50 protein-coding genes and 1 tRNA gene (1 of these 51 cut by a window edge) are annotated in these 56,731 nt (G+C 73.9%); 27 read left to right on the top strand and 24 right to left on the bottom strand.

What is annotated here, in order from left to right:
* Positions 1–1,167 carry the 5' portion of an enolase C-terminal domain-like protein gene (locus AB0411_RS35120; RefSeq protein ID WP_366421296.1) on the bottom strand. Its footprint begins 177 nt before the window's first position, so 1,167 of the gene's 1,344 nt are visible here — the first part of the coding sequence; its start codon is at positions 1,165–1,167; its stop codon lies off the left edge, out of view.
* A 261-nt stretch (positions 1,168–1,428) separates the two neighbouring features.
* Between AB0411_RS35120 and AB0411_RS35115 the strand changes: the two genes are divergently transcribed.
* Positions 1,429–2,547: a PAC2 family protein gene (locus tag AB0411_RS35115; protein WP_366421295.1), complete on the top strand. Its 1,119-nt coding sequence runs from the start codon at positions 1,429–1,431 to the stop codon at positions 2,545–2,547.
* Positions 2,548–2,644: 97 nt separating this feature from the next.
* Here the strand turns inward: AB0411_RS35115 and AB0411_RS35110 are convergent, their stop codons facing one another.
* The 5 genes from AB0411_RS35110 to AB0411_RS35090 all read right to left on the bottom strand — a co-directional run bounded on the left by AB0411_RS35110 (position 2,645) and on the right by AB0411_RS35090 (position 9,507).
* Positions 2,645–5,698 (bottom strand): NPCBM/NEW2 domain-containing protein, encoded by a 3,054-nt coding sequence (locus AB0411_RS35110; protein WP_366421294.1) that lies wholly within the window; start codon positions 5,696–5,698, stop codon positions 2,645–2,647.
* A gap of 149 nt (positions 5,699–5,847) precedes the next feature.
* Positions 5,848–7,077, bottom strand: a complete 1,230-nt coding sequence (gene mshC / locus AB0411_RS35105) for a cysteine--1-D-myo-inosityl 2-amino-2-deoxy-alpha-D-glucopyranoside ligase (protein ID WP_366421293.1) — start codon at positions 7,075–7,077, stop codon at positions 5,848–5,850.
* A gap of 130 nt (positions 7,078–7,207) precedes the next feature.
* Positions 7,208–8,134: an SCO1664 family protein gene (locus tag AB0411_RS35100; protein WP_366421292.1), complete on the bottom strand. Its 927-nt coding sequence runs from the start codon at positions 8,132–8,134 to the stop codon at positions 7,208–7,210.
* A complete protein-coding gene (locus AB0411_RS35095) occupies positions 8,098–8,688 on the bottom strand; it encodes a DUF3090 domain-containing protein (protein ID WP_086718061.1) in 591 nt (196 codons plus the stop codon). Before AB0411_RS35095 ends, AB0411_RS35100 begins: the two co-directional genes overlap by 37 nt.
* A gap of 120 nt (positions 8,689–8,808) precedes the next feature.
* Positions 8,809–9,507: a histidine phosphatase family protein gene (locus AB0411_RS35090; RefSeq protein ID WP_366421291.1), complete on the bottom strand. Its 699-nt coding sequence runs from the start codon at positions 9,505–9,507 to the stop codon at positions 8,809–8,811.
* Positions 9,508–9,566: 59 nt separating this feature from the next.
* On the opposite strand from AB0411_RS35090, the gene corA reads away from it, so the two are divergent.
* Positions 9,567–10,559: a magnesium/cobalt transporter CorA gene (gene corA, locus AB0411_RS35085; protein ID WP_366421290.1), complete on the top strand. Its 993-nt coding sequence runs from the start codon at positions 9,567–9,569 to the stop codon at positions 10,557–10,559.
* Between the two features lie 25 nt (positions 10,560–10,584).
* Here corA and AB0411_RS35080 read toward each other — a convergent pair whose 3' ends face one another.
* Both AB0411_RS35080 and AB0411_RS35075 read right to left on the bottom strand, forming a co-directional pair.
* Positions 10,585–11,373: a ferritin-like domain-containing protein gene (locus tag AB0411_RS35080; protein WP_366421289.1), complete on the bottom strand. Its 789-nt coding sequence runs from the start codon at positions 11,371–11,373 to the stop codon at positions 10,585–10,587.
* Positions 11,374–11,690: 317 nt separating this feature from the next.
* Complete coding sequence (locus tag AB0411_RS35075) at positions 11,691–12,746, bottom strand: LLM class F420-dependent oxidoreductase (protein WP_366421288.1); 1,056 nt, start codon at positions 12,744–12,746, stop codon at positions 11,691–11,693.
* A 127-nt stretch (positions 12,747–12,873) separates the two neighbouring features.
* On the opposite strand from AB0411_RS35075, the gene AB0411_RS35070 reads away from it, so the two are divergent.
* Positions 12,874–13,857, top strand: a complete 984-nt coding sequence (locus AB0411_RS35070) for an aldo/keto reductase (RefSeq protein ID WP_366421287.1) — start codon at positions 12,874–12,876, stop codon at positions 13,855–13,857.
* Positions 13,854–16,400 (top strand): helix-hairpin-helix domain-containing protein, encoded by a 2,547-nt coding sequence (locus tag AB0411_RS35065; protein WP_366421286.1) that lies wholly within the window; start codon positions 13,854–13,856, stop codon positions 16,398–16,400. The genes AB0411_RS35070 and AB0411_RS35065 overlap by 4 nt, the downstream gene beginning before the upstream one ends.
* 203 nt (positions 16,401–16,603) lie before the next feature.
* Here AB0411_RS35065 and AB0411_RS35060 read toward each other — a convergent pair whose 3' ends face one another.
* Entirely contained in the window at positions 16,604–17,275 is a 672-nt protein-coding gene (locus AB0411_RS35060) for a hypothetical protein (RefSeq protein WP_366421285.1), read from the bottom strand.
* Between the two features lie 47 nt (positions 17,276–17,322).
* Between AB0411_RS35060 and AB0411_RS35055 the strand changes: the two genes are divergently transcribed.
* Positions 17,323–17,511: a DUF5703 family protein gene (locus AB0411_RS35055; RefSeq protein ID WP_006607658.1), complete on the top strand. Its 189-nt coding sequence runs from the start codon at positions 17,323–17,325 to the stop codon at positions 17,509–17,511.
* A gap of 85 nt (positions 17,512–17,596) precedes the next feature.
* Here the strand turns inward: AB0411_RS35055 and AB0411_RS35050 are convergent, their stop codons facing one another.
* The 3 genes from AB0411_RS35050 to AB0411_RS35040 form a co-directional block, all read right to left on the bottom strand.
* Positions 17,597–18,370: a chaplin gene (locus AB0411_RS35050; protein WP_366421284.1), complete on the bottom strand. Its 774-nt coding sequence runs from the start codon at positions 18,368–18,370 to the stop codon at positions 17,597–17,599.
* Between the two features lie 170 nt (positions 18,371–18,540).
* The gene (locus AB0411_RS35045) at positions 18,541–18,774 is read right to left on the bottom strand and encodes a chaplin (RefSeq protein WP_129297185.1); all 234 of its coding nucleotides are present in this window, start codon (positions 18,772–18,774) and stop codon (positions 18,541–18,543) included.
* A gap of 143 nt (positions 18,775–18,917) precedes the next feature.
* The gene (locus AB0411_RS35040) at positions 18,918–20,243 is read right to left on the bottom strand and encodes a M20/M25/M40 family metallo-hydrolase (RefSeq protein WP_366421283.1); all 1,326 of its coding nucleotides are present in this window, start codon (positions 20,241–20,243) and stop codon (positions 18,918–18,920) included.
* Between the two features lie 307 nt (positions 20,244–20,550).
* Between AB0411_RS35040 and AB0411_RS35035 the strand changes: the two genes are divergently transcribed.
* The 9 genes from AB0411_RS35035 (at position 20,551) to AB0411_RS34995 (ending at position 29,796) form a co-directional block, all read left to right on the top strand.
* Positions 20,551–20,635: transfer RNA gene (locus tag AB0411_RS35035), tRNA-Leu, on the top strand.
* A gap of 175 nt (positions 20,636–20,810) precedes the next feature.
* Positions 20,811–21,752, top strand: coding sequence for a pseudouridine synthase (locus AB0411_RS35030; RefSeq protein WP_366421282.1), 942 nt, complete (start codon positions 20,811–20,813; stop codon positions 21,750–21,752).
* Positions 21,753–21,827: 75 nt separating this feature from the next.
* Positions 21,828–22,229: an effector-associated constant component EACC1 gene (locus tag AB0411_RS35025; RefSeq protein ID WP_366421281.1), complete on the top strand. Its 402-nt coding sequence runs from the start codon at positions 21,828–21,830 to the stop codon at positions 22,227–22,229.
* 4 nt (positions 22,230–22,233) lie between these two features.
* Positions 22,234–23,757 (top strand): caspase, EACC1-associated type, encoded by a 1,524-nt coding sequence (locus tag AB0411_RS35020; protein ID WP_366421280.1) that lies wholly within the window; start codon positions 22,234–22,236, stop codon positions 23,755–23,757.
* 16 nt (positions 23,758–23,773) lie between these two features.
* Positions 23,774–26,314 carry a hypothetical protein gene (locus AB0411_RS35015; protein WP_366421279.1) on the top strand — a complete coding sequence of 847 codons (2,541 nt, stop codon included), beginning with the start codon at positions 23,774–23,776 and terminating at the stop codon, positions 26,312–26,314.
* 3 nt (positions 26,315–26,317) lie between these two features.
* On the top strand, positions 26,318–27,682 hold the full coding sequence (locus tag AB0411_RS35010) for a hypothetical protein (protein ID WP_366421278.1): 1,365 nt from the start codon (positions 26,318–26,320) through the stop codon (positions 27,680–27,682).
* Between the two features lie 76 nt (positions 27,683–27,758).
* Positions 27,759–28,514 (top strand): Bax inhibitor-1/YccA family protein, encoded by a 756-nt coding sequence (locus AB0411_RS35005; protein WP_366421277.1) that lies wholly within the window; start codon positions 27,759–27,761, stop codon positions 28,512–28,514.
* A gap of 143 nt (positions 28,515–28,657) precedes the next feature.
* Entirely contained in the window at positions 28,658–29,332 is a 675-nt protein-coding gene (locus tag AB0411_RS35000) for an HAD family hydrolase (protein WP_366421276.1), read from the top strand.
* A 44-nt stretch (positions 29,333–29,376) separates the two neighbouring features.
* Positions 29,377–29,796, top strand: coding sequence for an NUDIX domain-containing protein (locus AB0411_RS34995; protein ID WP_366421275.1), 420 nt, complete (start codon positions 29,377–29,379; stop codon positions 29,794–29,796).
* Between the two features lie 131 nt (positions 29,797–29,927).
* On the opposite strand, the gene AB0411_RS34990 is transcribed toward AB0411_RS34995, so the two are convergent.
* Both AB0411_RS34990 and AB0411_RS34985 read right to left on the bottom strand, forming a co-directional pair.
* Positions 29,928–31,547, bottom strand: a complete 1,620-nt coding sequence (locus AB0411_RS34990; RefSeq protein ID WP_366421309.1) for an ABC-F family ATP-binding cassette domain-containing protein — start codon at positions 31,545–31,547, stop codon at positions 29,928–29,930.
* A 352-nt stretch (positions 31,548–31,899) separates the two neighbouring features.
* Entirely contained in the window at positions 31,900–33,321 is a 1,422-nt protein-coding gene (locus AB0411_RS34985) for a cytochrome P450 (RefSeq protein ID WP_366421274.1), read from the bottom strand.
* A gap of 193 nt (positions 33,322–33,514) precedes the next feature.
* Between AB0411_RS34985 and AB0411_RS34980 the strand changes: the two genes are divergently transcribed.
* From AB0411_RS34980 to AB0411_RS34970, 3 genes are all read left to right on the top strand, one after another.
* Positions 33,515–33,925 carry a (2Fe-2S) ferredoxin domain-containing protein gene (locus tag AB0411_RS34980; RefSeq protein ID WP_366421273.1) on the top strand — a complete coding sequence of 137 codons (411 nt, stop codon included), beginning with the start codon at positions 33,515–33,517 and terminating at the stop codon, positions 33,923–33,925.
* 173 nt (positions 33,926–34,098) lie between these two features.
* Positions 34,099–34,902 carry a response regulator transcription factor gene (locus AB0411_RS34975; RefSeq protein ID WP_366421272.1) on the top strand — a complete coding sequence of 268 codons (804 nt, stop codon included), beginning with the start codon at positions 34,099–34,101 and terminating at the stop codon, positions 34,900–34,902.
* Positions 34,899–36,044, top strand: coding sequence for a sensor histidine kinase (locus tag AB0411_RS34970; RefSeq protein ID WP_366421271.1), 1,146 nt, complete (start codon positions 34,899–34,901; stop codon positions 36,042–36,044). Before AB0411_RS34975 ends, AB0411_RS34970 begins: the two co-directional genes overlap by 4 nt.
* Before the next feature lie 80 nt (positions 36,045–36,124).
* Here the strand turns inward: AB0411_RS34970 and AB0411_RS34965 are convergent, their stop codons facing one another.
* The 5 genes from AB0411_RS34965 to AB0411_RS34945 form a co-directional block, all read right to left on the bottom strand.
* Positions 36,125–36,733, bottom strand: coding sequence for a cysteine hydrolase family protein (locus AB0411_RS34965; protein ID WP_366421270.1), 609 nt, complete (start codon positions 36,731–36,733; stop codon positions 36,125–36,127).
* Positions 36,734–36,926: 193 nt separating this feature from the next.
* A complete protein-coding gene (locus AB0411_RS34960; protein ID WP_366421269.1) occupies positions 36,927–37,640 on the bottom strand; it encodes a cytochrome b/b6 domain-containing protein in 714 nt (237 codons plus the stop codon).
* Positions 37,624–38,373: a molybdopterin-dependent oxidoreductase gene (locus AB0411_RS34955; RefSeq protein ID WP_366421268.1), complete on the bottom strand. Its 750-nt coding sequence runs from the start codon at positions 38,371–38,373 to the stop codon at positions 37,624–37,626. Before AB0411_RS34955 ends, AB0411_RS34960 begins: the two co-directional genes overlap by 17 nt.
* A gap of 79 nt (positions 38,374–38,452) precedes the next feature.
* Complete coding sequence (locus AB0411_RS34950) at positions 38,453–39,436, bottom strand: hypothetical protein (RefSeq protein ID WP_366421267.1); 984 nt, start codon at positions 39,434–39,436, stop codon at positions 38,453–38,455.
* A 364-nt stretch (positions 39,437–39,800) separates the two neighbouring features.
* Positions 39,801–41,456, bottom strand: a complete 1,656-nt coding sequence (locus tag AB0411_RS34945) for an FAD-binding dehydrogenase (protein WP_366421266.1) — start codon at positions 41,454–41,456, stop codon at positions 39,801–39,803.
* A gap of 207 nt (positions 41,457–41,663) precedes the next feature.
* Here AB0411_RS34945 and AB0411_RS34940 point away from each other — a divergent pair, with 207 nt between their 5' ends.
* From AB0411_RS34940 to AB0411_RS34905, 8 genes are all read left to right on the top strand, one after another.
* On the top strand, positions 41,664–42,557 hold the full coding sequence (locus AB0411_RS34940) for a DMT family transporter (RefSeq protein ID WP_366421265.1): 894 nt from the start codon (positions 41,664–41,666) through the stop codon (positions 42,555–42,557).
* Positions 42,558–42,608: 51 nt separating this feature from the next.
* Positions 42,609–43,142 carry an NUDIX hydrolase gene (locus AB0411_RS34935; protein WP_366421264.1) on the top strand — a complete coding sequence of 178 codons (534 nt, stop codon included), beginning with the start codon at positions 42,609–42,611 and terminating at the stop codon, positions 43,140–43,142.
* 43 nt (positions 43,143–43,185) lie between these two features.
* Entirely contained in the window at positions 43,186–43,596 is a 411-nt protein-coding gene (locus AB0411_RS34930) for a YidH family protein (RefSeq protein WP_366421263.1), read from the top strand.
* A 3-nt stretch (positions 43,597–43,599) separates the two neighbouring features.
* Positions 43,600–43,965 carry a DUF202 domain-containing protein gene (locus AB0411_RS34925; protein WP_366421262.1) on the top strand — a complete coding sequence of 122 codons (366 nt, stop codon included), beginning with the start codon at positions 43,600–43,602 and terminating at the stop codon, positions 43,963–43,965.
* A 129-nt stretch (positions 43,966–44,094) separates the two neighbouring features.
* Positions 44,095–45,153: an MBL fold metallo-hydrolase gene (locus AB0411_RS34920; RefSeq protein ID WP_366421261.1), complete on the top strand. Its 1,059-nt coding sequence runs from the start codon at positions 44,095–44,097 to the stop codon at positions 45,151–45,153.
* Positions 45,154–45,322: 169 nt separating this feature from the next.
* Positions 45,323–46,375 carry a phosphotransferase family protein gene (locus AB0411_RS34915; protein ID WP_366421260.1) on the top strand — a complete coding sequence of 351 codons (1,053 nt, stop codon included), beginning with the start codon at positions 45,323–45,325 and terminating at the stop codon, positions 46,373–46,375.
* A 7-nt stretch (positions 46,376–46,382) separates the two neighbouring features.
* Complete coding sequence (locus AB0411_RS34910) at positions 46,383–47,597, top strand: acyl-CoA dehydrogenase family protein (RefSeq protein ID WP_366421259.1); 1,215 nt, start codon at positions 46,383–46,385, stop codon at positions 47,595–47,597.
* A gap of 152 nt (positions 47,598–47,749) precedes the next feature.
* Positions 47,750–48,391 carry a MerR family transcriptional regulator gene (locus tag AB0411_RS34905; RefSeq protein ID WP_366421258.1) on the top strand — a complete coding sequence of 214 codons (642 nt, stop codon included), beginning with the start codon at positions 47,750–47,752 and terminating at the stop codon, positions 48,389–48,391.
* Here AB0411_RS34905 and AB0411_RS34900 read toward each other — a convergent pair.
* The 4 genes from AB0411_RS34900 to AB0411_RS34885 all read right to left on the bottom strand — a co-directional run bounded on the left by AB0411_RS34900 (position 48,379) and on the right by AB0411_RS34885 (position 52,525).
* A complete protein-coding gene (locus AB0411_RS34900; RefSeq protein WP_366421257.1) occupies positions 48,379–48,999 on the bottom strand; it encodes a class I SAM-dependent methyltransferase in 621 nt (206 codons plus the stop codon). The two genes, AB0411_RS34905 and AB0411_RS34900, sit on opposite strands and share 13 nt — an antisense overlap.
* 327 nt (positions 49,000–49,326) lie before the next feature.
* Complete coding sequence (locus tag AB0411_RS34895; RefSeq protein WP_366421256.1) at positions 49,327–49,932, bottom strand: TetR/AcrR family transcriptional regulator; 606 nt, start codon at positions 49,930–49,932, stop codon at positions 49,327–49,329.
* Between the two features lie 25 nt (positions 49,933–49,957).
* Positions 49,958–51,619, bottom strand: coding sequence for an AMP-binding protein (locus AB0411_RS34890; protein WP_366421255.1), 1,662 nt, complete (start codon positions 51,617–51,619; stop codon positions 49,958–49,960).
* A gap of 132 nt (positions 51,620–51,751) precedes the next feature.
* On the bottom strand, positions 51,752–52,525 hold the full coding sequence (locus tag AB0411_RS34885; protein ID WP_366421254.1) for an SDR family oxidoreductase: 774 nt from the start codon (positions 52,523–52,525) through the stop codon (positions 51,752–51,754).
* Between the two features lie 171 nt (positions 52,526–52,696).
* Between AB0411_RS34885 and AB0411_RS34880 the strand changes: the two genes are divergently transcribed.
* Positions 52,697–53,974 (top strand): exo-beta-N-acetylmuramidase NamZ family protein, encoded by a 1,278-nt coding sequence (locus tag AB0411_RS34880; RefSeq protein WP_366421253.1) that lies wholly within the window; start codon positions 52,697–52,699, stop codon positions 53,972–53,974.
* A 103-nt stretch (positions 53,975–54,077) separates the two neighbouring features.
* Entirely contained in the window at positions 54,078–55,433 is a 1,356-nt protein-coding gene (locus AB0411_RS34875; protein ID WP_403152528.1) for an MFS transporter, read from the top strand.
* On the opposite strand, the gene AB0411_RS34870 is transcribed toward AB0411_RS34875, so the two are convergent.
* Positions 55,428–56,450 (bottom strand): LysR family transcriptional regulator, encoded by a 1,023-nt coding sequence (locus AB0411_RS34870; protein WP_366421252.1) that lies wholly within the window; start codon positions 56,448–56,450, stop codon positions 55,428–55,430. The genes AB0411_RS34875 and AB0411_RS34870 overlap by 6 nt on opposite strands.
* Positions 56,451–56,731 lie beyond the last annotated feature (281 nt).

The following is a 56,731-nucleotide window of genomic DNA, read 5'->3' as shown; positions in this document are numbered from 1 at the left end:
GTCGTGCAGGTGGTCGACGTACTCGATCACCCGGTCCTCCCGGCTCCCGGACACCGCCACGTAGTCGAACATCGCCAGGTGCTGCACCAGCTCGCACAGCCCGACGCCGCCCGCGTGCGGGCACACCGGGACGCCGTACTTCGCGGCCAGCAGGAGGATCGCGAGGTTCTCGTTGACCCCGGCCACCCGTGCCGCGTCGATCTGGACGAAGTCCACGGCGCCGGCCTGCAGCAGCTGTTTGAAGACGACGCGGTTGGCGACGTGCTCGCCGGTGGCGACCTTCACGGGCTGGCCGGTGCGCACCGCGGCATGGCCCAGGACGTCGTCCGGGCTGGTCGGTTCCTCGATCCAGTGCGGGGCGTACGGCGCGAGCGCGGTCATCCAGCGGACCGCCTCGGCCACGTCCCAGCGCTGGTTGGCGTCGACGGCGATCCGGACGCCGGGCCCGACCGCGTCCCGCGCCAGCCGCATCCGCCGGGTGTCGTCGTCGAGGCAGGCCCCCACCTTCAGCTTGATCTGGCCGAAACCGTCGGCCACCGCCTGCTTGGCCAGCCGCACCAGCTTGCCGTCGTCGTAGCCGAGCCAGCCGGGCGAGGTGGTGTACGCGGGGTAGCCCTCGGCCTTGAGCCGGGCGGCGCGCCCGGCCCGGCCGGGTACGGCGGCGCGCAGGAGGGCCAGCGCCTCGTCCGGGGTCAGGGCGTCGGTCAGGTACCGGAAGTCGACGAGCGAGACCAGCTCCTCCGGCGTCAGGGCGGCGAGGAACTCCCACACCGGCAGGCCGGCCCGGGCGGCGGCCAGGTCCCAGGCGGCGTTGATCACGGCGCCGGCCGCCATGTGCATCACGCCCTTTTCGGGGCCGAGCCAGCGCAGCTGGGAGTCGTGGGTGAGGTCGTGGTGCAGGGCGGCGAGGCCGGCGGCGGTGGCGGGCACGGGGCGGCCGACGAGGTACGGGGCGAGGGAGCGGATGGCGGCGGCCATGACATCGTTGCCGCGCCCGATCGTGAAGCAGAGGCCGTGGCCCGGGGGGCCGCCGTCGGTGTGCAGCACGACATAGGCGGCGGAGTAGTCGGGATCCGGGTTCATGGCGTCCGAGCCGTCGAGCTGCTCCGAGGTGGGGAACCGGACGTCGTGGACCTCCAGCCCGGTGACGGTGTCGGACGCGGCCATGGGCATGCCCCCTGGGATGTTGCGGAAGAACATCGGACCTTTCCCGGTCATCCGATGTATAGACCCCTGTATCCGCCAGCGTCCAGACCCCGTACGGAAGTTGACCGAACAACGCCCGACACAGATCGGATGAATCGCGACCCCTTCGTGCAAAGGGGCTGCGGACCGGCACCACGGACGCCGTAGTCTGGGGAGCGCACGCAATGGAACTGCTGCCGGCGGCCGCCCCAGGCGGCCGGACCGGTCGGAAGGAGGCGCTGGGTGATCGAGCTCGAGGGGGTGCCCGAGCTGATCGACCCGGTCATGGTGGCCGCGTTCGAAGGCTGGAACGACGCCGGCGACGCCGCCTCCGCCGCGGTCGCGCATCTGGACCGGGAATGGAAGGGCGAGGTGTTCGCCGCGCTGGACGCGGAGGACTACTACGACTTCCAGGTGAACCGCCCCACCGTCTTCCTGGACGGCGGCGTACGCAAGATCACCTGGCCGACGACCCGGCTCTCCGTCGTCCGCGTCGGCGACACGAACGGCAAGGGGCGGACCCGCGATCTCGTCCTGGTCCGCGGTATCGAGCCCAGCATGCGCTGGCGCTCGTTCTGCAACGAAATCCTCGGCTTCGCCCACGAGTTGGGCGTGGAGATGCTGGTGGTGCTGGGCTCGCTGCTCGGCGACACCCCGCACACCCGCCCGGTGCCGGTCAGCGGGGTCACCTCCGATGCGGAGCTCGCGAGCCGCCTGGACCTGGAGGAGTCCCGCTACGAGGGCCCGACGGGCATCGTCGGCATCCTCCAGGAGGCGTGCACCCACGCGGGCGTCCCGGCGGTGAGCCTGTGGGCCGCGGTGCCGCACTACGTCTCCCAGCCGCCCAACCCGAAGGCCAGCCTCGCGCTGCTCAACCGCCTGGAGGACCTCCTCGACGTCCGTATCCCGCTCGGTGAGCTGAGCGAGGACGCGCGCGCCTGGCAGCTGGGGGTCGACCAGCTGGCCGCGGAGGACAGCGAGGTCGCCGAGTACGTCCAGTCGCTGGAGGAGGCGCGGGACACCGCCGACCTGCCGGAGGCGTCCGGCGAGGCCATCGCCCGCGAATTCGAGCGCTATCTGCGCCGCCGCGACCCGCAGGCCCCGCCCGGAGTGGCGACCGAGGGCGGGCTCGCCGACGGCCGCGACAGCTCCTACCTCCGCGACTCCACCAGCGGCCGCACCCGCCCGCCCCGCCCCGTCTCCAAGGACCCGCGCGAGCCGAAGCCCGGCGACGACACCGGCACGGGAGCGAAGGACGCGGGCCGGGGCAAGGGCCCGGCCGACTCCCCCGAGCCATCGGGAGACACGGATTCCGCCGACTCCGCGCAGCCGGAGGACGGCCCGGAGGACGCCGGGAACTGAGCGCCCTCGGCGCACCGGGGCACACCACGGGCGCCGGACCGGCCGCTCTGCCGGTCCGGCGCCCGTGCGCCGCCCGCCCGCCGGGGCGGGGCCGCGATCAGCCCGTGCAGTGGAAGCGGGCCCCCGCCCAGTCGCCGTGATCACCGGACTTCTTGCCGTCGGTATCGGTCACCTTCAGGCGCACGTGCCGGGCCCCGGCGAGCGGCACGTCCACGGCCACCGGCGCCGAGGTGCCCGTCATCTTCGGTGAGGTCCACAGCACCTTGCCGTCCCCCTCCACCGAGAAGGCGACCTCGCCGTAGTCGGCGATCTCGTCGTCGATCCCGGCGTCCGCGGTGAAGGACGTACAGCGCCCGCCGGTGAAGAACTCCAGGTCGGAGTCGGCGTGGGTGCCGAGGCCCTTGGCGTACGTCGTCCCGGCGAGAGTGAGCGGATGACCGTCCGCCGCCCCCGACTCGCCGTTGCTGCGGTCGCGTTCGGCCGGCCCGTAGCCGTTGGCGGCGCTCAGCCACTCCAGATCGCTCGCCCAGGTGTCCTGGGCGGGCGCCTTCGGCACGGCCCGCACCTGGAAGCGGTGCACCGCCGTGTGCGGCGCGCCGGCCGAGCGGTAGCGGACGGTCGCGGTGACGGTGACCGGGTCCGGGCCGGCGTCCTCGGGGGCGGTGAGCGTCAGCGCGTCGCGCACGGTGGTGCCGGCCCCGATCCGTGCATGGCGCGCCGGCGCCGGGACGGTCCAGCCCCGGGGCGCGGACAGCGACACCGACACCTGACGCGCGCTGCGGGTGCCCGCGGTGAGCGCCGTCCGGACGGCCGTCGGCGCGCCCTTGGTCACCTCCTGCCCGCCCGGCGTGCTCACCGCGACCGTCGCGCCCGGCGTCCGGCCGCCGACCGCGCTCGCGCCCCGCAGCGTCAGCGCGAACGCGCGGTCGGTGGGGCGGGTGGCGGTCTTGATCCGGACGACGCCCGCGCGGTCGGCGGGGTCGTAGTACCAGCCCTCGTCCGCCGCCTCGAAGGCGTCCGGGGACGGCAGCCGCTTCAGGGCCCGGCCGGCCAGGGCGACCCCGCGCGGGGCGTCCCCGGTGTGCACGGTGAAGCGGTAGGGCCGGGCCGTCTGCTTGCCGTGGAACGAGCCGCGGGAAGCACCCACGTCGATCCGTACGTCCCCGCCGCCGGCGCGCGGGGCCGTCACCCGCACCCGCTGGGTGGCGCTGCGGCCGTCCCGGTGCGCGCGGGTCACCCCGTCGTCCTCGTAGAGGGTGAACGAGGAACGGCCCTGCGGGTAGACGTCCCAGGCCAGCGGCGAGCGGGCCGTCCGGTCCTGGTACGACCTGATGCCCGGCCACATCGGCACGGCGGCACCGGCCCTGACGAACAGGGGCAGGGTGTCCAGCGGCGCGCTGTAGCCGTCGATCGTGGCCGGTCCCCGGTAGGTGCGCCCGGACCAGTAGTCGACCCAGGTGCCCTTGGGGAGGTAGATGCCGTCGCGGGTGTCGGTGTCCCGGTAGACGGGCGCGACGAGGAAGTCCCGGCCGGTCAGGAACTCGTATTTTGCGGTGTCGGCGGCGGCCTTCGGGTCGTCGGGGTATTCGAGCGCCAGGGGGCGCACCGGCCCGACGCCGGTCCGGGTCGCCTCGGCCGCGTAGGAGTACATGTACGGCAGCAGGGACTCCTTGAGCTTCAGGTACGTCCGGCTGATGGCGGTGTAGGGCGCGCCGTGGCGGTAGGGCTGCTTGTCGGCGGGCGCCCAGCCGTCCATCGTCATCATCGCCGGGAGGAAGGACTTCCACTGCAGGTCGCGGACGTAGGTCTGCGGGCTGCCGCCGAAGATGCCGTCCACGTCACCGGTCGTATAGGCGAGCCCGGACAGCGTCGCCCCCGCGTAGGTCGGTATCTGCCAGCGGATGTAGTCCCAGCTGCCGCTCTGGTCACCCGACCACTGGACGCCGCAGCGCTGGGCGCCCGACCAGCTCTCGGGGGCCCAGGTGAAGCCCCGGGCGTCGCTGTTGTCCTCGATGCCCCGGTAGGCGTCCTTGCAGCCGTCCAGCGCGAACTTGTAGCCGTCGCCGACCCAGGCGACGTCCAGTTTGGCGATCCGCTGGCCCGCCTTCACCTGGTCGGCGAGCTTGCCGATGCCGTCCTCGGTCCACAGTCCGAGCTTCATCTTCCGCTCGCCGAGGCCCTTCGAGGTCTCGGCGAGGTTCTCGTAGCCGCAGCCGTAGCCGTCGTTGACCAGCATCCAGCCGTTGGGCATGTCGTGGGCGGTGTACCCGTCGGCGACCTTCAGCGCGTCCAGGGTGTGCCGCTCCCCCCGGTTCGCGTTGTGCAGGTAGCAGTCCGAGTCGCCGATCTCCAGGCCGTACAGCGGCGGCAGGAACGGTTTGCCGGTCAGCGAGGTGTACTGCCCGATGACGTCCTTGGTGCTCGGCCCGGCGAAGTAGTAGGCGTCGAAGCGCCGTTCCTGTGCGGTGGTCCGCACCGGTCCGCCGAAGGCGTAGGTGTTGGGCGCGTAGGTGTTGCGGAAGACCCCGTACCCCGCGGAGGACAGGTAGAACGGGACGGAGTTGGGGTGTCCGCCGTCGTCCCAGTGGTAGTCGACGCCGACCTCGACGGTGTGGCCGCGGTGCGAGGTGTTGCCGCGGCCGTTCTGCATGCCGGCGCCGTAGAACTGCTCGTCGCCGCCGCGCGCCAGGGTCTGGGTGGTGGTCTTGTCGTCCCAGCTCAGCCCCTTCGCCTCGGACCACACCACCGAGCCGTCGGCCCGCCGCAGTTCGAAGCGCAGCGGCGCCTTGAACGCCTTCAGGGTGACCTGGGAGGTGCTGAGTTCGTAGGCGTCGCCGGCGTCCCGCCAGTGGGTGGCGGGCGGTGTGCCCTGGGGCAGCACGATGTCCTTGCCGGTGGGGTCGGAGAAGACGCCGTCCGGGGCGAGTTCGATGCGGAAGGTCCGGTCCGTCACGAAGCTGACGCGTGCCTCGGCCCGGCCGGCATGCAGCCGGTAGACGGGCCCGTCCGCCGCGAAGCCGGTGATGTCGCCGACCGTCCGTGCGGGAGCGGGGCCGTCGGCCCGTACGCTGCCCACCGGCCCCGCGACGGCCGCCGCGAGCCCGAGCAGCGCGGCAACGACCGCCGCCCGCAATCCTGTTGGTTTCCTCATGCCCGCAGCTCTAGTGCGCCGCCGGGCGGTGCCTCCATGGACTCTCGGGCCGGGTTGCTGGATTTCCGCGCGCCCGCCGGCCGCCGCCCACGCAGGAGGGGCGCCCCGCCGTCCGGCGAGGGCGCCCCTGAGGACGGATACGGCGGTGCCTACAGGGCCACGCCGAGCAGTGCGTCGACCGCACGGGAGACGAGGCCGGGGGCGCCCTCGTCGGTGCCGCCGCCGGACTCCTGCGCCGCGGCCCAGCGGTCCACGGCCGCGAGGGCCGCCGGGGAGTCCAGGTCGTCGGCGAGCGCCGTACGGATCTCCTCCAGGAGGGCGTCGGCGGACGGGCCGTCGGGACGGGAGACCGCGGCACGCCAGCGCGCCAGCCGCTCCGCGGCCTCCTCCAGCACCGCGTCGGTCCACTCCCAGTCGGCACGGTAGTGGTGCGCGAGCAGCGCCAGACGGATCGCCGCCGGGTCGGTGCCGTCGCGCCGCACCGTGGAGACGAAGACGAGGTTGCCCTTGGACTTGGACATCTTCGCGCCGTTGAGGCCGACCATCCCGGCGTGCACATACGCCTTGGCGAACGGGTGCTCGCCGGTGAGCGCCTGGGCGTGCGAGGCGCCCATCTCGTGGTGCGGGAAGGCGAGATCGGAGCCGCCGCCCTGGACGTCGAAGCCCATGCCGAGGTGGTCCAGGGCGATGGCGACGCACTCGATGTGCCAGCCGGGCCGGCCGCGGCCCAGCGAGCCGCCGTCCCAGCTCGGCTCGCCGTCGCGGGCGGCCATCCACAGCATCGGGTCGAGCGGGTTCTTCTTGCCCTCGCGCTCCGGGTCGCCGCCGCGCTCGGCGGACAGCAGCCGCATCGCCTCGGCGTCCAGGCCGGAGACCTCACCGAAGTGCGCGTCGGACTCGACGGAGAAGTAGATGTCGCCGTCCAGCTCGTAGGCGGCGCCGGCGTCGCGCAGCCGCTCCACCAGCGGGACGATGCCGGGTATCGACTCGACGGCGCCTATGTAATGGCGCGGCGGCAGCATCCGCAGGGCCGTCATGTCCTCGCGGAAGAGGGCGGTCTCGCGCTCGGCGAGCGCCGTCCAGTCGTCGCCGGTGGCCACGGCCCGCTCCAGCAGCGGATCGTCGACATCGGTGACGTTCTGCACGTAGTGCACCTGGCGCTTCGTGTCGAGCCACACGCGCTGAACCAGGTCGAACGCGTTGTAGGTCGCCGCGTGCCCCATGTGGGTGGCGTCGTACGGCGTGATGCCGCAGACATAGATACGGGCGACGGGACCGGGGGCGAGGGTCACCCGTCCGCCGGTCGCGGTGTCGTGGATCCTCAGGTCGCGGCCCTGACCGGGCAGGGCGGGGACCTCAGAAGCGGGCCATGCATGCATGCCATGAGCCTAACCGGACGGACGTTCCGCATACGAACCGGACCGGAGGTCTGGCCGGAAAGGCGGTCTTGTGTTCGGCGACCGAACATGCACAGCACAGCTGCCGGTCACCCACCGCCCGACCTGCCGGTCAGACCGGCGGCCAGGGGATGGCGGGCCATTCGCCGCCCGGTTCCGGGTGCCGCCCGCTGCGCAGCAGCCCCGCCACCCGCTCCCGCAGCGCCGCGATCTCGTCATCCGTGATCAGTTCGGCCAGTCGGGCGGTGAGCGGTCCGGTGTCCTCCAGCGCCCGGTCGAGGCCCCGCAGCACCTCCAGCGCCTCGTCGGTCAGCGGCTCCCCCGCCCACCCCCACAGCAGGGTGCGCAGCTTGTCCTCGGCGTGGAAGGTCACGCCGTGGTCGATGGCGAAGAACTCCCCGCCGGCGCCGGGCAGCAGATGGCCGCCCTTGCGGTCGCCGTTGTTGATCACGGCGTCCAGCACCGCGAGCCGCCGCAGCCGCGGGTGGTCGGCGTGCACCAGCAGTGCGGTGCGGCCCTCGCCGATCTGTGCGGAGCCCACCGCCTTCCAGCCGGGCCCCGGCTCCTCGTCCTCCACCAGGGCCAGCAGCTCGGGGACCTCGTCGCTGTTCTCCGGCGGCTCGATCCACTCCTGGACCATGCCGGTGCCGTACGGGCCGTCGCGCAGCACCGTCGGCGGGACGAGGTCCCAGCCGCAGGCCCGGGCGACCTCGTACGCGGCGACCTCGCGCTGGGCGAGCGTGCCGTCGGGGAAGTCCCACAGCGGGCGCTCGCCCGCGACCGGCTTGTAGACACAGGCGGCGGTGTCGCCGTCCTGGGCGACCGTGCAGTAGAGCACGGCGTTGGACGCCTCGGGGATGCGGCCGCGCACCGTCAGCTCACCGTCGGCCAGCAGCGCGAGCGTCCGGGCCCCGGCGGGCTCCGGCGCGGCCGGCGGCTCCTGGGGTGCGACGGGACCGGGCAGCGGCGCGGCCCGCCCGGCAGGTTCGACGGGCACGGCGCTCAGGCGTCCCGTCGGTATCCGTTCTGGCGCGGGCATACGTGTCCCTCCGGGTCGAGCGGCAGGCTGCACAGCGGGCACGGCGGGCGGCCGGCGTTGACCACTTCGAGCGCCCGCTTGGCGAAGGCCCTGGCCATGGTTCCGGTGAGGCGCACCCGGAGCATCGGGGGGCCGTTCTCGTCGTCCTGGAGCAGCCGCTCCTCGGCGTCGGCGAGGTCCTCGTCGCTGTCCGCGTCCAGCTCGACCAGGGCCTGTGCCTCGACGATCATCCGCTCGTCCTCGCCGTCCCAGGCGAGGGCCATCGTGCCGACCCGGAACTCCTCCTCGACGGGCGTTTCCAGGGGGGCGGAGTCGGCCAGCTCGGCGGGCGAGACGGCGGGCACCGGGGCGTTGCCGCCGCTGCGCCGTACGACCTCGTCCAGCAGCTCGTCGATGCGCTCGGCGAGCGCCGCGACCTGGGTCTTCTCCAGGGCGACGCTGGTGGTGCGGCCGGAGGCGGTGGCCTGGAGGTAGAAGCTACGGCGGCCAGGCAGCCCGACCGTACCGGCCACGAAGCGGTCCGGCGCGTCGTAGAAGAACACCTGACGGGACAACGTCCTGCTCCGATTGCTCGACTGCGGGGTCACTGCGGTCGCTGCACGTCCTGCGGTCACTGCGCGGATCGCAGGTGCGTGGCGGGCAGCGCCGTCGCACCACCCTACTGCGCCGACTGATCACGCTGCTCCCGCACCACCGCCGACGGCCGCGTCCCGGTCGGCCGCCGCGCCGCCGCCGTCCTCCCGGGGCGCGAGGGACCCGAAGTCGCCGGTGTCCCCCAGCCGCACGAGGTAGGGGCGCAGCCGGGTGTAGCGGATGGCGGTGACCGAGCAGGGCTCGACGGAGATCCGCTGGAAGAGGTCGAGGTGCATGCCCAGTGCGTCGGCGACCAGGGCCTTGATGATGTCGCCGTGCGAGCACATGGCGTACACCGCCTCGGGGCCGTGCGCCTCCTCGATCCGGGCGTTCCACTCGCGCACCGCGTCCACGGCCCTGGCCTGCATGGCGCGCATCGACTCGCCGCCGGGGAAGGCGGCCGCGGACGGGTGCTGCTGGACGACCTCCATCAGCGGCTCGTCGGCCAGCTCGGCGAGTTTGCGGCCCGACCAGTCGCCGTAGTCGCATTCGCTGATCCGGTCCTCGACGTGCAGCGTGAGCCACGGCCGGACCTCCAGCAGCGGCGCCACGGTCTCCCGGCAGCGCTGCAGCGGGCTGGAGACGACGGCGGTCAGCGGCACCTGGGACAGCCGTGCGGGCAGCGCGGCGGCCTGGGCGCCACCGCGCTCGTCGAGGGCGACACCGGGGGCCCGCCCGGCGAGCACTCCGGCGGTGTTGGCGGTGGAGCGGCCGTGCCGCACCAGGATCAGCGTGGGCATGGGCGCCACCCTACGTTCCCGGCCCGTGTTCCTGGCAGGTGGCGGTGCGAGGAGCGAGAATGCCTGGTGTGATCGTGGACTGCGCCATCTACCGGGACGGCCGCCGCGCCGAGTGCGCGAGCGACTTCTCCCACGCGCTGGAGGAGGCACGGGCCGAGGGCGACGCCTTCCTGTGGCTGGGGCTGCACGAGCCGACGGAGCAGGAGTTCGACCTCGTCAGCAGCGAATTCGGGCTGCACCCGCTGGCCGTCGAGGACGCGCTCAAGGCGCATCAGCGGCCCAAGCTGGAGGTCTACGACGACTCGCTGTTCATGGTGCTGAAGCCGATCACCTACGACGACGCGGCCGCCACGGTGACCGCGTCGGAGGTGATGGTCTTCCTGGGCGAGGCGTTCGTGGTCACCGTCCGGCACGGCGAGGCCAGCCCGCTGGCGGCGGTGCGCCGGCGGCTGGAGGAGCACCCGGAGATCCTGCGGCACGGCCCCGGAGCGGTGCTGTACGCGGTCTGTGACGCCGTGGTCGACCACTACATCGACGTGGCCTCCGAACTCCAGCTGGATCTGGAGGAGTTGGAGGCGGAGGTGTTCGCGCCGGTGCGCCGGGACACCAAGAACACCGCGGCCGAGATCTACGCCTTCAAGCGCGAGGTGCTGGAGTTCCGGCGGGCGACCGGCCCCCTGTCCGCGCCGATGACCCTCCTGCAGAACCCCGGCGTGCCGTACGTCCACGACCACGCCCGGCCGTTCTTCCGCGACGTCGACGACCACCTCACCCGCGCCAACGAGTCGGTGGAGGGCCTGGACCGGCTGCTCTCGGACATTCTCGCCGCCCATCTGGCGCAGATGGGGGTGCGGCAGAACGACGACATGCGCAAGATCTCGGCCTGGGCGGCGCTGGCGGCCGTACCGACCCTGATCGCCGGCATCTACGGCATGAACTTCGCCGACATGCCGGAGCTGACGTGGTCCCTGGGCTACCCCACGGTCCTGGTGGCGATGGCCGTCATCGAGGTCTCGCTCTACCGGCTGTTCAAGCGCCGCGGCTGGCTGTGACCGGCGGCCGCGGGCCGCTGCGGGCTCAGGCGAACTCCGGCGCCGAGGCGGCCGGACCGTCCAGCGCGTTGCGGCGCTCGGGCATCCGGAGGCTGACCATCCGCCGCCAGCCGCCCAGCCGCTCGTAGCCGTACACCGCGCGGATCGCGGTGGTGAGCCCGCCGGACTTCGCCATCGGCCACTTCAGGATGCGGCCCATGTGGTCCATCACGGCCAGGCTGACGTCCCGGTAGACGACCAGCTCGGCACGGGCGCAGTCGTGCAGGATCCGCTGGATGGTCCGGCCGTGGCCGAGGCGGGCCAGCCGCAGCAGCTCCTCGTGGCAGTACGCCAGGTGGTTGGCCTCGTCGTGGGAGATGATCCGGATCGCCTTGCCGACCTCGGGGTGGTCGCCGAAGTACTTGGTGAGCATCACCATCTGGTCGGCGGCGCGCTGCTCGGTGACCCGGCTGTGGGAGAGGTAGGTGATGATGTCGAGCTCGGTGAGCGGCTCCTCGCGGCGCAGCTTGTCGTGCGCCAGGCCGATGCCCCGCCGCTCCAGCAGCGCGGTGTAGTCGGTCTCCTCGGGGACCGCGGCGGGCGTCAGGCCGCGCCGGCGCAGGAGGGCCTGGAAGATCCGGCCGTGCTTGTCCTCGTCGGCGCCGTGCCGGGCGACCTTGGGCGCCAGGTCGCGCAGCGAGGCCGGCATCAGCGCGGCGATCCGGCCGTTCTCCCAGCCGCCCTGGGCCTCGCCGCTGGCGGCGATGGAGCAGAACAGGCGGTAGGAGTCGTCGTTGTCGACGATCTCCTGGAACAGGCTTCGGGCCGAGAACATCTGCGCCACCTCCGAACGGACACACCCGTAAAGGAAAAGTCAAATGGGGTGTTCCATGAGGGGCAACCCGAGCAGCCGCCCCGTACGGCCGTTCGGGTGATGTCCGTCCTGGTGGCGGGCGTAACCCGGCTGTGCGTCGGCACGTTGTGCCGCGTGACGGCCGCGGCGGGGAAGATCCCCCGAGCCCCCGCCACGGCCGCGGACCCCGAACGGCCCGGCGCCGAGAGCGCCGGGCCGTTGCGCGCTTCCGGGGCGGACTCCGGTGCGCGTGTGCCGGTGTGGTGCGCCCCGGTGTGTGGTGCGCCGCCCCTCGCCGGCTACGCCAGCCCGGCCCGCTCCAGCGCCTCGGTGCCCGCCCGCAGCGACGCGAGGCGGTCCTCCAGGGTGAAGCCCGCCGGGGCCAGCGTCAGGGTGGTCACCCCGGCCGCCGCGTAGGCCTGCATCCGCTCGGAGATCCGCTCGACGGAACCGAGCAGCGTGGTCTGGTCGATCAGCCGCTCCGGGATGGCGGCGGCGGCACCGTCCTTGTCCCCGGACAGGTACTTGTCCTGGATCTCGGCGGCTTCCTTCTCGTAGCCCATCCGCTGCGCGAGCTGGTTGTAGAAGTTCTGCTTGCGGCTGCCCATCCCGCCCACGTACAGCGCGGTGTACGGGCGGAACATGTCGGCCAGCGCGCTGACGTCCTTGTCGGCGCCCACGGCCAGCGGCAGCGTCGGGCAGACGTCGAAGCCCTCCAGCGTCCTGCCCGCCTTCTCACGGCCGGCCCGCAGGTGCGTGATCGCGGTCTCCTCCAGGTGCTCGGCGGAGGGGAAGATCAGCAGCGCGCCGTCGGCGATCTCACCGGTCTGCGCCAGGTTCTTGGGGCCGATCGCGGCGATGTAGAGCGGGATGTGCTCGCGCTGCGGGTGGACGGTGAGCTTCAGCGGCTTGCCGGGGCCGCCGGGCAGCGGCAGCGTCCAGTGCTCGCCCTCGTAGGACAGCCGCTCGCGCGACATGGCCTTGCGGACGATGTCCACGTACTCGCGGGTGCGCGCCAGCGGCTTGTCGAACTTGACGCCGTACCAGCCCTCGGAGACCTGCGGCCCCGAGACGCCCAGGCCGAGCCGGAAGCGGCCGCCGGAGAGCGAGTCCAGGGTCGCGGCCGTCATCGCGGTCATCGCGGGCGTGCGCGCCGGGATCTGCAGGATGGCCGAGCCGATGTCGATGCGCTCGGTCTGGGCGGCTACCCAGGAGAGCACCGAGGGAGCGTCGGAGCCGTAGGCCTCGGCGGCCCAGCAGACGGAATACCCGAGGCGGTCGGCCTCCTGTGCCACCGCGAGATTGTCGGAGTCCATCCCGGCGCCCCAGTAGCCGAGGTTGATGCCAAGCCTCATGCCGCTCCCCTTACCGATCAGTAACGTCGCTGTTCCGGGGACTGTAGCGCGCGTCCCCGCCGGCCGTCATCGGCGGGTTGTCCACAGGTCCCCTGTTCCCGGCGCGCGGCCAGTAATCTCAAGGCCCATGGAGCAAAGGCACCTCGGCCGTACGGGCCTTCGCGTGTCCCGTCTCGGGCTCGGCACCCTGAACTGGGCCCGCGACACGGACGAGCAGGAAGCCGCCGACCAGCTCAAGGCGTTCTGGGAGGCCGGCGGCACGCTGGTGGACACCGCCGACATCTACGCCGACGGCGGCGCCGAGTACCTCCTGGGCCAGCTGACGGAAGGACTCGTTCCGCGCGAGGACCTGGTGATTGCCACCAAGGCCGGCAGCGTCCTGGCGGCGGACCGCCGGGCCGACGGCTCCCGGCGCCATCTCCTCGCCGCCCTGGACGCCTCCTTGGAGCGGCTGGGCACGGAGTACGTCGACCTGTGGCAGCTGCACGCCTTCGATCCGCACACGCCGCTGGAGGAGACCCTGCACGCCCTCGATCTGGCCGTCACCAGCGGCCGGGCGCGCTATGTGGGGCTGTCGAACTTCTCCGGCTGGCAGCTCGCCAAGGCGGGCACCTGGCAGCTCGCGGCGCCCGGTGTGCGCAACCGGCTGGCGAGCGCACAAATGGAGTACTCCTTGCTCCAGCGCGGCGTCGAGCGGGAGGTGCTGCCCGCGGCCCTCGACCTCGGCATCGGGCTGCTGCCGTCGTCGCCGCTCGGACGGGGCGTGCTCACCGGGAAGTACCGCCATGCGACACCGGCCGACTCGCGCGGCGCCTCGGAGCATCTGGCGCCGTTCGTCGCGCCGTATCTCGACGAGACGGCGGGCCGGGTCGTCGAGGCGGTCACCACCGCCGCCGACGGACTGGCCGTCACCCCCCTGCAGGTCGCGCTCTCCTGGGTCCGCGACCGCCCCGGAGTGACCGCGCCGATCCTGGGCGCCCGCACGGAAGCGCAGCTCAGAGCCGCATTGTCAGTGGAGACCCTTAGTCTTCCTGACGAGATCCGCCGGGCGCTGGACGATGTGTCGGCTCCGGTGCACCACTACCCCGATCACGACTGGAGCACGCTGTGAGTACCGACCGCCTCGCCGGCGAGACCCCGCCCGAGCAGGAGGCCGCGCCCGGGACTGCGGATGCCCAGACACCCGATGACACCGCGGCGCCGGAGGATGCCCCGTCGCAGGGCACGGACGCGGCGGCCCCGGAGGACGCCGGGGCAGCGACGGGCGAGGACGCGCCGGTGAGCGACCCGGCGCCCGCGGCCTCCGGCTCGGAGGCCGGGACGCCGGACGCCGGTGCGGCGCAGGAGACCCCGGCGCCGCCGTCGCCGTCGCCGTCGCCGTCACCGTCGGCCAAGGCGACCGCGGATGCGCTGGCCGCCGCGGTCCGGGCCGTGGAGAGCGGCGAGCGCGCGGCCGCTTCGTTCTTCAACGACGCCCCGCGCCCCGCCCGGCAGGCCCCGCCCGCCGCCCGGCCCGCCGAGGCGGGCCCCGCCACCGGCAACCGCTCCCCGCAGGGCACGCCCCCGGCCCCCGCCCCCCGGACCGCCGGGCCGCACCCCGCCCACGAGACCGACGGCCCGGCCCGTCCCCCCGTCAACGGCAGCACCGCCCCCGCCGGAACACCGGCCCCGGCCGCCCCGGCTCCTGCCCCCCGCCCCGCCGCGGCCCCCGGGATCGAGGGCGTACGGCAGGTCCTGGCGGCGGGCGGCGCCCCGGAGGCGCTGGCGGAGCCGGCCGCCGAGGTGCTCGGCGAGCGGGCGGCCGAGGCGCTGGGCGAGGACCCCTGGCAGCTGCTCGGCGTGCCCGGGGTGCGCCCCGAGCAGGCCGACACCTTCGCGCGGGCGCTGCTCGGCCCCGCCTGCGGGCCGGGCGACGAGCGGCGCGCACAGGCACTGGTCGGCTGGCTGCTGGAGCAGGCCGCCGTCGCGGGACACTCCGCTCTGGAGGCCGGCGCGCTGCGCGCCGCGCTCGCCCAGCGCGCGGTGCCCGACCCCGATGACGCCCTGCAGTCCGCGATCGCGGACGGTGCCGTGCTGGTCTTCCAGGACGCGATCGAGGAACCGGGCCGGGCGCGCCCCGCCACCGGCGACGACGAGGAGGCCGAGCAGCCGGTCCGGATCCTGCTCGGCCTGGACCGGTACGCGATGGCCGAGGAGAGCGTCGCCGACGGTCTGGCCCGGCTGCTCAACACCTTCGAAGCGGTGGCGGAACCGCCGCAGGACACCGCGGCGGACGGCGGCGGCGCGGCCGCCGCGGAGCCGTCGGAGGCCGGCGCCGCCCCGGCGCCGGCCGCGGAGAACGCCGCCCCGGACGCCGGAACCACCGGAGCGACCGCCGGTGCCGACGACACCGCCCCCCGGCCCGTACGCCCCTCCGCCGCCGCCTGGGAGGCCGCGGCGGCCGCCGCGCCATCGCCGTCGGCCGCGGAGCTCATCCGCGCCGCCGCACACAGCGGCCTGGTGGCGCACACCGGCGCCGAGGCGGCCCGCGCCGAGCCGGCCGCGCTGCTCACCGCGGCCCGCGCGCTGGGGCTGCGGGCGTTCGGCGCCACGCACACCGAGAACGGCCGCCGGCGCCTGGCCGCAGACCTCGCCCGGAGCGCTCCGGACGCCGCCGACGGGTCCGTGGACCCGGGCGCGGCCGCGGTGACCGTGGCCGGCCTGCTGTCCGGGCGGCAGGGCCCGGGGCGCGACGCCGACGGCGCCCTCGCGCTCGACCTGCTGGTCGTGCTGGACGCCCCGCAGCTGGATCTGGAGACCGCCGCGCTGCTCGTCGAGTCGCTGACCGACGGGACCCGCCTGGTGCTCAGCGGCGACCCCGGCGTGCTGTGGTCCGCCGGCCCCGGCCGGCTGTTCGCCGATCTGCTCGCGGCCCGCTTCTGCCCGCAGGTCGCCTCCCGCACCCCGGACTTCGGCCCGATCGGCGAGCTGGTGTCCGGCATCGGCATCGGCGAGCTGAGCCAGGTCGAGGCGCCCGGCAAGGAGGTGGTGATCGTCCCCGTGCGGGACCCCGGCGAGGCGGTGCACCGCACCGTCCAGCTGGTCGCCGACTCCGTGCCCCGTGCGCTGGGGGTCCCCGCCGAGCAGACCCAGGTCCTCACGGTCGGCCACGGCGGCGCGGCCGGCACCCGCGCGCTGAACGCCGCCCTCAAGGAGCGGCTCAACCCCGGACCCGGCCGGTTCGGCGGCTTCGACGCCGGTGACCGCGTGGCCTACGCCCCGGCCCCCGGCCGCACGGTCCCGGGCACGGTCACCGGCGCGGACGCGTCCGGCCTGCACCTCGACTGCGACGGCACCGCGGCCGTGGTGCCCCGCGAGCAGGTCGCTGCGGGGGCCGTACGCCACGGCTGGGCGCTCACCGCGCACCAGGCGGCCGGGACGCGCTGGCCCGCCGCGGTGGTCGTCCTGCCCGGGGACGCCGCCGGCGGGCTGACCCGCGCCTGGGTCTACACCGCCTTCAGCCGCGGCGAGCGGCATCTGTCGGTCGTCCAGGGGGTCGACCAGGCCCTTGCGCGCGCGGTCACCGAGGTGCCCGTCAAGGAACGCACCACCCGCCTGCGCACCCTCCTGCGGAACAGCGTGCAGGACGCCGAGGAGCCGTCGGCGGACAACTGACCGGCCGCACGCCGCCTCCCGGCTCCCGGCTCCCGGCTCCCGGCTCCCGGCTCCCGGCACAGGCGTCCCACTGCCGCTGCCCCGGTCCGTCAGCAGCTTCCTGCTGACGGACCGGGGCAGCGGTGTCCACGGGTCGGGTGCGACGCCTCCGGGGCGGCGCACGCCCGGGCACAGGCCCGGCGGGGCGCCTCCCCGGGACGGTCTCACCTCTCGTGGTCGAGCGGCTCCAAGTCGTCGTCGCCCAGTTCCTCGTCGAAGACCGCGCTGACGTCGAAGCGGCACACCACCCGCTGGGGGTCCGCCTGGTCGAACGGCGCGGACAGCCACTCCCCCGGCTCGGCCGGATCGTCGGCGGCCGCCACCCACAGGGTGGAGTCGCCCTCCTCCAGCCCGAACTCCTTGTGCCGGGAGGCGATCTCGTCCGGCTCGAACTCCCCGAAGAGCACACCGAGCGCCGCATGCACGCTGGTGCCGACGACCGCGGCGGCATCGGCGCCGGCGCCCGCCGCCTCGTCGGCGGCGTCCGGGTCCAGATCGGCGATGCGCTGGGCCTGGTGCAGCAGCCGCTGCGGTTCGGCGACGGTGTAGTCGCGCCGGATCAGGACGCTCAGCGCACTCGGCTCGTCCGGGCCCGCGTAGGCGGGCAGGGCATCGTTCCCGGGGATCTCGAAGGGGGTGACCTCGTCGTAGGTGTCGTAGAGCAGCTCGTCATAGACCTCAGCGGCCGCGGCGAGCTCGTCGAACGCGGCGTAGACGGCCGGATCATCCTGCCCCGAGCGGCGTTCGACCGCGTCGAGGTGACGGTCCAGCGCGGCTTTGACCGCCTCGGCGGCGGCACGTACCTCGGCAGCGGAAGGCTGCGCAGCATCAGACATAGTGCAGACGCTATCCGTACCGGGGCCGGTCCCGCACAATAGATGCGATGCCGGAATACGAATTCTGCGATGTGTACGTGCCTCGGGGAGTGTCCCGGAAGGCCGCCACACGCCTGCTGACCGACCATGCCGAGTACGGACACTGGGAGTTGGACCGACTGCGCCTGAACCCGGACGGGAGCCGCAAGGTGCGGCTGCGCCGTCGGATCATCCGCCAGCTCCGCGCCACATGGTGAGCGCCGCCGGCGCCTGAACACGGCAGAGCGGGCCCCGCTCGGCAGGGCCCGCTCCATGGAGCGCCAGTGCGCTATCTCGTGCTGCTCACCGGCGAGCGGCGCGCGCCTTGCGGTAGATCAAGGCGCCCCCGAGCAGCAGCCCGGCACTGGCCGGAATCGCGTAGCCGACTCCACCGGCACCCGTCTGCGCGAGGTGCCCGACCGGCTTGGGAGGCGTCACGATCTTGCTGTGACCGCCGGTCTGCGGCTTCGCCGGGGTGTGCGGCATCTGCTGACTGGGCTTGCCCGGGTGGTGGGGCTTCCCCGGGTGCTCCGGCTTGCCCGGGTGATGCGGCTTACCCGGGTGGTGGGGCTTACCCGGGTGGTGCGGCTTGCCCGGGTGGTGCGGCCTGGCCGGGACCGAGGCCCCATTGGCGCAGTGGTTGCCGAAGGCCGGGTTCAGCAGCCCGGCGGCCGAGACGTTGTTGCCGCAGGCGTTCACCGGTACGTCGACCGGAGCCTGGACATTGTTGCCCGACACGACACCGGGCGAGTTCGTCGCACCGCCGGCGGCGTTCGCACCACCCTGGTGTCCGCCCTGGTGTCCACCCTGGTGGACACCACCCTGGTGCCGGCCGACGTCATTGGCGCAGCGGTTGCCGAACGCGGGGTTCAGCAGCCCGACGACATTGACGGTGTTGCCGCAGGCGTTCACCGGGACGTGGACCGGTACCTGGACGTTGTTGCCGGATCCCACGCCGGGCGAGTTCGCCGCGCCTCCGGCGGCTCCCGCGTCGGCCTGTGCATAGCCGGCGGCCATGGCGAGTACGCCACTGGCGGCCGCCATGGTGATCAGGCCCTTTCGTGCGACCTGTCTCATAGGTTGTTCCCCTGCCTAGTGCCTTACAGGAATACGGGCAAGTGGTGATCTTCGGAAAGATCCACCGGCCCGTCGAATACCCAGCGGCTCCGGAATGCGTGGTGCCTTCCGGAGCCGGACCGAGTCAGACCCTTACGGATGCAAATACAACGCCAAAGGACGCCAGAAGGTCACTTGTTGACGCAGCCCGCGCCGAACGCGGGGTTCAGCAGCCCGATCACGGAGACCGTGTTGCCGCAGGCGTTCACCGGAACGTGTACCGGCACCTGGATGGTGTTGCCGGAGACCACACCAGGAGAGTTCAGCGCAGCGCCCTGGGCACCCGAGTCGGCAACGGCCAGGCCCGCACCGGCGAGCACGACACCACCGGCAACTGCCGCAGCAGCGACGACCTTCTTGATCATTATTCCTCCTTGTAGGCAAGTACGATCCCAGCCGCGGACCGCACTCACTGCAACGAGAAAAATGCTGTTGAAGCTACGAACACATCGGCGTGTTCACCCTTTTCAGCGAAGCCGGCGCGAAAGGCAGGAAATCCGCGCCGAATTCAGCTTTGGTCGATGAACCGATCGAGCACCCGCACCCCGAACTTCAGCCCGTCCACCGGCACCCGCTCGTCCACGCCATGGAACATTCCTGCGAAATCCAGCTCCGGCGGCAGCTTCAGCGGAGCGAAGCCGAATCCGCGGATCCCGAGATCGTCGAAGGACTTGGCGTCCGTGCCGGCGGAGAGCATGTACGGCACGGCGCGCGCGATGGGGTCCTCGGCCTGCAGCGCCGACTGCATCGCCTCGACCAGCGCACCGTCGAACGTGGTCTCCAGCGCCTTGTCCGCGTGGACGTCCTCCCGCTTGACCCGCGGCCCCAGGATCCGGTCCAGGTCGGCCAGGAACTCCTCCTCGTGGCCGGGCAGGAAACGGCCGTCGACATGGGCGGTGGCCTGGCCCGGGATGACGTTGACCTTGTAACCCGCTCCCAGCTGCGTCGGGTTGGCGGTGTTCTTGAGCGAGGCGCCGATCAGCTTGGCGATGCCGCCGAGCTTGGCCAGGGTGGCGTCCATGTCCTCGGGGTCGAGCTCGGTGCCCAGCGCGTCCCCGAGCTGGTCGAGGAAGGAGCGCAGCGTCTTGGTCACCCGCACCGGGAACTCGTGACGGCCCAACCGGCCGACCGCCTCGGACAGTTCGGTGATGGCGTTGTCCTTGTGGATCATCGATCCGTGACCGGCGTTGCCGTCCACGGTCAGCTTCATCCAGTGCATGCCCTTCTGGGCCGTCTCGATGAGGTAGAGCCGCACCTTCTCGTTGACGGTGAAGGAGAAGCCGCCGACCTCGCTGATCGCCTCCGTGACGCCCTCGAAGAGGTGCGGGTGGTGGTCGACGAGATAGCGCGCGCCGTAGGTGCCGCCCGCCTCCTCGTCCGCGAGGAACGCCAGCACGATGTCGCGCGGCGGCTTGCGGCCGGTGCGCAGCCGGTCACGGACGACGGCCAGCGTCATCGCGTCCATGTCCTTCATGTCGACCGCGCCCCGTCCCCAGAGGCAGCCGTCGGCGATCTCGCCGGAGAACGGGTGGTGGGTCCAGTCGTCGGCGTTGGCCGGCACGACGTCGGTGTGCCCGTGGATGAGCAGCCCGGGCCGCGAGCGGTCCTCGCCCTCGATCCGGGCGACCGTCGAGGCGCGGCCCTTGTGGGACTCGAAGATCTGCGGCTCGAGGCCCACCTCGGCGAGCTTCTCCGCGACGTACTCGGCGGCGGCCCGCTCCCCCGGGCCCGAGTGGTCGCCGTAGTTGCTGGTGTCCATCCTGATCAGATCCCGGCAGAGGTCGACCACCTCGTCCTCACCGGTGACCGTGCGGGCCGACTGCGGCTCACTCATGCCGAAACCTCGCTTCGCCCGGCCCCGCATGCGCGGGGCTCCCACCTCTCCATGGATCGCTCGCGGAGCTGACTCACGGTGCCTCCTCTGGCTTCACGGCCGCGTCGCGCGCCCCGGCGAGCGCGGCCCGCGGCGGGGTCCACCGCCATCCTCCACCCGCCGCCCGCCGGACCCAAGGCCGCAATACTCCGGACATGCCCTGGTCACAGCGCCGCATCAGGCCGAATGCCGGGGTGATCGACCACCCGCGAACGTTTGCTATTGTTTTCCACGTCGGAACGGCGCAGGCCGCTCCGGCAGACACCTGGTCCGGGTGGCGGAATGGCAGACGCGCTAGCTTGAGGTGCTAGTGCCCTTTATCGGGCGTGGGGGTTCAAGTCCCCCCTCGGACACATCGTGCACGAAGGTGCCGGCCGATCCTCGGCCGGCACCTTCTGCGTTTCCCGGCGCGGGCCGGAACGGCCCGGTCACGGCTGCGGGTGGTCCGCGTCCGCAGCACCCCACAGGGGCCGGGGGCCGTCCCGGGCCGGCGTTGCGTTGCGGGTCCGGCTGGGGTTCCCTTGCCGGGTGAGACGCAGATCCCCGGTTCCGCCCGCCCCGCTCCCCCAGCGTGACGGCATCGATCCCGTACGGGTGCGGCTGCCCGCCGATCCGGACGGGGCGTGGGGGACCGTCCGGGAGCATCTGGTCCACCGGTTCCAGGGGGCGATCGGGGCGCAGCGGGTGGACGCGATGCTGGGCGCGGGGCGGTTCGTCGGGGCCGGCGGGGCGCTGAGCGGCGCGGAGCCGTACGAGCCCGGGCGGTACGTCTGGTTCCACCGGGACTTCGCGCCGGAGACGCCGGTGCCGTTCGCGGTGCGGATCGTGCACCGCGACGAGCGGATCGTGGTCGCCGACAAGCCGCACTTCCTCGCCACGACGCCGCGCGGGCGGCACATCACCGAGACCGCGCTGGCCCGGCTGCGGCGCGATCTGGCACTGCCCGCGCTGCAGCCCGCGCACCGGCTGGACCGGCTGACGGCGGGGCTGGCGCTGTTCGTGGTGCGGCCCGGGGACCGGGGCGCGTACCAGGGCCTGTTCGGCGGGCGGCGGGTGCGCAAGGAGTACGAGGCGGTGGCGCCGTACGACGGGACGGTGGCGCTGCCGGTGACCGTGCGCAGCCGGATCGTGAAGGAGCGCGGGGTGCTGGCCGCGCGCGAGGAGGCCGGCGCGGCCAACGCGGAGAGCCGGATCGAGCTGGTGGAGCGGCGGGGCGGGCTCGGGCGGTACCGGCTGCTGCCCACGACCGGGCGCACCCATCAGCTGCGGGTCCACATGAACGGTCTCGGGCTGCCGATCCTCCACGATCCGGTCTATCCGGTGGTCGGGGACCCGGAGCCGGACGACTTCACCGCCCCGCTCCAACTGCTGGCGAAGGTATTGGAGTTCACCGATCCGGTGGACGGCAGGACGCGGCGGTTCGAGAGCGGGCGGCGGCTGGCGGCGTGGGACCCGGACCCGATGGAGTGATCGGGGGACCCGGAGGCGGGGCGCCGCCTATTCTGGCGCTCTGACGGGGTTCCACGGACGGCGGCGGGGGCGGCGGTGCGCGTACGGATCGGGGTCGAGGGGGACGCGGGGACCGGGGAGGCGGCGCAGTCGCTGTACCGGTGGCTGAGCGGTGATGCCGAGGTGCTGGCCGCGGCCGGGCTGTCGCCGGTGCGGCGGGCCGGGGCGCCGGGGCCCATGGGGCCGGTGCTGGAGGCCGTCGAGGCGGTGTTCGACAGCGGGGTGCAGCTGGCCTCGCTGGTGGTGGCGGTGGCGAGCTGGCGCAGCACCCGGCCGCGCGCGGAGCGCGTCCACATCGAACGCGCGGGTGTCAGGGTGACGGTCGACGGCGGGGATCCGGAGGCCGTGGCGCGGGTGCTGCGGGCGCTGTCCGCACAGGACGCCCCGGAGGCCGGAGACGGCGCGGCGCCGGCGGACCGGCCCGGCCGGGAGGGCTAGCGCGTTGGCCGGAGCGCTGTCCGACCCGTCCCGCTCGCGCGCCGTCCTGATCGGTACGCATGCGTACACGGAGCTGGACGACATCCCGGCGGTGGCGAACAACCTCGGCCGGCTGCGGGAGCTGCTGACCGATCCGGCGGTCTGGGGGCTGGCGGACGGGCGGTGCGACGTCCTGCGGCAGCCGTCCCGGCAGACGGTCCTGGACACGGTGTACGACGCCGCCGCGGAGGCGGCCGACACGATGGTGCTGTATTACGCCGGTCATGGCCTGGTCCACCCGCAGTCGGGCGAGCTCCACCTCGCGCTGCCCGGTTCGCACCCGGACCGGCCGTACACCGCGCTGCGCTACGAGGAGCTGCGGTCGATCCTGCTCTCCCCGGCGGGCGGGCGCCCCTCGGCCCGGCGCAAGGTGGTCGTCCTGGACTGCTGCTGGAGCGGTCTGGCGCTGGGCGGTCTGATGCACGGCGGGAGCCCGGTGCCGGGGGTCGCCGTGGAGGGTGCGTGCGTGCTGACCGCCACCGCGGCGACGCGGCAGGCGCTGGCCCCGCCGGGCGAGACGTACACCGCGTTCACCGGTGAGCTGATCCGGCTCCTCGACGCCGGAGTGCCGGGGCGGGGCGGCCTGCTGAGCATGTCGGCGCTCTTCGACGAGCTGACGGTGGCGCTGCAGGCGAAGTCCCGGCCGCTGCCGCAGCAGAGCAACCGCAATTCGGCGGGGCGGATCTGCCTGTTCCGCAACCGCGCGGTGGTCGCGGGCCCGCCGCCGGCCGGGGTGGACCGGCCGGCGCGGCCCGCGGCGCCCCCGGCGGACGGGAGCGGCGCGGAGGCCGGGCCGCGCGCGGTGCCGGTGCCGCCCGCGCCGGGGCCGCCGGGGCCGCCGGGGCCTTCGCCGGACGGTGAACGGGAGTCCGAATGGCCGGAGTTGGTCCCCGTCACCCTCTCCGGGACGCGGACGGTGCGGCTGGGCCGGTATCCGGTGACGCATGCGCAGTTCCGTGCCTTCCTCCGTGATCCGGCGAACGCGCCGTGGCGTCCGGCGGCCGCGCGGGCGGCGGGCCGGTACGTGGACGGCAACTACCTGGCGGGCTGGGACGGGGTGGACTTCCCGCCGGGGCGCGGCGGCCATCCGGTGGTCGCGGTGAGCTTTCCCGCGGCCCGGGCCTACGCGGCCTGGGCGGGCCGCCGGCTGGGCCTGCCGCTGCGGCTGCCGGCCGCGGCGGAGTGGGCGCTCGCGGCCCGGGCCGGGCGGAGCGGGGAGTGGTGGCGCGAGGACATCGCGGCGGGCCGGGTCAACTTCCGCGGAAGTCATGCCGAGTTGGCGCCGATCGGGGAATTCCCACCGAACCCGTACGACATCGGCGATCTGCTCGGTAACGTCTGGGACATCTGCGTGGACGACACGGGTGCGCCGGTGCTGCGCGGTGGGGCCTTCGACACGCCCGCGGCGCGGCTGCGCGAGGAGCTGTCACCACGGTCACCGGTCGAGTGCCGGGGGAACGTCGGATTCCGGTGCGCCGGCGACAGGTGACGACGAGAGGAGACCCATGCGGGGGGACGCCGTCGACGAGGTGCTCAAGCGGTTGCCGTACAGCTGGACCGCGGACGAGGCCGGGCTGGTCGGGCAGCGGTTCCGGGAGAGCCGGCCGGCCGCGCCGAAGCTCCTGGTGAAGAAGTTGTGGCAGTACTGGCTGCGGATGTCCCCGGACGAGCCGCTGTTCGGCGACACCGAGGACGACCTCGCGCTGCTGCTGCACGCCCGCGCGCTGGGGCTGGAGGAGGTCCCCGGCGGCGGTCCCGGCCCGGAGGACGGTCCGATCGCGCGGTGCGCCCGGCGGGCCGCGGAGGCGGCGGAGTGCGAGCCGCTGTTCCCCGCGCCGCCGGCCTGGGGGCCGAAGGCCGCGCTGGCGCCGCAGGTGCGCGCGGCGCTCGCCTCGTCGCTGCTGCGGGCGTGGGTGGCGGGGGACGAACAGGGCCCGGTGGAAGTGCTGGTGGTCGGCGAGGGCATCCCGGAGATCCGGCAGCAGGTGGTGCAGGCGGCGCTGACGACGTGTCTGCGGGTCAACGGCCTGAGCGACCCGGACAGCGGGGACTTCGTCGGGGACCACATCGGCGTCGGGCTGATCCGGGTGACGGCCGGGCTGTCCGGCCCCCAGGCCCAGGCCGACATCCCGTCGGTGTTCCGGGCGCCGTCGGTGACGGTGGCGGACGGCGCGGCGTCGACGGCCCGCGGCGCGCTGCGCGACTTCGTCGGGCTGCTGCGGTCGCTGGCGGACGAGACCAGCCTGGTGGAGGTCGCGGATGTCGCGTACCCGGACCTGGTGGCGTACGCACAGGGACTGCGGGCGCTGGCGGACCGGGCGGCGGGCGAGCCGGACCGGGCGTTCCTCCGGGCCCCGCGCGCCGAGGACGGCGGGCCGGTGTCCCTCCAGCCGTATCTGCGGACCGTGCGGGGGCACGGGGCGAGCCTGGGGGTGGAGTTCAGCCCGGACCTGTTCACCACGGATGCCTATCTGCGGGTCGAGCAGGCCCACCAGCGGGTGTTGTCGCAGCGGCTGACCATGGACGCACGGCTGCGCCTGGACCAGCTGGAGACGGAGATCGAGCAGCTGACCGCCGACCTGGAGGCCTTCCAGCGGGCGAACACCGCGGAGCGGCGGGCGCTGTGGCCGGCGACGGTGCTGCTGGTGGAGCGCTTCGACGAGCCGACCGGCCGGACCATCCGGCTCACCGAGCCCGAGGAGCGCGAGACCGAGCAGTACTACAAGGCCAACGTCCCGCAGCTGATCTCGATGCGGGAGAAGTGGGCGCGGCGGATGGGCGAGCTGGTCGAGCAGCTGGAGACGGCGGTGCACCGGCCGCACGCGCCGGCGCGGCAGGTGGCCGCCGGACGGTTCCTCGACGCCGCCCTGCGGGACGTCGTCCCGGACGAGAGCCCCGCCACCGAACGCGCCTTCCGCGCCTGGTGCAAGGAGGTCACGCCGATGCTCCGGTTCGAGTGGCGGTGCGCGCTGCGCCGGCACGGCATCGCGCCGCCGGACGTGTTCACCGCGCACTCGGTGCTGATCAGCCGCTATCTGCCGCCGGCCGGCGAGGACCCGGCGCTGTTGTTCAGCCACCCGTACACGCTGGTGGACCCCGCCCGGTCCGCGGTGCTCGCCGACGCCGAGCGGGCCGTGATGGTGGTGCGCGACGCCACCGACCACGCCGCCCCGGCACCGGCCCCGGACGAGGCCGCCGGGCCGACCGCGGCGGCGCTCTGGGACGGCCTCGCCGCGCTGGCCGAACAGCCCCGGGTCGAGGAGGAGTTCGGCCGCCGGTTCCTGGAGGCGCTGCGGGCGCAGCCGGAGGGGATCGCCCGCCGGATGATCGAGGCGCTCCAGCCGGCCGGGCCCACCGCCGCCGAGGCGGACGCGATCGAGGTGGCGCTGCGGACCGCCGAACGGCACACCTCGCTCGGCGAGGGGATGGACCGGGCGCTGATGGCGATGCGCAACGAGGCGTTCCTGACCGCCCGGGAGTGCCTGGACGACATCCGTACCGCGCCGCAGTGGCAGGCCCGCGTCTGGCTGCTGCGGGCGGTCGTGGAGTGCCGGGCGGCCCGGCTGGACTCCCGTGAGATCCCCGGGCTGCTCGGCCATCAGATGCCCGGGCTGCCCGACGCGGCGCTGCGGGCGCTGGACGAGGCGGGCAGCGCGGACGAGGAGTTCACCCGCGCCTGGCTGGACGCCCTGCCGGAGGCGGGGCTCGACAAGGGCATCCGGCGGCTGTTCCAGGGCCTGCCGCGGGCGCGGGCGGGCTGCACCGGCGATCCGCTGAACAAGGTGGGCGCGGAGCGGGAGTACGCGGTGTGGCTCTTCCGGCGCGCGGTGGAGAACGCCCGGCTGGCCCGGCAGCTGGACGAGTCCGGCGAGGAGCTGGCCGAGCACCAGGAGGCCGTCGACGCGGCACTGGCCAAGCTGGGCCGGGCGCTGGAGGAGATTCTGCTGGGGCCGTACGTCGGGGGTTCGCGGGGCGCGGCCGAGGAGCTCTTCGAGGTCCTCTCCGGGCAGGAACCGCCGCGCTACGGCCGGGTGGCGGGGAGGTAGGGCATGGACAACGAGCTGTACGTCGTGTGGATGGTGCGGACCTCGGACCGCGCGAGGGCGGCGGCGGAGAAGGCGCTGGGGAACTTCGCCGCCCAGGATCTGCTGCACCGCATCGACCGGTTCGGTGCGGCCGAGGGCCGGCTGGCGGAGCTGGCCGCCCGTATCCGGGCCGCCTTCACCCCGCCCGAACTGCCGGCCGTGTTCACCGGACGGCATCTGCACCTGCTGGTCGGGCCCGCCGCCCAGCCGCTGCTGGCGGAGCTGCTCGGGTGCCCGGAGTCCGATGTGTTCGCCACGCTCTTCGACGCGCATCAGCTCGCGCAGGCGCTGCGCGAGACGGGGCCGCACCAGGACGGCATCGACGACGCCGAGTTGCTGCTGCTGGCGCTGCTGGCCCGGCTCCCCCGGCTCGCCGCCCGGCACGGCCTGGAGTCCCGTGACTGGGGCGGCTTCGTCGAGGACCGGGCCTGGCTGACCCCGTACGCGAGGGACCGGCTGACCGAGCTGGCCCGGCGGCGCGAGTGGCCGGCCGACGCGGCCCCCACCCAGATCCTCGCGGGCCTGCTGGAGGGCGTCGGCGGTCGCACGGACGCCGACGGGGCGGCGCAGTTCGACGCGCTGGCGCTGATCGAGCTGCGCCGGCGGATCGGTCTGCTCGGCGAGCAGTTGCGCGGGGACGCGCGGGAGCACGCGGAGGAGGCCGCGCGGCTGGCGCCCGACCTCACCAGCGTCAGCCGGCTGCCCGCCTGGCTGGAGCTGTACGAACAGCAGGCGGTGGCCATGGGGATGCGGCGGCTGTTCACCGGCTCGGTGACGGTCGGCGAGCAGCTCGCGGGCCTGCACAGCCAACCGCCGCCGGAGACCGGCAGACCGAAGCCCGACGAGTATCTGCAGGTCATCAACGAGGTCCGCTACGGCTTCCTCAAGCGGCGGATGTCGTTCGACGTCGCCTGCGAGGTGGAGGGCAAGCCGCACCCCGTGGTCGTGCTGCGCTGCCGGGGCGTGACGCCGGAGCAGTATCCGGCCGTCCGGGACACCGTCCACCGGCTGCGCGGCAGTGATCTCTCCGCGCAGGGCGAGGGTCTGGGCGAGCGACTGCTCAACACCGCGGTGCCGCAGCGTCTGGGCCTGCCGGGCCGGCTGCGGTCCGCGCTGCGCGACCACAGCGCAGAGGCGGTCCAGTGCGTGGTGCTGACCGGCATCAGCCGGCCGGTCACGGTGCCGGCACCGTGGTGCGACCATCTGCGCACGGCGCTGCCCTACGCCCCGCCGTCCGGCGCGGACAGCGTGTTTCCGGCGGTGCCGGAGGTGACGGCGGCGCTGCGGGCGAGCGTGCCGGGGTCGCGGCGAGTGGTCGAGGTGGAGTGAGGAATTCCCCGAATTTCCCAACTATGCTGGGACAACGAAGAGTTGTGCACCTCACTCGATCCCTCCGGGAGGGCCGGTGCCCACGACGAGCAACCCCGCGATCCGTAACCTGCTGACCCTGGACGGTGCGGTCGCGCCGGCCGCACCGGGCGCGTCCGGTGCGGCCCCGGCAGCGGCCGACCGACCGATCACCCTCGACGACATCGTCGTCAAGACCCTGGCCGTGCTGGGTGTCCTCGTGGTGAGCGCCTTCCTCGCGGTCTTCCTGGACGTCGGTTTCCTGGCCCTGCCCGCGGTGCTCGCCGGCCTGGGCCTGGGGCTCCACCTGTCCTTGCGGCCGCGGCCGGGCGCCCCTCTGGTGCTGCTGTACGCGGCGGCCCAGGGGATCGTGCTCGGCGAGGCGACGCGGTTCTTCGACGCGCTGGCGCCGGGGGTCGGCACCCAGGCCGTCATCGGCACCGGCTGCATCTTCGCCGGGATGCTCGCGGCCTACCGCACACGGCTGGTCCGGGTCAGTGCGAAGGCGACCCGCTGGGCGGTCGGGACGGCCTGCGGGCTGCTGGTGCTGTTCCTGGCGGACCTGGTCGCGTCGTGGGGGTTCGGGGCGGACCTCGGGCTGCGGGACGGCGGCGGCCCGGCGATCGTCGTCAGCCTGCTGGCGATCGCCGCCGCGTCCTACTTCCTCCTGGTGGGGTTCGAGTCCGCCGACCGCTTCTTGCAGTCCGGCGCCTCGCACCGGTGGGCCTGGTATGTCGCGTTCGGCCTGGTGATGACCCTGGTCTGGCTCTACCTGGAGGTCCTGCGGCTGCTGTCGTACCTCCGCTGGTGGTGAGGCGGGCCGAGCCCCTCCCCCACGGCCGGTGACCGCTCCCCCGCGGCCGGGCTCGCCCTTCCCGCGGAATTTCCGGTGCGGAAGGCCGCCTGGCGTGCCTAAGGTGCGCCGGTCGGTGGAGTGGAAGAGGGGCTGGCGAACGAATGCTGATCTTCGATGCGGACGACACGTTGTGGGAGAACAACGTGGTCTTCGAGCGGGTCATCGACGAGTTCGTGGAGTGGATGGTCCGCCCCGGACTCGACCGGGCCGCGGTGCGGGCCGTGCTCGACGGGATCGAGGCGGCGAACGCGCCGACCCTCGGATACGGCAGCAAGGTGTTCCTGCACAGCCTCGGGGAGTGCGTGGCGCGCCTGCGGGGCCGGGCCGCGACGGCCGAGGAGTCGGCGCGGATCGCCGGATGGGCCGCGGCCTTCGACCGGGACGGGGTGGAGCTGCTCCCCGGGGTCGCGGAGACCCTGGCCGAGCTGGCCCGGCGGCACGACCTGTTGCTGCTGACGAAGGGCGACACCGAGGAGCAGCGGCGGAAGGTGACGGCCTCCGGGCTGAGCGGCCACTTCCGCGGTGTCCACATCGTGGCGGAGAAGAACACCGCCGCCTACGAGGAGCTGATCCGCACCTATGACCTGGACGCGGCCTCGGCGTGGATGATCGGCAACTCCCCGAAGTCGGACATCCTGCCCGCCCGTTCGGCCGGTCTGAACGCGGTGTTCATCCCGCACGACCACACCTGGGTCCTGGAGCACGACGAACTCGATCCCGCCGACGAGAAGGTGCTGCGGCTGTCGGCGTTCGGTGACCTGCTGCGGCACTTCTGAGAGGGGCGGACGACATGACGGTGGCGGGGCCCAAAGTGTCCTGTGTGTTCGTGTGCCACGACGGCGCGGGGCGGGTGCTGCTGGCCCGGCGGAGCGCGGGGGCCCGGGACGAGCCGGGGACCTGGGACTGCGGCGCGGGGGCGCTGGAGTTCGGCGAGTCCTTCGAGACGGCCGTGGCACGGGAGGTGTACGAGGAGTACGGGGTACGGCCGCTCGGCATCGAGCAGATCGGGGTGCGCAATGTGCTGCGCGGTGACCCGGTCGACTCGCACTGGGTCGCGGTGGTCTTCGCCGTACGGGTGGCGCCGGACGCGGTGACGCTCGGCGAGCCGCACAAGTTCGACGCCCTCGCCTGGTTCGCTCCCGCGGCGCTGCCGGTGCCGCTGCATTCGCAGTGCGGGCGGACCCTGGAGCTGTTCGGCACGGGGGCCGGAGCCCCGCGGCTTCCCCGGCCGCGGAGCTGACGCGGGGCGGGGGCCGCCGTCGCGGGTGGCGGGGCGGCGGCCGTCGCGGGTGGCGGGGCGGCGGCCGTCGCGGGTGGCGGGGCGGCGGCCGTCGCGGGTGGCGGGGCGGGGGATGCCCCCGCCCCGTCCGTCTACAGCGGTGCGATGTCGGTCAGTTCACCGTCCTCCAGGGCGAGCCACCGGGTGATGCCGAGGTCCCGGAGGAACGTCAGGTCGTGGCTGACGACGAGGAGCGCGCCCTCGTAGGACTCCAGGGCCGTGACGAGCCGGCGGACCGAGGCGAGGTCGAGGTTGTTGGTCGGCTCGTCGAGCATCAGCAGCTGCGGGGCCGGCTCGGCCAGCATCAGTGCGGCGAGCGAGGCGCGGAAGCGTTCGCCGCCGGAGAGCGTGCCGGCCTGCTGGTCGGCACGGGCGCCCTTGAACAGGAAGCGGGCGAGCCGGGCGCGGATGTGGTTGTTGGTGGCGTCCGGGGCGAAGCGGGCGACGTTCTCGGCCACGGTCAGCGCCGGGTCGAGGACGTCCAGCCGCTGGGGCAGGAAGCGGTGGGGGACATGGGTTTCCGCCGTGCCCTCCCGCGGCGGGATCTCGCCGGCGACGGTCCGCAGCAGGGTGGTCTTGCCGGAACCGTTGCGGCCGGTCAGCGCGATGCGTTCGGGGCCGCGCACGTCCAGCTCGGCCGAGGCGCCGTAACGGGTGCGCAGGGCGCGCAGGGTGAGGACCGTGCGGCCCGGCGGGACGGCGGTGTGCGGCAGGTCGATACGGATCTCGTCGTCGTCCCGGACCGCCTCGGCCGCCTCGTCGAGGCGCTCTTCGGCCTCCTTGAGGCGTTCGGTGTGCAGGATGCGGTGCTTGCCCGCGGAGACCTGGGCGTCCCTCTTGCGCTCGTTCATGACGATCTTCGGCTCGCGCTTGGTGGCGTTCATCTTGTTGCCGTAGCGGACCCGGCGGGCCAACTTGACGTGGGCGTCGGCGAGTTCGCGCTTCTGGCGCTGGACGTCGGCCTCGGCGGCCCGCACCGTCCGCTCGGCCGCCTCCTGTTCGACGGCCAGGGCGTGTTCGTAGGCGCTGAAGTTGCCGCCGTACCAGTGGATCCGCCCGTCGCGGAGGTCGGCGATCCGGTCGACGAGGTCGAGGAGTTCACGGTCGTGGCTGACCACGACGAGCACCCCGGACCAGCCGGTGACCGCGGCGTGGAGCCGCTCCCGGGCCGGCCGGTCGAGGTTGTTGGTGGGCTCGTCGAGCAGCAGGACGTCCGGCCGGCGCAGCATCAGGGCCGCCAGCCGCAGCAGGACGGACTCGCCGCCGGATACCTCGCCGAGGGTGCGGTCGAGGTCGAGGCCGGGCAGTCCGAGCTGGTCGAGGGTGGCGCGGGCGCGCTCCTCGACGTCCCAGTCGTCGCCGATGGCGGTGAAGTGCTCCTCGCTCGCGTCGCCGCCCTCGATGGCGTGCAGGGCGGCGCGCGCCGCGGCGATGCCGAGCGCCTCGTCGACCCGCAGCCCGGTGTCGAGCGGGGCGTGCTGCGGGAGGTAGCCGACCTCGCCGGCGACCTTGATGCTTCCCGCGGTCGGCGTCAGCTCGCCCGCGATCAGCTTCAACAGGGTGGACTTTCCGGCTCCGTTGAGGCCGACGAGGCCGGTGCGGCCGGGGCCGACGGCCAGCGGGAGGTCTTCCAGGACGGGCCTGCCGTCGGGCCAGGCGAAGCCGAGGCCGGTGCAGACGATGGCCGCGGAGGACGCGGAGGCGGGGGACATGGACACAGGGGTCTCCTTGGGCGCAAGAAAGGTGGGGTGTGCGCTGGGAGACACCGCGTCATCGGAACGCCGGTGTGCGTCGGGTACGCCGTAGGTACGCCGAGGTCGCGGACGGGCCGCGCGAGGCATGATCCGCCGCTCCGGATTCCGGGAGCGCAGGGCGGATCACCGTCGCGGGCGCGGTGTCTCGGGACCTCAGACGAGCAACGGCCTTCTCCGATCGGCGGCAATGGGACGCGATCGACGATACGGGGGACGCCGCGGAAACGCAAACGCTATTTTCGTTGCGTTTGTGTTTCCCGCGCGCGGTGCGGTGTCCCCGTCCCGCCGCGCGGTGCGGCGTCCCCGGGTGCTATCCGGCGGCTCCGTGCCGCGGGCGCAGGCGCACCCGGGCCGGGCCGGTCGCCTGGAGGGTGATCCCGGCGGCGACCGGCACCTCCTCGTCCACGGCGTCGAGTTCGTACGCCCGCAGCAGCGTCGCCAGCGCCAGCACGGACTCCAGCATCGAGAAGTGCTGCCCGATGCAGGCACGCGGCCCGCCGCCGAACGGGAACCAGGCGTAGCGGTGCCGCTCCGCCTCCCGCTCGGGCGCGAAGCGCCGCGGATCGAAGCGTTCCGGGTCCTCCCACAGCTCCGGGCTGCGGTGGGTGACCCAGGGCGCGACGACCACATCGGCGCCCGCCGGGATGCGGTATCCGCCGATCTCCGTGGCGGCCACGGCCCGGCGGCTGACGACCGGCGCCGCCGGGTACAGCCGCATGGACTCCTTGAGCGCCTGCGTCAGATACGGCAGACGGTCCAGGTCGGCGGCCGTCGAAGTGCCCTCGCCCAGCACCCGGTCGACCTCCTCGCGGACCCGCGTCTGCTCCTCGGGGTGCCGGGCGAGGAGGTGGAGGGTGAAGGCCAGGGAGGTCGCGGTGGTCTCGTGCCCCGCCAGCAGGAAGATCAGGACCTGTTCGCGGACCTCGGTCGCGTCCAGGGAGCCGTCCTCGTCGTTGCCGGCCGCGGCCAGCAGGGACAGCAGGTCGTCGCCCTCGTCCGCCGTCGCTCCGGCCGTCCCCCGCGCCGCCCGACGGTCCTCGATGATGCGGTCGCACAGCGCGTTCAGCTCGTCGGTGGCCGCCCGGGCCCGCAGGTTCCCCGGGGTGGGCCACTCGCGGGGGATCTTCACGGGGGCGTAGGCGCGCCGTACGACATAGGCGTTGATGACCGGGGCGCACCGGTGGAAGGCGTCCTCGGCCGCCGCCGCGTCGAGGCCGAACAGGATCCGGGCGACGGTGCGCAGCGCCAGCCGGTTCATCTCGGGGACCAGGTCGACGGTGCTCCCCTCCGCGGTGCGCCAGCGGTCCGCGAGGGCGCCGGCCTCGGTCGTGATGGCCGCCGCGTAGCTGTCGACCCGGCGCTTGGTGAACAGCGGCTGCACCAGCCGCCGTTGCCGGAGGTAGTCGGCGTCCTGGCTGGTCAGCAGGCCGTTGCCGAACGACTGCCGGACCTCTTCGTAGAGCGGGTGGTCCTTGCGGAAGTTGGCGGCCTGCGAGGCGAGGATCTGCTGTACGCCCTCGGGCGCGAAGACCGCGTGGAACACACTGCGCAGACCGGGCGGCCCGGCCTCCAGCCGCACCACGTCGCCGTGCGCGCGCCGGGCGTTCAGGAACGTGCCGAGGGAGTCGCGCCGCAGATCGAACATCGAGCCGAGCACGGGCAGACCGGCCGGGCCGGGTATCGCGGCCTCGGGTGCGGAACCGGGGTGGGGGTGGGACTCGGTTTGGGGCATGCCGGATGTCTATCCCGCGGGGCCGGGTTCCTAATCCGCAAGGGCGGGGGCGCTGCCGGGAGGGCGGGGTGCTCGCCCCGTGCCGGGCCGCTCCCCCGTACGCACCGGCTTCCCCGCGCCCGCCGCGGCCCCGGCGCGAGGGCCCTGCGCACGTCCCCCTCCCGGCGCGGAGCCTCGACAGCGGCCCCGTAGCATGAGCCGGATGACCAGCAAGCCTGCCCGAAAGGCAGCCACCGCGACCCCGTGCCGGGTCACCGTGTGCCGCGGCTGCTGCTGCGGCGACGCGGCCAAGATCCCGGGCGTCGACCACGCCGGGCAGATACCGCGGCTGCGCGCGGCGCTCGACGGCGCGGCGCCGGTGCGGGCCTCGGAGTGCCTGGACGTCTGCGACCAGGCGAACGTGGTCGTGGTCCAGCCGTCGCCCGCGGGCCGGGCGGCCGGCGGGCGCCCCGTCTGGCTGGGGCTGGTCAACGACGACGACGCGCTGGCGGACATCGCCGCGTGGATCCGCGCCGGCGGCCCCGGCCTGGCGGAACCTCCGGGCGTCCTCGACCTGTACGCGATCACGGTGTCGCGGCGGGTACGGGAGGGGCTGGAGAGCTGAGCCGGCGGGGCCGGACCGCCCGCGCCCCGCAAAGCGGCCGCCCGCCGCGCCGTCGGAAGACACCGCCGGCGGTTACCGGATTCTTACGGCAAGGGGGCCGGGCCGCCCGCCGCCGCCCGTACTGGTGTTGGCTGGAACCCTCACGCCCCTCCCGGGAAGGCCACGCTGACCCCGTGCACCGACCGACACCACCCTCCGCACCCGCCCCCGCCCCGCTGACCGGGCCGCCGCGCCGTGTCCTGGTCGTCGAGGACGATCCGACCGTCGCCGAGGTCGTCACCGGCTACCTCTCCCGCGCCGGCTACACCACCGAGCACGCGGCCGACGGCTTCGCCGCCCTCGACCGGGCCGCTCAGTTCCGTCCGCACCTCGTCGTGCTCGACCTGATGCTGCCCGGCATCGACGGCCTGGAGGTCTGCCGCCGGCTGCGGCGCGCCGACGACGGCCCGGCGGTCCCCGTGGTGATGCTGACGGCCCGCGGCGAGGAGGCGGACCGCATCCTCGGGCTGGAACTGGGTGCCGACGACTATGTGACCAAGCCGTTCAGCCCCCGGGAGCTGGTGCTGCGGATCGGCTCGGTGCTGCGCCGCGCGGAGTCCGCGCCGCCGGCCGCCGCGCCCTCGGCCGTCCTGCGGGCCGGAGACCTCCGTGCCGACCCCGGCGGCCGGCGCGCCGACCGCGGCGGGCGGGAACTCTCCCTCACCGCCCGCGAGTTCGACCTCCTGGTGTTCCTGATGCGCCACCCCGGGCAGGTCTTCGCCCGGGAGGAGCTGCTGGCCCGGGTCTGGGGCTGGGAGTTCGGCGATCTGTCCACGGTCACGGTGCATGTGCGCCGGCTGCGCGAGAAGATCGAGGAGGACCCGGCCGCACCCCGGCTGGTGACGACGGTCTGGGGTGCGGGCTACCGCTTCGACCCCCGGGAGGACGCACTTCCGCCGGAGCCCGGCCCGCTGCTGGAAGGCGGTCCGTTCCTGTGACGGACTTCCTGGTCATCGTGGCGCTGGCGGCGCTGGGCGCGGCGCTGGCGGGCGTGCTCGCGGCGCCCGCGGTACGGGTGCTGCGGCGGCGCTCGGTCGCGCTGTCGCTGTTCGCGGTGGCGGTGCTGGCGGTGGCCGCGATGGCGGCGGGCACGGTGGCGGTCGCCCAGGCGATGTTCCTGTCCGGGCACGACCTGGGCGTGGTGATGGCCGTGGTCGCCGTCTCCGGGGTGGTGTCACTGGCGGCCGCGCTGCTCTTCGGCCGGCGGATCGCGGCGGGCAGCCGGGAGCTGGCGCGCGCGGCCCGTACGGTCGGCAGCGAGGGCGGCTTCGTGGCGCCTGCCGTACCGCCCACCGCGGAACTGGCCGCGCTGTCGCGGGCCTTGGAGGAGACCAGCGGGCGGCTCGCCGAGGCACGGGAGCGGGAGCGGGCGCTGGACGCCTCCCGGCGCGATCTGATCGCCGGGATCTCGCATGACCTGCGCACCCCGCTCGCCGGGCTGCGGGCGATGGCCGAGGCCCTGGAGGACGGGGTCGCCGAGGACACCGCGCGCTACCACGCACGGATGCGGATCGAGGTCGACCGGCTGGCCGCCATGGTCGACGACCTCTTCGAACTCTCCCGCATCCAGGCCGGGGCGCTGGCCCTGACGCTGTCGCGGGTGTCGGTGTACGACCTGGTGGACGACGCCCTCGCGGGGGCCGGGCCGCTGGCGCGGGCGAGCGGGGTGCGGCTGGTGGACGGCGGGGTCGCCGCGCTGCCGGTACGGGTGGACGCCCAGCAGATCACCCGCGTCCTGGGCAATCTGCTGGTCAACGCCATTCGTGCGACGCCGGCCGACGGCACCGTCGCGGTCAGCGCGCGGCACGAGCAGGGCCGGGTGGTGCTCGCCGTCGAGGACGGCTGCGGCGGCATCCCGCCGGAGGACCTGCCGCGGGTCTTCGACACCGGCTGGCGCGGCGGCGCGGCCCGCACCCCGCGCGCCGACGGCAAGGGCGGCGCCGGCCTGGGCCTGGCGATCGTCCGCGGCATCGTCGAGGCCCACGAGGGCCGCGCCACGGTGTGCAACGCCGGCTCGGGCTGCCGCTTCGAGGTGGAACTGCCGGCGGCGGAGCCGCAGGGGGAATCGCCGGCGGCGTGAGCGTGCTCGCGCCGGCGGCGGCGCGAGCGGCCCGGCGCCGGTGGCGGCTCTCGGCGGCCCGCCCGGCGGCGGCGCGTTCGTCATGGCCGGGGCGCCGCCGGGCCCCGCCCCGGGGACCGGACGGCCTCGCACGGTGCGAGGGTCGTGAGCCAGTCGTCGACGGCGAGGGCGTCGGCCCACTGCGGGAACAGCCTTTCGGTCAGGACCCGGTGCACCTCGGGGTCGGTGTCGAGGCAGGCATCCGTCAGGACGGTGAGGCCGAAGTCCATGTCGTTGGCCTGGCACAGGGTGGCGAGCACCACCCCGCTGGTGGCGATGCCGGCGAGGACGAGGCTGTCGATCCCGCGCGCCCTGAGCACCAGGTCGAGGTCGCTGCCCGAGAACGCGCTCGCCCGCCTCTTGGTGACCACGATCTCGTCGGCCCGGGGTGCGACGTCGGGGTGGATGCCGGTGCCGGGGGCGTCTTCGGCGAACAGGCCCCGCCGGACGATGTCGGTGAGCACCCGGTTCCCCGGGCCGACGTCGGGGCTGCCCGGACGCAGCCCGATGACCACGTGGATCACCGGGATGTCCGCCGCCCGGGCCCCGTCGATCGCCCTGCGCAGGCGCGTCAGATACCCGGAACCGGCATCCACGATGTCCACGATGTCGCGCTGGACGTCCATCACCAGGAGAGCGCGGTGTGCCATGTCTGTCGTCCTTCTTCCGGGGAGCAGGGGAACAGCAGCGGGTACGGGCAACCGGCCGCCCCCGACGGGGAATCCGCTGGCCCTCGTCGGTGCACGGCACCGCCGTACGCCGATCATGGGGCATGGGCGCCTGCGTGCGGGACCCGGGCGGCGGTCCGCCGGGAATCCGGCGCAAAAACGTGCCTCGCCGGCGTCAGGCAGCCGGCCGCGGTCCGCGGTCGGCGGCGTGCCCGCCGCCGTCCCCGCTTCCGTCCTCCCCCGTCACCCCGTCGTCCTCCCCCGGTGCTGCCCACAACGGATGCTCCCGGCGGGCCCATTGGGCGTCGACGGTGCCGGTGCGCAGGCCGCGGCGGGACTCGGGGTCGCCGTAGGCCTTCCCGACATGGCCGGAAATCACGAGGACGACCGCGAGCGCGAGCCAGTCGTGGACGAAGGTGGCACCGGTGCGCCACAGGAGCGGCGCGAGGTGGGGGAACCACATCAGCAGGCCGGTGCCGAGCATCACCAGGACCGCGCCGGCGATCCAGGCGGCGTAGAGCTTCTGTCCGGCGTTGAACTTGCCGGCCGGGCGGCCGCCGCGGCGGCGCAGTGCCGCGCGCAGCCATTGGCGGTCGTGCGGGCCGTAGCGGTTGAGGCGGGTGAGGTCGGCGCGCAGGGCGCGGGAGCCCAGACCCAGCAGCAGGGGGACGGGCAGCAGGAGGCCGGACCATTCGTGGAGGGTGACCACCAGGTGGCGGCGGCCGACGAGTTCGGCGAGGAAGGGGAGGTAGAGGCAGCCCGCGGTGAGGACGCAGACCGCCATCAGGGTGGCGGTGGCGCGGTGCACCCGGTGCTCGGCGGGGGTGAAGCGGCGGACGCGGGGGCGGTGGGGGGCCGGTCCGGGCCGGTCCTCAGGCGGTCGGGGCATCGTCGCGTCCGTTCGACCGGCCGACCCAGGCATCGACGTCATATCCGAGGTTCTCCCAATAGCCGGGCCGGACCTGGTCGGTGACGGTGATGTGGGAGAGCCACTTCGCCGACTTGTAGAAGTACATGGGCGCGACGTAGAGGCGCACCGGGCCGCCGTGGGCGTGGGCGAGCGGCTTGTCCTGCATCCGCAGGGCCACCAGGACGTCGTCGCGGCGGGCCTGTTCGAGGGTGAGGGACTCGCTGTAGGCCCCGTCGAAGCAGGTGAAGCGGACGGCCCCGGCCTCGGGGCGGACGCCCGCGGCGTCGAGGAGCACGGAGAGGCGTACGCCCTCGAAGGGGGTGGCGGGCACCCGCCAGCCGGTGACGCACTGGACGTCGCGGACGATCCGGGTCTGCGGCAGCCGGCGCAGGTCGGCCAGGCTCAGGGCGGTCCGGTGGCGGACCAGGCCGTCGACGGTGAGGCGGTAGGTGTGTGCGTCCTTCGCCGGTACGGAGCCGGACACGGAGTAGTAGCGGAATCCGCCGCCGCCCGGGAGCAGACCGGTCAGGCCGGTGGGGTCCCGCTGTGCGGCGGCGCCGAGGGTGCTGTCGTAGGCGCTCTGCAGGAAGGGGGCGGCGGCGACGCCCGCGGCACCGGCGGCGAGCATGCCGAGCACCACACGGCGGCCCACGGGGGTGCCGTGCCCGTCCTCGCCGCCCGCCGCGCGGGGCCGGTTCGCGTCCTTGGTCACCCCTCGATTCGAACACCTCGTGGGCGCCGGGGCCAGCGTCCCGGCCCCGGCGTCAGACTTTCGTCATCGGTGCCGCGGGTCACGGGACGGCGCTCTCCCCGGCGCCGCCGAGTGCGGTGGCCCGTGCGGCCCGGAACGCGTCCGCGCCGTCGCGGCCCGGGTACGACCACGGGGCGCGCGTGGGGTGCGGGCCGATCCGCTGGAACAGCGCGGCGGCCTCGGCCATCCGCCCCTGGTGGAACGCGGCATGGGCGAGGAAGTTGAGATCGATCTTGCGGCGCGGGTGCTCCTCGCCCTCCCACTCCAGCCACCAGTCGACGGCGGCCTGCAGGACCTGCCGGGCGCGCCGGGTGGACCAGTGGGCCCAGTCCGCGGGGTCGGAGGGTGCCAGGCCCTCTGCGGCGAGGACGCGGTAGCGCTCGGCGTGCGCGACGACCGGGAGGAGGGCGAGCGGGGAGTCGGCGGGGGCGCGTTCGGCCGCGCGGGCCGCGAAGGCGTGGGCGGGGTGCCGCGGGTCGTCGGTGGCGGCCGGCCCCTGCTCGGCCAGGGCGGCGGTCATGAGGTGGTGTGCGTGGTGGTGGTCGCGGTGGCGGGCGCGTACCTGGTGGAAGGCGTGGGCCCGTTGGTGCGGGGTGCCGGTGCGGCGGGCGAGGATCAGCGCGCCGAGCCAGGGGGTGGGGTCGTCGGGCAGCAGCCGGGCGGCGGTGGCACAGGCGTCGGCGGCGGCCCCGGTGTCGCTGTCGCCGCGCAGGGCGAGGTGGACGGTGGCGAGGGCCAGGAGGGTGGCGGCGTCACCGTTGCCGGGTTCGGCGAGCTGCCAGTCGCCGGCCCAGGCTGCGCTGCCGGGACAGGTGGCCAGCACGGTTAATCGGTGGCCGCGCAGATCCCAGTCCTCGCCGGTCTCGGCGAGCAGGGTGCGCACCCGCACCCACTGGCCGAGCGCCAACGCATCGGCCGCGATGGCCAGTTGGGTGTCGTCCAGGGCCGGGGGGAGAACCGGGGCGTCCGGGCAGGGGACGCGTTCGAGGGGTGGCGGGGTCGGCGGCAAGGGGGAAATGGACATCACGGGTCAGGGGCTCCATGGCGCGCCGCATCTCTCGCCCCACCGCACCGAGTCGTCCTCGGCGGGCTGGGACCGGATCCGCGCGCACCTCTACAGAGGGTGATGGCTTGGTCCGCACCAGTCATCACGCACAGCAAAGCGGCACGCAGAGCTCCGCGTCAAGACGGGAAGGGGAATGGCCGGATCCGCCGCCCCGATTCGTCCGCGGAAGGGAACGAACGGCCGGATGGCCACGGGGCCACCGCACGCGCCGCCCCGTGGGCCCCGGCCCCGTTCTCCGGCCACTCCCCCCGTACCGCCCCGCTCGCCGGCCGCCCCTCCCCCGTACGCCCCGCCGGTCGGGACGCCGTCCGCGCCGCCCCCGTCAGGACACCGCCCGGGCCGCCGCGCGCCCCGCCGTCCGCCCGGAGAAGAGGCAGCCGCCGAGGAAGGTGCCCTCCAGCGAGCGGTAGCCGTGCACCCCGCCGCCGCCGAACCCGGCCGCCTCGCCCGCCGCGTACACGCCCGTCAGGGGCGCGCCGTCGTCGGTCAGCACCCGCGAGGACAGGTCGGTCTCCAGGCCGCCCAGCGTCTTGCGGGTGAGGATGTTCAGCCGTACGGCGATCAGCGGGCCGGCCTTGGGGTCGAGCAGCCGGTGCGGCGCGGCGGTGCGGATCAGGCGGTCGCCGAGGTACTTGCGGGCGCCGCGTATCGCGGTCACCTGGAGGTCCTTGGTGAAGGAGTGGGCGATCTCCCGGTCCCGCGCCACCATCTCGCGGCGCAGCACGTCCGGGGATATCAGCGGCTCCCCGGTCAGCTCGTTCATCCGCCGCACCAGGTCGTCCGGGGACCGCTCGACGATGAAGTCGGCGCCGTGGTCCATGAACGCCTGCACCGGCCCCGGTGCGCCGGCCCTGGCCCGGCCCAGCACGCCGCGGACGCTCTTGCCGGTCAGATCGGGGTTCTGCTCGGAGCCGGAGAGGGTGAACTCCTTCTCGATGATCTTCTGGGTGAGCACGAACCAGGTGTGGTCATGGCCGGTGCCCAGGATGTGCTCCAGCGTGCCCAGGGTGTCGAAGCCGGGGAACAGCGGCACCGGCAGCCGCTTGCCGCGGGCGTCGAGCCACAGCGGGGAGGGGCCGGACAGGATCCGGATGCCGTGCAGCGGCCAGACGGGGTTCCAGTTGTCGATGCCCTCGGTGTAGTGCCACATCCGGTCGCGGTTGATGAGCCGGGCGCCGGCCGCCTCGGCGATGCCCAGCATCTTGCCGTCCACATGCGCGGGCACCCCGGACAGCATCCGCCGCGGGGGCCTGCCGAGCCGTTCGGGCCAGTGGGCGCGCACCAGGTCGTGATTGCCGCCGATGCCGCCCGAGGTGACGATCACGGCCTGCGCCTTGAGCTCGAAGGCACCGGCCACCTCACGGCTGCTGGGCCTGCCGCGTTCGGCGTCCGAGGGCTCCAGGATCTCGCCGCTGACGGTGTCCACGCTCCCCCCGGTGCGCGACAGCCCGGTCACCCGGTGGCGGAACCGCAGCTCCACCAGGCCGCGGGCGGCCCCGGCCCGCACCCGCCGCTCGAACGGCGCCACCAGACCGGGGCCGGTGCCCCAGGTGATGTGGAAGCGGGGCACGGAGTTTCCGTGCCCGGTCGCGTCGTAGCCGCCGCGTTCGGCCCAGCCGACGACGGGGAAGAGCCGTACGCCCTGCCGGTGCAGCCAGGAGCGCTTCTCCCCGGCCGCGAAGTCGACATAGGCCTCGGCCCACTTGCGCGGCCAGTGGTCCTCGGGCCGGTCGAACCCCGCGGTGCCCAGCCAGTCCTGCCAGGCCAGCTCGTGGCTGTCGCGGATCCGCAGCCGGCGCTGCTCGGGGGAGTCCACCAGGAAGAGGCCGCCGAACGACCAGTGGGCCTGCCCTCCGAGGGACTGCTCGGGTTCCTGGTCGAGGAGGATCACCTTCCGTCCGGCGTCCACCAGCTCCGCGGTGGCCGCCAGCCCCGCGAGCCCCGCTCCGATCACGATCACATCAGCGTCGTACGCCATCTCAGCTTCTCCTCCACGGGGCACGCCGGGCGCCCCGGCCGCCTGGTGGAACGATCCTCAGCGCACCCGACTGCCGCGTCAACCACCTGGTTACCGGGCGGTACACGAAGGCGCGCGGGAGAATGGTGGGTGACCAGGGCCACGCCACGCCCGCCGCCGGATGACTATCCTCAGGCGCATCCCCCGCCCCCCGATACGAGGTGCGACGTGACGGTCATACTGCTCGCCCTTGGAGCGGCCTGCTGTCTGGGACTCGGTTTCGTGTTTCAGCAGGCCGCGGCGCAGCACGCTCCGATGAAGGACTTCCTCTCGGTGCGGCTGCTCCTCGATCTGGTGCGGATGCCGCTGTGGCTGGCCGGTATCGGCCTGATGGTGGTCGGGATGGCGCTCGGCGCGATGGCGCTGGGCATGGGCGACATCACTCTGGTGGAGCCCTTGCTGGCGACCAATCTGCTGTTCGCCATGGCGCTGTCGCGGCGGCTGACCCGCCAGCGGCTCGGCCGGAGCGGCTGGGCCGGGCTGTGGCTGCTGGCGGGCGGGGTGACGGCCTTCATCGTGGCCGGGCGTCCGCAGGGCGGGCAGCGCAGCGCCGATCACCTCTGGCAGTGGCTGATCATGGGGATGGTGCTGGGCATCGCGCTGCTGCTGGCCGCGGTCGCCAAGCGGGAGCGGGTCCATGTGAGCCTGGAAGCCGCCCTGCTGGGCGTCGCGGCGGGGCTGATCTACGGGCTGCAGGACGCGCTGACCCGGATCAGTGGGGAGCACTTCAGCGAGGGCGGCTGGGCGGCCCTGTTCACCAGCTGGCAGCCGTACGCCATCGTCGTGCTCGGTGTGCTGGCGCTGGTGCTCGTCCAGAGCGCCTTCGAGTCGGCACCGCTGCGGCTCTCGCTGCCCGCGCTGACCGCCGCCCAGCCGCTGGCCGGGATCGCCTGCGGGGTGGGGTTCCTGGGCGACCAGCTGCAGGTGACGCCCGCGGCGCTGGCGTGGGAGGTGACCGGGATCGTGGCCGTCGTCGCGGGCATCGTGCTGATCGGCAGCCACCCGGCGATGCCGCCGGGGTCCGGCCGGCGGGAGAGCGTGCGGGAGCTGCAGCCGCACTGAGGCGGCCGCCCGGCGGGTGGCGCCCCGCGGCCGGGTGGTTGCATGGCTCCCATGACCGATCAGCAACCGCTCAACGCGGACGAGATCCTCGACATCGTCGACGAGAACGATCAGGTCGTGGGGCAGGCCCCGCGCGGCGAGAGCTACGCCCGCAGGATGCGCACCCGCTGCGCGTTCGTCCTCGCCCGGGACGACCGGGACCGGATCTTCGTCCACCGCCGCACCCCGCGGAAGCTCGTCTTCCCCTCGCACTACGACATGTTCGTGGGCGGGGTGGTCGGCGCCGGTGAGACCTACGACCAGGCGGCGCTGCGCGAGGCCGAGGAGGAGCTGGGGGTCCAGGGGCTGGCGCCGCCGGAACCGCTGTTCAAGTTCCTCTACGAGACGCCCGAGCACACCTGGTGGTCCGCGGTCTACCAGGTGCGCTGCACCCTGCCGGTCGCCCCGCAGGAGTCGGAGATCGACTGGTCCGCGTTCCTGACCGAGGAGGAGCTCGCCCGGCGGCTCGACGAGTGGCCGTGGACGCCGGACGGGCTAGCCGCCTACCGGGAGCTGCTCGCCCGGCGGGAGGCGGGGGAGCTCTGATGCGTCCCGGGCAGGGCACCGGCCGGCCGATAGGGTTTCGGCCATGATCCTCACCGAGGCACTGCGGTCGGCCGGCGCGGCCGTCCGGCTGTGGTGCTCGCCGGCGCGGGTCCGCGAGGAGGGCACCACCCCCGACTACCGCTTCTCGCTCGCCAACGAGCGCACCTTCCTCGCCTGGCTGCGCACCGGTCTGGCGCTGATCGGCGGCGGTTTCGCGGTGGACCAGTTCCTGCCGCGGCTGCACCAGGGGCTGCGGGTGACGTTCACCGTCGTCCTGCTGGTGGGCGGCGCGCTGTGCGCACTGCGGGCGGTCAACCACTGGGTGCGCTGCGAGCGCGCGATGCGGCGCGGCGAGGACCTGCCGGTCACCCGCTTCCCCACGGCGCTGGCGCTGGGCGTCGGCGTCCTGGCGGTGGCGGTGGTCGTCCTGGTCCTCCTGGGCCGGACCACCTAGCCGGTGGCGGACCACACGCCCCCGGACACCGGGTCGTCGCCGCGTCCGGCCCCCGACCGGGATCCCGGGCTGCAGCCGGAGCGGACCCGGCTGGCGTGGCGGCGCACGACGCTGTCCGCCACGGCGGTCGCGGTGCTGGCCGCCCGTCAGCTGCTGCGCAGCGCGGCCCCGGGAGCGGCGGAGGTGGCCCTGACGGTGCTGACCGGGCTGCTGTGGACCGGCTTCGTGGCGCTCGCGCACCGCCGGATGCGGGCCATGGCCACCGGCCGTCCGCCGGGGCTCTCCGCGCGGACGGCCCTGCTGCTGGTCGGCTGCACCGCCGCGCTGGCGCTGTGCGGCGCGGTGATCCTGGTCCGGCCCGGGCACTGAGGCGGGGCGCGGAGCCCGCCGGGGCGGACGGCGGAGGTACGGTGACGCGACCCTCGCGATCCCGGAGCGGGCCCGACTCCCGCCCCGGCAGCGGGAACGAGGGACCACCGGACGAGGAGGCACACCCGCATGGGCGACTCGGCAGCACGGAACACGCCGGCCCGGACCCCAACACCGCCCCCGGCGGCCCGGCCCACCGGGCCCGGAGCTCCCGGGCCGGACCCGGCGCACCCGTCCGGCGCCGGGACCCCCGCGGACCCACCACCCGCCGCGGAGCCCTCCGTCCCCGAGCCCTACCTCACCGAACTGGCCGCCGGCGTCCACGCCTTCGTCCAGCCGGACGGCGGCTGGTGCCTGAACAACGCGGGCTTCGTCACCGACGGGGACGCCACCCTGGTCGTGGACACCGCCGCCACCGAGCGCCGGGCGCGCCTGCTGCGCCGCCGGATCGCCGAGAGCGGCGCGCCCGCGCCCCGCATGGTGGTCAACACCCACCACCACGGCGACCACACCTACGGCAACTGCGTCTTCGCGCCGGAGGCGACGGTCGTCGGGCACGCCGCCTGCCGCCGTGAACTGCTGGCCGCCGGGCGGCAGCTGCACGCGGTGTGGCCCGAGGTGGAGTACGGCGACATCCGCCTGGCGGCGCCCGAGGTCACCTACACCGACGAGCTGGCCCTGCACGTAGGGGACATCGAGGTGCGGCTGATCCACCCGGGCGTGGCGCACACGACCGGCGACACCATCGTCTGGCTGCCGCGCCAGCGGATCGTCTTCACCGGCGACCTGGTCTTCCACGGCGGCACCCCGTTCGTCTTCATGGGGTCGCTGTCCGGATCGCTGCGGGCGCTGCGGCTGCTGCGCACCCTGGACGCGGTCACCGTCGTGCCCGGGCACGGTCCGGTGACCGGCCCCGAGGTGTACGACGGCATCGAGCGCTATCTGCAGTTCGTCGGCCGGCTGGCGGAGGAGGGCCGGGCGGCCGGCCGTACGCCGCTGGAGGTGGCCCGCAAGGCGGACCTCGGCCCGTTCGCCGACCTGGCCGAGAGCGAGCGGCTGGTGGCGAACCTGCACCGGGCGTACGCGGAGCTGGCGGGCACCGCGCCGGGCGCCCCGCTCGACCTGGTGGCCGGGTTCGGCGACATGACGGTGATGAACGGCGGGGTGCCGATGGCGTGCCACGCCTGACCGCGGGCGGCGGCGCCGGGGCGGTACGGGGGGGGCGGCCGGGGCGGCCGGCATGGCGGAAAGCCGTCGCGTGACCGACGCCCCACGCCCCGGCACTGGACGCCATACCGACTAGTCGGCATGATCGTGCTGCGACCGATGGACCGTCCACTCCGTACGGAGGAGCACGATGAGCAAGGGCACCCCTCCCCCGCAGCCCCAGGACCGGGAGGACCCTCCCGGCCTCGACCTGGAGCGATTGCGCGAGCATCTGGGCCGGGAGCGGCCGGGGATGGCCGGCGGCCCGCTGCGGGCCCGGCTGATCGAGGGCGGGCGGTCCAATCTCACCTACCGCGTCACCGACGGCACCGCCTCCTGGGTCGTCCGCCGGCCGCCGCTCGGCCATGTGCTCGCCACCGCCCACGACATGCGGCGCGAACACCGCGTCATCAGCGCCCTGCACGAGACGCCGGTGCCGGTGCCCGAGACGCTGCTGCTGTGCGAGGACGAGTCGGTCATCGGCGCGCCCTTCTACGTGATGGAGCTGGTCGAGGGCGTGCCCTACCGCACGGCCGGCCAGCTGGCCCCGCTCGGACCGGAGCGCACCCGGGCCGTGGTGCTCTCCCTGGTCGACACGCTCGTGGATCTGCACGCCGTGGACCCGGAGGCGGTCGGACTCGGCGACTTCGGCCGCCCCGACGGCTTCCTGGAGCGCCAACTGCGCCGCTGGGGCAAGCAGTTGAGCGCGTCGAAGAACCGTGACCTGCCGGGGATCGACGAGCTGCACGAGGCGCTGGGCCGGGCGCTGCCCGCCTCGCCCGCCCCGGCCGTCGTCCACGGCGACTACCGCCTCGACAACGTCCTGATCGGGGCCGACGACACCCTCAAGGCCGTACTGGACTGGGAGATGTCCACGCTCGGCGATCCGCTGACCGACCTGGGCCTGCTGGTGATGTACAGCTCGGACCTGGGCCTGCCCCAGTCGCCGGTCAGCACCACCAGCGGCGCCCCGGGCCACCCCTCGCCGGCCGAGCTGATCGAGCGCTACGCCGCCCGCTCCGGCCGGGACACCTCCGCCATCGCCTGGTACACGGCGTTCGCCTGGTTCAAGCTCGCCGTGATCCTGGAGGGCATCCACTACCGCTTCACCCTCGGCCAGACCGTCGGCGCCGGGTTCGACCGGATCGGCGAACTCGTCCCCGTCTTCATCGACCACGGACTCACCACCCTCAAGGAAGGCTGAGGCACCCATGGACTTCGCATTCGACGCCCGTACCGAGGAGCTGCGCGAGAAGCTCCTGACGTTCATGGACGAGCATGTCCACCCGGCCGAGCAGACCGCCCACGAGCAGCGGGCCGCGCTCGCGTCGCCGTGGGACACCCCGGCGATCGTCGAGGACCTGAAGGCCGAGGCGCGGCGGCAGGGGCTGTGGAACCTCTTCCTCCCCGACGCGGAGCACGGTGCCGGGCTGACGAACCTCCAGTACGCACCGCTGGCCGAAATCACCGGCCGCAGCCCCCATTTGGCGCCCACCGCGCTGAACTGCGCGGCGCCGGACACCGGCAACATGGAGGTGCTGGCCCAGTTCGGCGACGAGGCGCAGCAGAAGCAGTGGCTGGCGCCGCTGCTGGCCGGTGAGATCCGGTCGGCGTTCGCGATGACCGAACCGGAGGTGGCCTCGTCGGACGCCACCAACATCGAGACCCGGATCGAGCGGGACGGCGACGACTATGTCATCAACGGCCGCAAGTGGTACATCTCCGGCGCGATGAATCCGCTGTGCCAGGTCTTCATCGTGATGGGCAAGACCGACCCGGACGGCGCGGACCTCCGCCGCCAGCAGTCGATGATCCTGGTCCCGCGCGACACCCCCGGCCTGGAGGTCAGGCGCGCCATGCAGGTCTACGGCTACCAGGACCACTGGCACGGCGGCCACGCCGAGGTGGTCTTCCACGACGTCCGGGTGCCGGCGAGCAACCTGATCGGCGAGGAGGGCGGCGGCTTCGCCATCGCCCAGGCCCGGCTCGGCCCCGGCCGGATCCACCACTGCATGCGCCTGATCGGGATGGCCGAACGCGCCATCGAGCTGATGTGCCGCCGTGCGGTGGCCCGTACGGCCTTCGGCAAGCCGCTGGCCCAGCAGGGCGTGGTGCAGGAATGGATCGCGGACGCCCGGGTGGCGGTGGAGCAGCTGCGGCTGCTGGTGCTGAAGACCGCCTGGCTGATGGACACCGTCGGCAACAAGGGCGCCCATACCGAGATCCAGGCCATCAAGATCGCCACCCCGCGCACCGTCGTGGACATCCTCGACAAGGCGGTGCAGCTGCACGGCGCGGGCGGCGTCAGCCAGGACTTCCCCCTGGCGGAGCTGTGGGCCGGCGCCCGCACGCTCCAGCTGGCGGACGGCCCGGACGAGGTGCACCAACGGTCCCTGGCGCGCCGCGAGTTGAAGCGCTACCTGTAGGGCCCGCGCCGGGCTGGGTTCCGCCGCGGATCCGCAGCCGTGCCCGAGGGGGTGGGGACCTCGGGCACGGCCTGCGCACGAGGCCGGCCGGGACCCCGTCCACCGCCCGGAGCCGCCCCCGGCCGCGGTGGATGCGCGGCTATCCTCGGGGGATGCGTATCGGAGAACTGGCGCGGCGGACCGGCGTTCCGGTTCCGTCGATCAAGTACTACACCCGGGAAGGCATGTTGCCGCCGGGCGAGCGCATCAGTCCCAACCAGGTCCAGTACGCGGAGTCGCACATCCGGCGGCTGAAGCTGATCCGTGCGCTGACCGAAGTGGGCGGTCTGTCCATCGCGGCCGCCGCCGAGGTGCTGGCCGGTATCGACACCCCGGGCAGCACCCCGCACGGCATGCTCGGGACCGCACAGGCGGCGGTCAGCAAGGTGGCCGCCGAGCGGGGCACCGACGAGATGTGGGAGCGCGCCGAGCGCGAGGTCGCGGAGCTGGTGCGGCGGCACGACTGGGCGGTGCGGCCGGAGAACCCGGGGTGGCGGACGCTGGTGCAGGTCGTGGTGGCCTACCACGAGCTCGACCAGGGCGAGCTGCTCGGCCTGCTCGACCGGTACGCCCAGGCCGCCGGCTCACTGGCCGCCGCGGAGCTGGCGGCGTTCGACGGGGTCCCGAGCCTCGACGCCCAGATCGAGGGTGCGGTGCTCGGGACCGTGCTGGGCGACGCGGCGATGGCCGCCCTGCGGCGCATCGCCCAGGAGGACGTCTCCCGGCGGGTGCAGGAGGGGTCTCAGACGGGCTGAACGGGCTCGCCGGCCGGTACGAGGTGGTGCACCCGGGCCGGGGGCAGGTTGCCCAGCACCAGTTCGGTGCGGAAGGTGTGCCGGTCGAGTATGCGGCGCAGCGCGTTCTGGCCGTCGAGGGCGTGGGTGCGGGCGGTCCTGCCGGTGAACGTGCGGCGCACCGTGGCCCCGCCGACGTAGCCGAAGAAGGAGAGCGTGCCGCCGGGCCGCAGGGCGCCGAGCAGCCGGTCGAAGATGTCCGTCGTGGTCGGGGCGTCGAAGTTCGCGAACGGCAGGCCGCAGACGATGGTGTCGTAGGTGCCGAGTTCGTGCTCCTGCACCAGGCCGGTGAGGAACTGCAGCCGGGGGTCGCCGCCGTAGACGCCGTGCAGGATGTCGACGAAGCGCGGGTTGGCCTCGACCAGGTCGAGGGTGTCCTCCCGGCCGAGCGCGTCGGCGATGTGGCGGGTCACCGCTCCGGTGCCGGGACCCACTTCCAGGACCGCGCGGGAGCGGCCGGGGCTGGGGATCAGATAGCGGGTCAGGGCCCTGCCGAGCCGGGGACTGCTCGGAGCGATCGCGCCCACCTCCCGGCGCGTCCGTGCGTACTCCCGGAGAAACAGCGTCACTTCAGCCACAAGGCCACCCACATCGGTAGTGATAGCAGAACTATCGATACCGTAAGTTACGGACGGCGGATGAGGACACCCCCGAGTTGTCGCCGCCCGTCGAGTGTCGCTGCCCGGGAGCGCATTCCCACTGGCCTTGCGCGCAATCCAACAATTTTCCGGAGATGCGGCGAAGGCCCGCCGGAGCGCCCCGGGAGGCGGTCCGGCCCGCCCCGATGTGGCCGCTCCGACACGCACGGTGAGGGTGTGTGAGGGACGCCACTCCCGCCACTGTGGTCAACGGAACACCGCGGCAGAACGGTCCGGGCGGCCCGCGGCACGGGCCGCCTACGGCCGCAGGGCGCGCAGCAGCAGGTCCGCCAGATGGTCCGCGACCTGCTGCGGGCTGAGCGGGCCGTCCTCGCGGTACCACGTGCCCAGGTGGTGCACGGAACCGAAGTGGTAGTCCACGACCAGGTCGGCGGGGATGTCGGCGGCGAACACACCGGTGCGCTGGCCCTCCTCGACCAGGGCCCGGAACCGCTCGTGGTAGCGGCGCCGTTCGGCGCGCACCTGCTTGTCCTTCTCCGGACTGAGCTGGTGCATCGAGCGGAAGAAGATCTTGGTGTCGTCAAGGTTGTCGATGGTGGTGACGACGACGTCGGCGGCGGCGTCCCGCAGTCTGCGCTCCACCGGCGCGTCGGCGTCCGCGAAGTGGTCGAGCCGCTCCTGCTGGAGTCGCAGGACCCGGCCGTAGACCTCGTGGAGCAGATCCTCCTTGGAGCCGAAGTAGTGGTAGAGGGCGCCCTTGGTGACGCCCGCCGCATCGACGATCTCCTGGACGGAGGTGCGGTCGTAGCCCTGCTCGGCGAAAAGCCTGGTGGCGGTGGCCAGCAGCCGCCGGGCCACCGGCTTCGTACCGCCGTTGCCGTTGCCGTCCTTCGTGCCGGCCATCGCCCTCACCTGTCCTTCGTGCTCGTCATGCGCGGTGGCGCAGCTCCCGTCGGAGGATCTTGCCACTGGTGGTCTTCGGAAGCTCGGCCAGGATCTCCACCGCACGGGGATATTTGTACGCGGCCAGCCGTTCCTTGCAGTAGGCGGCCAGCTCGGCGGGTTCCGGGGCGGCGCCCGGGCGCAGGCTGACGTACGCCTTGACCGACTCGCCGCGGTAGGCGTCGGGCACCCCCACCACCGCCGCCTCGCGCACCGCCGGGTGGCTGTAGAGGACGTCCTCGACCTCGCGCGGCCACACCTTGAAGCCGGAGGCGTTGATCATGTCCTTCTTGCGGTCGACGACGTACAGCCAGCCGCCGGCGTCCATGAAGCCGATGTCGCCGGTCCGCAGCTCGCCGTCCGGGAGGGCCTCGGCGGTGGCGTCGGGGCGGCGCCAGTAGCCGGGGACCACCTGGGGGCCGCGGACGGCTATCTCGCCCTGCTCGCCGAACGGCAGGTCCCGGCCCTCCTCGTCGGTGATCCGCACGATCGTGTCGGGTCCCGGGACGCCCACGGCGAGCGTGCCGGAGACCTTGTCGACCGGGGCCTCCCGGCCCGGCGGGACGCTGGCGCAGGGGGCGGTGCACTCGGTCAGGCCGTAGCCGTTGTGCAGGTAGGGGCCGAACTCGGTGCGGAACTTCTCGACGAGGGCGGGCGGCAGCGGGGCGCCGCCCGAGGACATGGTGCAAAAGGACGCGAAGTGCTCGCGGGTGACGTCCGGGTGGGCCATCAGTGCCATGTAGGCGGTGGAGGGCCCGACCGTGTAGGCGGGGCGGTGCTCCAGGAAGGCGTCCAGGACGACACCGGCGTCGAAGCGGTAGGCGAGGGCGAGGGTGCCGGAGTTGGCGACGCAGGCCGCCAGTTCGCAGACCATGCCGGTGATGTGGAAGAGCGGGGCGAGCGCGAAGTAGGTGGCGCCCTCGGGCAGGCCCAGGCCGGTGCGCTGGCGTTCGGCGTTGAAGGTGATGTTGCCGTGGGTGTTGGTGGCGCCCTTGGGGGTGCCGCTGGTGCCGGAGGTGTAGCTGATCAGCGCGAGGTCGTCGGCGGTGAGCTCCGGGTCGGTGGGCACCGCGCGGATCCTGCCCGCGGTGCGGGCGACGGTCAGCAGGTCGTCGGCGCCCTCCTGCGGCCCGAGCCGCTCACCGCGCAGCACCCGCCGGTCGTCCCGGGTCTGCAGATCCCGTTCCCAGGCGGTGAGCGCGATCCGTACGGACGGCGCCCCGGCCGCGGTGGCGCGCAGGAAGCCGTCCCAGGTGCGGTCGGCGCAGATGACGGCGGTGACCTCGGCGTCGTCCAGGATGTGCCGCATCTCGGCGGACTTGTACATGGGGTTGACCGGCACCACCACACCGCCGGCCTTCCACACGCCGAGCAGCGCGAGCACGAAGTGCGGGGTGTTCTGCAGCATGACCGCGGCCCGGTCGCCGCGCCGGAAGCCGCGCTCGGCGAGGTGGGCGGCGATGCCGTCGGAGAGCGCATCGGTCTCGGCGTAGGACAGCCGGCCGTCGAAGTAGGCGAGCGCCGTGCGGTCGGGGACGCGGCTCACCGCGGCCCGGAAGGCGTGCAGCGTCGAGGGGGGCGGCTGGACGGGGGCGCGCTGGGCGTCGGTGAGCTGTGCCAGCCACGGCATGTCCTGGTAGGAGGTCATCGGGGTGCGGCCCTTTCTTCCTGATCGCCTGATCATCCCTGCGGGGGAGACACCTGGGTGACGCGGGGTGACGGGTGGCGCGGGGTGACGCGCCGGGCCCGGCCGGCCCGTCACCCCGCCCTGCCGGGGGCCCTAGGAGCGGCCGCCCCCGGTCTCCTCCAACTTCCGCTGGAGGTGGTTCATCCCGCGCAGCCAGCGGTCGGGGTCCGCCGCCCGCGCGGTGTAGTAGTCGGCGACCTCGGGGTGCGGCAGGACGAGGAAGCGGCCCTCGTCCATCGCCGCGAAGAGGGCGTCGGCGACGTCCTCGGGCTCCACGGCCGTGGGCGTCAGCACCAGGTCCCCGGCGGCGCCGGTGGCGGCCAGCATGTCGGTGCGGACGCCCTGCGGGCAGATGGCGTGGACGTCGATGCCGCGGTGCCGGTAGGTGAGCGAGAGCCACTCGGCGAAGGCGTAGGCGCCGTGCTTGGTGACGCTGTACGGGGCGGCGGCGACCATGGTGAGCAGGCCCGCGGCGGACACCGTGGAGACGAAGCGCCCGCTGCCGCGCTCCAGCCACTCCGGCAGCAGCTCCCGCGCGGCCCTGACGTGGGCCATGACGTTGACGTCCCAGGCCAGCGTCCAGTCCTCCTCGGACGCCTCGGGCCCGCCGCCGGTGCCGACGCCGGCGTTCGCACAGAAGATGTCGATGCCGCCGCCGAGTGCCTCGCGCGCGGCCGGGACGACGGCGGAGGCGTCGCCGGCGACCGCGAGCGCGCCGATCTCCTCGGCGGTCTTCGCCGCCTTGGCCGCGTCCAGATCGTTGACCACGACCCGGGCGCCCTCGGCGGCGAACCGGCGGGCCAGCGCGGCGCCGATCCCCCCGCCCGCCCCGGTCACGACAACGGTCTTGTCCCGTACGGCTTCCACGCTGGGTCTCCCTCGGTCGCGTCCATTCGGCCGACAGGCAGACTAACCAGTCGGTATGTCCCGGCGGAAGAGTCCCTGCCGTACCGGCCGGGTCCGTTCCGCCGCGACCCCGTGCGCGTTAGCGTGCACACGACACGTACCCGGTCGGTTTCTGATCACGGAGGTGTGCGGATGGCTCTGTCGAGACGCGTTCTGCTCGGACGGCTGGCGGTGGCCGGAGCGGCCGGTGCCGCGGTGGCCTCAGGTACGGGGCCCGCACGGGCGGCCGGGCCGGCGCCCGGCGGCGGGCGGCGGGTGCACACCGGCTTCGACCGGCTGTCCGCCGACGGCTACCGCCTCCTGGAAGGCCGCACGGTGGGCATCGTCACCAACCCCACCGGCGTCACCCGGGACCTGCGGCACATCGTGGATGTGATGCACGCCGACGACCGGGTGCGGCTGACCGCGGTCTTCGGCCCCGAGCACGGCTTCCGCGGCACCGCGCAGGCCGGCGGCTCCGAGGGCCGCTACGACGATCCGGCCACCGGACTGCCGGTCTACGACACGTACAACAAGAGCGGCCGGGCACTCGCGGACATCTTCGACGCCTCCGGCGTGGACACCGTCGTCTTCGACATCCAGGACGTCGGCGCACGCTTCTACACCTACATCTGGACCCTGTACGACTGCATGGTGGCGGCGGCGCTGGCCGGCAAGCGCTTCCTCGTCCTCGACCGGCCGAATCCGGTCACCGGCCGCGCGGCCGCCGGCCCGGTGCTCGACAAGGCGTACGCCTCCTTCGTCGGCCGGGAGCCGATCGCGCAGGCGCACGGGATGACGGTGGCGGAGCTGGCGCTGCTGTTCAACGGCGAGTTCGTGCCCCAGGTCGCGGGGCGCCCGGTGGAGCTGGAGACCGTGCGGATGACCGGCTGGCGGCGCACCGACTTCTTCGACGCCACCCAACTGCCCTGGGTGCCGCCGAGCCCCAACATGCCCACGCCCGACACCGCCCTGGTCTACTCCGGCACCTGTCTCTTCGAGGGCACCAACCTCTCCGAGGGGCGCGGCACCACCCGCCCCTTCGAGCTGCTGGGCGCGGACGGCATCGACCGGCGGTGGGCCGCGGCCGCCACCGGACTCGGCCTGCCCGGCGTCCACTTCAGGGAGGCGTACTTCGCGCCCACCTTCTCCAAGTTCCAGGGCAAGACCATCGGCGGCGTCCAACTGCACGTGCACGACCGCGCGGCGTTCGACCCGGTGCGCTGCGGCATCGGCCTCCTGGTGACCGCGAAGCGGGTCTGGAGCGGCTTCGCCTGGCGGCCGGACAACGGCATCGACCGGCTGACCGGGTCGCCGACGGTACGGAAGATGATCGACGCGGGCGCGGGGACGGACGAGATCGCCGCCGCCTGGCGGGAGGACCTCGGCCGCTTCCGCGCGCTGCGGCGGCGGTATCTGCGCTACCCGTAAGGGCGTTGGGCCGGCCGCGGCCCGGGCCTGTCCCGGTCTCAGGAACCGGGACAGGCCCATTAGCCTCTTGACTGTCCGCTGCGCCGGGCCCGAAAGTGCGCTGGTGAGCAGTGACGCGACAGCAGCGCAGACATCGGCCGATGCCCCGCCGGAGACGGCAGGGGACGCCGGCGGCGGCGAGAGCCTGCGCCGGGTGGCGGTGGCCTCGTTCATCGGGACGGCCATCGAGTTCTACGACTTCTACATCTACGGGACGGCCGCCGCCCTCGTCCTCAACCAGGCGTTCTTCCCGACGCTCGACCCGGTCAACGCCACCCTCGCGTCCTTCTCCACCTACGCGGTGGCGTTCGCCGCGCGGCCGCTGGGCTCGGTGCTCTTCGGCCACTTCGGCGACCGGGTGGGCCGCAAGTCCGTCCTGGTGGTCTCGCTGCTGCTGATGGGGCTCTCGACGGCGTGCGTCGGGCTGCTCCCCGGCTACGGCAGCTGGGGCATCTGGGCGCCGCTGCTGCTGATCGCGCTGCGCTTCCTCCAGGGCATCGGCCTGGGCGGCGAGTGGGGCGGGGCCGCGCTGCTCGCGGTCGAGCATGCGCCGCGCACCCGCCGCGGACTGTACGCGGCCTTCCCGCAACTCGGGCCGTCCGTGGGGTTCTTCGCGGCGACCGGGGTGTTCTGGCTGCTGTCGTCCGTGCTCGATGACGCCGCGTTCGGCTCATGGGGCTGGCGGGTGCCGTTTCTGCTGTCGTTCCTGCTGGTCGGCGTGGGACTGTTCGTACGGCTGAAGATCAGTGAGACGCCGGTGTTCGCGAAGGTGCTGGACGCCCAGGAGGCGAGCAGGGCCCCCGCCGTCGAGGTGCTGCGCCGTCATCCGCGCGAACTCCTGCTGGGCGCGGGCGGCATGATCGTCGCCTACGGCCTCTTCTACACCGCGACGACCTACTGCCTGTCCTACGCCACCGGCCCCCTCGGCATCTCCCGCAACACCATGCTGGGGCTCTCCCTCGTCGCCTGCCTGTTCCTGGCCGCCGGCACCTGGCTCGCCGCCACCCGCTCCGACGCCGCCGGGCGCCGCCGGCTGATCCTCGCCGGGTGCGGCCTCGCGGCGGTGTGGGGCCTGGTCCTCTTTCCGCTGCTGGAGACCGGAACGCCGGCGTTGATCGCCCTCGGCATCGGCGGCGCGCTGTTCTGCATGGGGGTGGTGTACGGCCCGATGGGCGCCTACCTGCCGGAGCTGTTCGGCGCGCGGGTGCGGTACTCGGGCGCCTCGCTCGCCTACAACCTGGGCGGCGTCCTCGGCGGCGCGGTGGCCCCGCTGGTCGCCACCCGGCTCCAGTCGGCGTACGGCTCGGCCTCGGTGGGCTGGTACGTCAGCGCGATGGCGGTCGTCTCGCTGCTGTGCGTGCTGGCGCTGCCGGAGACCCGGGAGCGGGACCTGGCCCACGGGGCCGGCACCCGGTCATGAGCTGAGCCACCATCGCCCGCTCTCCCGGGACAGCGCGTCCCACAGGAGGTTGAGGGGGTGGCCGGGGCCGTAGGAGTCCCGCTCGCCCCGGCGGGTGAAGACGCCGACCAGCACCTCCGTCCGGGGGCCGACCTCCCCGACGATCTCCAGGGTGCGCAGCCCGCCGGCCTCCGGAAGGCGGCCGTCCGCGGCGGCCTCCCCGATGCCCCGGGTGACCAGCATCGCCCCGCTCACCACGCCCGACCGCAGCAGTTCGAAGCCGTAGTGCGCGGCCTCGATCTCGGCCGCCACGGACAGCTTGTGCCGGTAGTCGGAGCCGTACCAGGAGGTCAGGAAGCGGCCGATCAGGCCGCGGGCGGAGATGACCAGCGGCAGCCGGGACAGCTCGCGGGCGTCGAACGAGGTGCCGGGGAGCCGTTCCGGCGGCAGGTTCGTCAGCAGCGAGAGCCCGCTGCGCCGCCACTCCATGACCTCGTACGGCGCCAGCAGTTCGGCCTCCTCGCCCTCGGTGACCACGACGCTGCCGCAGACCAGGTCGAGTTCCTTGGAGCGCAGCTTGGCGAAGAGATCGCCGGTGCGGACATGGGTGACCTTCAGATCGACGTCGTCGCGCTCGTAGTCCTCGGTGACGCGCTCCACCGCGTCCAGCAGGAAGCCGAGGGTGTAGCGGGTGGTGCCGACGGAGAGCGTCCGGCCGAGCCGGCGGCGGGCGTCGCGCGCCCCGTCCGTCCATTCCCCCAGCGTGCGCCGTGCCAGTTCGACCAGCGCCTCGCCGGTCGCGGTGAACAGGGCGTCCCGCCCCCGGCCCTGCTTGAGGACCAGCTCCTCGCCGCACAGGGCGGCGAAGGTGCGGTTCATGGTGTCCAGCTGCTTCTGCACGCTGGACTGCTCACGGCCCAGCTGCCGGGCGGCGCCCAGTGCGGTACCCGCCTCGTGGACCACGATCAGCGTGCGCAGCTGGTCCATGGTGGTATCCAGCAGCTCCGTCGGGTACTGCTGCGGACCTGACAAGGCCATGCCTCGCTTCCCATCCCTGGAGTTCAGAACCCTGCAGCATATCCCCCTCGAAGATCCGACCCCCAGGGCAGTCGGGCTGCGCGGTAAGGGAGTTGGGGCCTGCCGGTAGCGGAGTTCGGGCTTCCCGTTACCGGAGGGGGGACGACGGGGTACCCGGCGGGCGCACGCGAAGGCCCCGGGGCCGTGCTTAGGTTCTAGTGGTCGTTGCAACACCCCAGTTCAAGGGGTGCGATGGACTTCGAGATCCGTAAGGCCCGTAAGGCTCAGGGGCCCCGGAAGCT

Source organism: Streptomyces angustmyceticus, from assembly GCF_040701845.1.
Lineage (GTDB): Bacteria > Actinomycetota > Actinomycetes > Streptomycetales > Streptomycetaceae > Streptomyces > Streptomyces angustmyceticus_A.
The sequence above is the reverse complement of the archived record's forward strand: the minus strand, read 5'-3'. Positions and strand labels throughout refer to the sequence as shown.

Bases quoted from the DNA above. Each gene is read 5' to 3' on its own strand.
- corA (WP_366421290.1), top strand. From the start codon at position 9,567: ATGCCTGGTGTGATCGTGGACTGCGCCATCTACCGGGACGGCCGCCGC.
- mshC (WP_366421293.1), bottom strand. From the start codon at position 7,077: ATGCATGCATGGCCCGCTTCTGAGGTCCCCGCCCTGCCCGGTCAGGGC.
- AB0411_RS35010 (WP_366421278.1), top strand. From the start codon at position 26,318: ATGGACAACGAGCTGTACGTCGTGTGGATGGTGCGGACCTCGGACCGC.
- AB0411_RS34910 (WP_366421259.1), top strand. From the start codon at position 46,383: ATGGACTTCGCATTCGACGCCCGTACCGAGGAGCTGCGCGAGAAGCTC.
- AB0411_RS34950 (WP_366421267.1), bottom strand. From the start codon at position 39,436: ATGTCCATTTCCCCCTTGCCGCCGACCCCGCCACCCCTCGAACGCGTC.
- AB0411_RS34965 (WP_366421270.1), bottom strand. From the start codon at position 36,733: ATGGCACACCGCGCTCTCCTGGTGATGGACGTCCAGCGCGACATCGTG.
- AB0411_RS35045 (WP_129297185.1), bottom strand. From the start codon at position 18,774: ATGATCAAGAAGGTCGTCGCTGCTGCGGCAGTTGCCGGTGGTGTCGTG.
- AB0411_RS35000 (WP_366421276.1), top strand. From the start codon at position 28,658: ATGCTGATCTTCGATGCGGACGACACGTTGTGGGAGAACAACGTGGTC.
- AB0411_RS34870 (WP_366421252.1), bottom strand. From the start codon at position 56,450: ATGGCCTTGTCAGGTCCGCAGCAGTACCCGACGGAGCTGCTGGATACC.
- AB0411_RS35080 (WP_366421289.1), bottom strand. From the start codon at position 11,373: ATGTTCTCGGCCCGAAGCCTGTTCCAGGAGATCGTCGACAACGACGAC.
- AB0411_RS35090 (WP_366421291.1), bottom strand. From the start codon at position 9,507: ATGCCCACGCTGATCCTGGTGCGGCACGGCCGCTCCACCGCCAACACC.
- AB0411_RS34985 (WP_366421274.1), bottom strand. From the start codon at position 33,321: ATGCCCCAAACCGAGTCCCACCCCCACCCCGGTTCCGCACCCGAGGCC.
- AB0411_RS34945 (WP_366421266.1), bottom strand. From the start codon at position 41,456: ATGGCGTACGACGCTGATGTGATCGTGATCGGAGCGGGGCTCGCGGGG.
- AB0411_RS35110 (WP_366421294.1), bottom strand. From the start codon at position 5,698: ATGAGGAAACCAACAGGATTGCGGGCGGCGGTCGTTGCCGCGCTGCTC.
- AB0411_RS34915 (WP_366421260.1), top strand. From the start codon at position 45,323: ATGAGCAAGGGCACCCCTCCCCCGCAGCCCCAGGACCGGGAGGACCCT.
- AB0411_RS34930 (WP_366421263.1), top strand. From the start codon at position 43,186: ATGATCCTCACCGAGGCACTGCGGTCGGCCGGCGCGGCCGTCCGGCTG.
- AB0411_RS35040 (WP_366421283.1), bottom strand. From the start codon at position 20,243: ATGAGTGAGCCGCAGTCGGCCCGCACGGTCACCGGTGAGGACGAGGTG.
- AB0411_RS35070 (WP_366421287.1), top strand. From the start codon at position 12,874: ATGGAGCAAAGGCACCTCGGCCGTACGGGCCTTCGCGTGTCCCGTCTC.
- AB0411_RS34935 (WP_366421264.1), top strand. From the start codon at position 42,609: ATGACCGATCAGCAACCGCTCAACGCGGACGAGATCCTCGACATCGTC.
- AB0411_RS34920 (WP_366421261.1), top strand. From the start codon at position 44,095: ATGGGCGACTCGGCAGCACGGAACACGCCGGCCCGGACCCCAACACCG.
- AB0411_RS34980 (WP_366421273.1), top strand. From the start codon at position 33,515: ATGAGCCGGATGACCAGCAAGCCTGCCCGAAAGGCAGCCACCGCGACC.
- AB0411_RS34905 (WP_366421258.1), top strand. From the start codon at position 47,750: ATGCGTATCGGAGAACTGGCGCGGCGGACCGGCGTTCCGGTTCCGTCG.
- AB0411_RS35100 (WP_366421292.1), bottom strand. From the start codon at position 8,134: ATGCCCGCGCCAGAACGGATACCGACGGGACGCCTGAGCGCCGTGCCC.
- AB0411_RS34895 (WP_366421256.1), bottom strand. From the start codon at position 49,932: ATGGCCGGCACGAAGGACGGCAACGGCAACGGCGGTACGAAGCCGGTG.
- AB0411_RS34890 (WP_366421255.1), bottom strand. From the start codon at position 51,619: ATGACCTCCTACCAGGACATGCCGTGGCTGGCACAGCTCACCGACGCC.
- AB0411_RS34960 (WP_366421269.1), bottom strand. From the start codon at position 37,640: ATGCCCCGACCGCCTGAGGACCGGCCCGGACCGGCCCCCCACCGCCCC.
- AB0411_RS35075 (WP_366421288.1), bottom strand. From the start codon at position 12,746: ATGAGGCTTGGCATCAACCTCGGCTACTGGGGCGCCGGGATGGACTCC.
- AB0411_RS35055 (WP_006607658.1), top strand. From the start codon at position 17,323: ATGCCGGAATACGAATTCTGCGATGTGTACGTGCCTCGGGGAGTGTCC.
- AB0411_RS35015 (WP_366421279.1), top strand. From the start codon at position 23,774: ATGCGGGGGGACGCCGTCGACGAGGTGCTCAAGCGGTTGCCGTACAGC.
- AB0411_RS35060 (WP_366421285.1), bottom strand. From the start codon at position 17,275: ATGTCTGATGCTGCGCAGCCTTCCGCTGCCGAGGTACGTGCCGCCGCC.
- AB0411_RS35050 (WP_366421284.1), bottom strand. From the start codon at position 18,370: ATGAGACAGGTCGCACGAAAGGGCCTGATCACCATGGCGGCCGCCAGT.
- AB0411_RS34880 (WP_366421253.1), top strand. From the start codon at position 52,697: ATGGCTCTGTCGAGACGCGTTCTGCTCGGACGGCTGGCGGTGGCCGGA.
- AB0411_RS34990 (WP_366421309.1), bottom strand. From the start codon at position 31,547: ATGTCCCCCGCCTCCGCGTCCTCCGCGGCCATCGTCTGCACCGGCCTC.